The organism is Halopseudomonas sp. 4NH20-0008 (assembly GCF_057548395.1).
Genome location: NZ_BAAJMD010000014.1, coordinates 1 through 55,282, shown reverse-complemented (window position 1 = coordinate 55,282; position 55,282 = coordinate 1). Strand labels below are relative to the sequence as shown.

General features: G+C 56.4%; 57 protein-coding genes and 4 tRNA genes (1 of these 61 cut by a window edge). 25 read left to right on the top strand and 36 right to left on the bottom strand.

Annotated features, from left to right (window positions below):
• Nucleotides 1-735 carry the 3' portion of a CASTOR/POLLUX-related putative ion channel gene (locus tag AC27HQ_RS13985; protein ID WP_487156799.1) on the top strand. 1,215 nt of this gene lie to the left of the window's left edge, so the window shows 735 of its 1,950 coding nt (coding positions 1,216-1,950); its start codon lies off the left edge, out of view; its stop codon occupies nt 733-735.
• Between the two features lie 6 nt (nt 736-741).
• Here AC27HQ_RS13985 and AC27HQ_RS13980 read toward each other — a convergent pair whose 3' ends face one another.
• The 5 genes from AC27HQ_RS13980 to AC27HQ_RS13960 form a co-directional block, all read right to left on the bottom strand.
• Nucleotides 742-1,080 carry a TusE/DsrC/DsvC family sulfur relay protein gene (locus AC27HQ_RS13980; RefSeq protein WP_487156798.1) on the bottom strand — a complete coding sequence of 113 codons (339 nt, stop codon included), beginning with the start codon at nt 1,078-1,080 and terminating at the stop codon, nt 742-744.
• Entirely contained in the window at nt 1,077-1,376 is a 300-nt protein-coding gene (gene tusB, locus AC27HQ_RS13975) for a sulfurtransferase complex subunit TusB (RefSeq protein ID WP_487156796.1), read from the bottom strand. The genes AC27HQ_RS13980 and tusB overlap by 4 nt, the downstream gene beginning before the upstream one ends.
• Before the next feature lie 27 nt (nt 1,377-1,403).
• Nucleotides 1,404-1,757 (bottom strand): sulfurtransferase complex subunit TusC, encoded by a 354-nt coding sequence (tusC, locus tag AC27HQ_RS13970; protein ID WP_487156795.1) that lies wholly within the window; start codon nt 1,755-1,757, stop codon nt 1,404-1,406.
• Nucleotides 1,758-1,759: 2 nt separating this feature from the next.
• Nucleotides 1,760-2,149 carry a sulfurtransferase complex subunit TusD gene (gene tusD / locus AC27HQ_RS13965; RefSeq protein WP_487156794.1) on the bottom strand — a complete coding sequence of 130 codons (390 nt, stop codon included), beginning with the start codon at nt 2,147-2,149 and terminating at the stop codon, nt 1,760-1,762.
• Between the two features lie 65 nt (nt 2,150-2,214).
• Nucleotides 2,215-2,883, bottom strand: coding sequence for a Bax inhibitor-1/YccA family protein (locus tag AC27HQ_RS13960; protein WP_487156847.1), 669 nt, complete (start codon nt 2,881-2,883; stop codon nt 2,215-2,217).
• A 162-nt stretch (nt 2,884-3,045) separates the two neighbouring features.
• On the opposite strand from AC27HQ_RS13960, the gene AC27HQ_RS13955 reads away from it, so the two are divergent.
• Both AC27HQ_RS13955 and AC27HQ_RS13950 read left to right on the top strand, forming a co-directional pair.
• Nucleotides 3,046-3,136, top strand: a tRNA-Ser gene (locus AC27HQ_RS13955).
• 221 nt (nt 3,137-3,357) lie between these two features.
• Nucleotides 3,358-4,371, top strand: a complete 1,014-nt coding sequence (locus tag AC27HQ_RS13950; RefSeq protein ID WP_487156793.1) for a hypothetical protein — start codon at nt 3,358-3,360, stop codon at nt 4,369-4,371.
• 94 nt (nt 4,372-4,465) lie between these two features.
• Here AC27HQ_RS13950 and AC27HQ_RS13945 read toward each other — a convergent pair whose 3' ends face one another.
• The 12 genes from AC27HQ_RS13945 to AC27HQ_RS13890 form a co-directional block, all read right to left on the bottom strand.
• On the bottom strand, nt 4,466-4,909 hold the full coding sequence (locus AC27HQ_RS13945) for a hypothetical protein (RefSeq protein ID WP_487156792.1): 444 nt from the start codon (nt 4,907-4,909) through the stop codon (nt 4,466-4,468).
• A 393-nt stretch (nt 4,910-5,302) separates the two neighbouring features.
• Complete coding sequence (locus AC27HQ_RS13940; RefSeq protein WP_487156790.1) at nt 5,303-5,524, bottom strand: hypothetical protein; 222 nt, start codon at nt 5,522-5,524, stop codon at nt 5,303-5,305.
• A 255-nt stretch (nt 5,525-5,779) separates the two neighbouring features.
• On the bottom strand, nt 5,780-6,154 hold the full coding sequence (locus AC27HQ_RS13935) for a hypothetical protein (RefSeq protein WP_487156789.1): 375 nt from the start codon (nt 6,152-6,154) through the stop codon (nt 5,780-5,782).
• Nucleotides 6,155-6,157: 3 nt separating this feature from the next.
• Nucleotides 6,158-7,813 (bottom strand): DUF3987 domain-containing protein, encoded by a 1,656-nt coding sequence (locus AC27HQ_RS13930; protein WP_487156788.1) that lies wholly within the window; start codon nt 7,811-7,813, stop codon nt 6,158-6,160.
• The gene (locus AC27HQ_RS13925) at nt 7,810-8,685 is read right to left on the bottom strand and encodes a toprim domain-containing protein (protein WP_487156787.1); all 876 of its coding nucleotides are present in this window, start codon (nt 8,683-8,685) and stop codon (nt 7,810-7,812) included. Before AC27HQ_RS13925 ends, AC27HQ_RS13930 begins: the two co-directional genes overlap by 4 nt.
• A 135-nt stretch (nt 8,686-8,820) precedes the next feature.
• The gene (locus tag AC27HQ_RS13920) at nt 8,821-9,162 is read right to left on the bottom strand and encodes a helix-turn-helix domain-containing protein (RefSeq protein WP_487156786.1); all 342 of its coding nucleotides are present in this window, start codon (nt 9,160-9,162) and stop codon (nt 8,821-8,823) included.
• Between the two features lies 1 nt (nt 9,163).
• Nucleotides 9,164-9,358 carry a helix-turn-helix transcriptional regulator gene (locus AC27HQ_RS13915; protein WP_487156785.1) on the bottom strand — a complete coding sequence of 65 codons (195 nt, stop codon included), beginning with the start codon at nt 9,356-9,358 and terminating at the stop codon, nt 9,164-9,166.
• Between the two features lie 82 nt (nt 9,359-9,440).
• Nucleotides 9,441-10,166 (bottom strand): hypothetical protein, encoded by a 726-nt coding sequence (locus AC27HQ_RS13910; protein ID WP_487156784.1) that lies wholly within the window; start codon nt 10,164-10,166, stop codon nt 9,441-9,443.
• A gap of 97 nt (nt 10,167-10,263) precedes the next feature.
• Nucleotides 10,264-10,467, bottom strand: a complete 204-nt coding sequence (locus AC27HQ_RS13905) for a hypothetical protein (protein WP_487156783.1) — start codon at nt 10,465-10,467, stop codon at nt 10,264-10,266.
• The gene (locus AC27HQ_RS13900; protein WP_487156782.1) at nt 10,464-10,718 is read right to left on the bottom strand and encodes a hypothetical protein; all 255 of its coding nucleotides are present in this window, start codon (nt 10,716-10,718) and stop codon (nt 10,464-10,466) included. The genes AC27HQ_RS13905 and AC27HQ_RS13900 overlap by 4 nt, the downstream gene beginning before the upstream one ends.
• Nucleotides 10,719-10,804: 86 nt before the next feature.
• A complete protein-coding gene (locus tag AC27HQ_RS13895) occupies nt 10,805-12,073 on the bottom strand; it encodes a tyrosine-type recombinase/integrase (RefSeq protein WP_487156781.1) in 1,269 nt (422 codons plus the stop codon).
• Between the two features lie 631 nt (nt 12,074-12,704).
• Nucleotides 12,705-13,862 carry a GGDEF domain-containing protein gene (locus AC27HQ_RS13890; RefSeq protein WP_487156845.1) on the bottom strand — a complete coding sequence of 386 codons (1,158 nt, stop codon included), beginning with the start codon at nt 13,860-13,862 and terminating at the stop codon, nt 12,705-12,707.
• A 349-nt stretch (nt 13,863-14,211) separates the two neighbouring features.
• Here AC27HQ_RS13890 and AC27HQ_RS13885 point away from each other — a divergent pair, with 349 nt between their 5' ends.
• The 6 genes from AC27HQ_RS13885 to AC27HQ_RS13860 all read left to right on the top strand — a co-directional run bounded on the left by AC27HQ_RS13885 (nt 14,212) and on the right by AC27HQ_RS13860 (nt 18,495).
• The gene (locus AC27HQ_RS13885) at nt 14,212-14,445 is read left to right on the top strand and encodes a hypothetical protein (protein ID WP_487156780.1); all 234 of its coding nucleotides are present in this window, start codon (nt 14,212-14,214) and stop codon (nt 14,443-14,445) included.
• Nucleotides 14,446-14,739: 294 nt separating this feature from the next.
• Nucleotides 14,740-15,096: a hypothetical protein gene (locus tag AC27HQ_RS13880; protein WP_487156779.1), complete on the top strand. Its 357-nt coding sequence runs from the start codon at nt 14,740-14,742 to the stop codon at nt 15,094-15,096.
• Between the two features lie 376 nt (nt 15,097-15,472).
• Nucleotides 15,473-15,724 (top strand): YebG family protein, encoded by a 252-nt coding sequence (locus AC27HQ_RS13875; RefSeq protein ID WP_487156778.1) that lies wholly within the window; start codon nt 15,473-15,475, stop codon nt 15,722-15,724.
• A gap of 8 nt (nt 15,725-15,732) precedes the next feature.
• Nucleotides 15,733-15,990, top strand: a complete 258-nt coding sequence (locus AC27HQ_RS13870; protein WP_487156777.1) for a TIGR03643 family protein — start codon at nt 15,733-15,735, stop codon at nt 15,988-15,990.
• 452 nt (nt 15,991-16,442) lie between these two features.
• Nucleotides 16,443-16,709 (top strand): DUF4212 domain-containing protein, encoded by a 267-nt coding sequence (locus AC27HQ_RS13865; protein WP_487156776.1) that lies wholly within the window; start codon nt 16,443-16,445, stop codon nt 16,707-16,709.
• A gap of 16 nt (nt 16,710-16,725) precedes the next feature.
• Complete coding sequence (locus AC27HQ_RS13860) at nt 16,726-18,495, top strand: sodium:solute symporter family protein (RefSeq protein WP_487156775.1); 1,770 nt, start codon at nt 16,726-16,728, stop codon at nt 18,493-18,495.
• Nucleotides 18,496-18,626: 131 nt separating this feature from the next.
• On the opposite strand, the gene AC27HQ_RS13855 is transcribed toward AC27HQ_RS13860, so the two are convergent.
• Both AC27HQ_RS13855 and AC27HQ_RS13850 read right to left on the bottom strand, forming a co-directional pair.
• Nucleotides 18,627-19,343, bottom strand: coding sequence for a 3'-5' exonuclease (locus AC27HQ_RS13855; protein ID WP_487156774.1), 717 nt, complete (start codon nt 19,341-19,343; stop codon nt 18,627-18,629).
• The gene (locus AC27HQ_RS13850; protein ID WP_487156773.1) at nt 19,340-21,274 is read right to left on the bottom strand and encodes a putative nucleotidyltransferase substrate binding domain-containing protein; all 1,935 of its coding nucleotides are present in this window, start codon (nt 21,272-21,274) and stop codon (nt 19,340-19,342) included. The genes AC27HQ_RS13855 and AC27HQ_RS13850 overlap by 4 nt, the downstream gene beginning before the upstream one ends.
• A 117-nt stretch (nt 21,275-21,391) precedes the next feature.
• Here AC27HQ_RS13850 and AC27HQ_RS13845 point away from each other — a divergent pair, with 117 nt between their 5' ends.
• From AC27HQ_RS13845 to AC27HQ_RS13815, 7 genes are all read left to right on the top strand, one after another.
• Complete coding sequence (locus tag AC27HQ_RS13845) at nt 21,392-23,287, top strand: acetate--CoA ligase (RefSeq protein ID WP_487156772.1); 1,896 nt, start codon at nt 21,392-21,394, stop codon at nt 23,285-23,287.
• 155 nt (nt 23,288-23,442) lie between these two features.
• On the top strand, nt 23,443-24,087 hold the full coding sequence (gacA, locus tag AC27HQ_RS13840; RefSeq protein WP_487156771.1) for a response regulator transcription factor GacA: 645 nt from the start codon (nt 23,443-23,445) through the stop codon (nt 24,085-24,087).
• Nucleotides 24,088-24,089: 2 nt separating this feature from the next.
• Nucleotides 24,090-25,919, top strand: a complete 1,830-nt coding sequence (gene uvrC / locus AC27HQ_RS13835; protein WP_487156770.1) for an excinuclease ABC subunit UvrC — start codon at nt 24,090-24,092, stop codon at nt 25,917-25,919.
• A gap of 32 nt (nt 25,920-25,951) precedes the next feature.
• Nucleotides 25,952-26,509, top strand: a complete 558-nt coding sequence (gene pgsA, locus AC27HQ_RS13830; protein ID WP_487156769.1) for a CDP-diacylglycerol--glycerol-3-phosphate 3-phosphatidyltransferase — start codon at nt 25,952-25,954, stop codon at nt 26,507-26,509.
• Between the two features lie 121 nt (nt 26,510-26,630).
• Nucleotides 26,631-26,706 (top strand) — tRNA-Gly (locus AC27HQ_RS13825).
• A gap of 48 nt (nt 26,707-26,754) precedes the next feature.
• Nucleotides 26,755-26,828, top strand: a tRNA-Cys gene (locus AC27HQ_RS13820).
• A gap of 22 nt (nt 26,829-26,850) precedes the next feature.
• A tRNA-Leu gene (locus AC27HQ_RS13815) sits at nt 26,851-26,937 on the top strand.
• 152 nt (nt 26,938-27,089) lie between these two features.
• Here the strand turns inward: AC27HQ_RS13815 and AC27HQ_RS13810 are convergent.
• The 9 genes from AC27HQ_RS13810 to AC27HQ_RS13770 form a co-directional block, all read right to left on the bottom strand.
• Nucleotides 27,090-27,359: a hypothetical protein gene (locus AC27HQ_RS13810; RefSeq protein WP_487156768.1), complete on the bottom strand. Its 270-nt coding sequence runs from the start codon at nt 27,357-27,359 to the stop codon at nt 27,090-27,092.
• Nucleotides 27,343-27,528 carry a hypothetical protein gene (locus tag AC27HQ_RS13805; protein ID WP_487156767.1) on the bottom strand — a complete coding sequence of 62 codons (186 nt, stop codon included), beginning with the start codon at nt 27,526-27,528 and terminating at the stop codon, nt 27,343-27,345. Before AC27HQ_RS13805 ends, AC27HQ_RS13810 begins: the two co-directional genes overlap by 17 nt.
• Nucleotides 27,529-28,042: 514 nt before the next feature.
• Nucleotides 28,043-29,128 (bottom strand): phage major capsid protein, encoded by a 1,086-nt coding sequence (locus AC27HQ_RS13800; RefSeq protein WP_487156766.1) that lies wholly within the window; start codon nt 29,126-29,128, stop codon nt 28,043-28,045.
• Nucleotides 29,129-29,376: 248 nt separating this feature from the next.
• Nucleotides 29,377-29,613 (bottom strand): helix-turn-helix domain-containing protein, encoded by a 237-nt coding sequence (locus tag AC27HQ_RS13795; protein ID WP_487156765.1) that lies wholly within the window; start codon nt 29,611-29,613, stop codon nt 29,377-29,379.
• 146 nt (nt 29,614-29,759) lie between these two features.
• Nucleotides 29,760-32,438, bottom strand: coding sequence for a hypothetical protein (locus AC27HQ_RS13790; RefSeq protein ID WP_487156764.1), 2,679 nt, complete (start codon nt 32,436-32,438; stop codon nt 29,760-29,762).
• Entirely contained in the window at nt 32,435-32,719 is a 285-nt protein-coding gene (locus AC27HQ_RS13785; RefSeq protein WP_487156763.1) for a hypothetical protein, read from the bottom strand. The genes AC27HQ_RS13790 and AC27HQ_RS13785 overlap by 4 nt, the downstream gene beginning before the upstream one ends.
• A complete protein-coding gene (locus AC27HQ_RS13780; protein ID WP_487156762.1) occupies nt 32,720-32,908 on the bottom strand; it encodes a helix-turn-helix transcriptional regulator in 189 nt (62 codons plus the stop codon).
• Nucleotides 32,909-32,992: 84 nt separating this feature from the next.
• Nucleotides 32,993-33,679: a hypothetical protein gene (locus AC27HQ_RS13775; RefSeq protein ID WP_487156761.1), complete on the bottom strand. Its 687-nt coding sequence runs from the start codon at nt 33,677-33,679 to the stop codon at nt 32,993-32,995.
• Nucleotides 33,676-34,917, bottom strand: a complete 1,242-nt coding sequence (locus AC27HQ_RS13770; protein WP_487156760.1) for a tyrosine-type recombinase/integrase — start codon at nt 34,915-34,917, stop codon at nt 33,676-33,678. Before AC27HQ_RS13770 ends, AC27HQ_RS13775 begins: the two co-directional genes overlap by 4 nt.
• Nucleotides 34,918-35,304: 387 nt before the next feature.
• Here AC27HQ_RS13770 and AC27HQ_RS13765 point away from each other — a divergent pair, with 387 nt between their 5' ends.
• The 3 genes from AC27HQ_RS13765 (at nt 35,305) to AC27HQ_RS13755 (ending at nt 38,850) form a co-directional block, all read left to right on the top strand.
• Nucleotides 35,305-36,681 (top strand): UDP-glucose dehydrogenase family protein, encoded by a 1,377-nt coding sequence (locus tag AC27HQ_RS13765; RefSeq protein ID WP_487156758.1) that lies wholly within the window; start codon nt 35,305-35,307, stop codon nt 36,679-36,681.
• Between the two features lie 137 nt (nt 36,682-36,818).
• On the top strand, nt 36,819-38,183 hold the full coding sequence (gorA, locus tag AC27HQ_RS13760) for a glutathione-disulfide reductase (protein ID WP_487156757.1): 1,365 nt from the start codon (nt 36,819-36,821) through the stop codon (nt 38,181-38,183).
• 19 nt (nt 38,184-38,202) lie between these two features.
• The gene (locus AC27HQ_RS13755; RefSeq protein WP_487156756.1) at nt 38,203-38,850 is read left to right on the top strand and encodes a trimeric intracellular cation channel family protein; all 648 of its coding nucleotides are present in this window, start codon (nt 38,203-38,205) and stop codon (nt 38,848-38,850) included.
• On the opposite strand, the gene AC27HQ_RS13750 is transcribed toward AC27HQ_RS13755, so the two are convergent.
• Both AC27HQ_RS13750 and AC27HQ_RS13745 read right to left on the bottom strand, forming a co-directional pair.
• Nucleotides 38,844-39,344, bottom strand: a complete 501-nt coding sequence (locus AC27HQ_RS13750) for a copper chaperone PCu(A)C (RefSeq protein ID WP_487156755.1) — start codon at nt 39,342-39,344, stop codon at nt 38,844-38,846. The genes AC27HQ_RS13755 and AC27HQ_RS13750 overlap by 7 nt on opposite strands.
• Before the next feature lie 54 nt (nt 39,345-39,398).
• Entirely contained in the window at nt 39,399-41,114 is a 1,716-nt protein-coding gene (locus AC27HQ_RS13745) for a GspE/PulE family protein (RefSeq protein WP_487156754.1), read from the bottom strand.
• Between the two features lie 164 nt (nt 41,115-41,278).
• Here AC27HQ_RS13745 and AC27HQ_RS13740 point away from each other — a divergent pair, with 164 nt between their 5' ends.
• Nucleotides 41,279-41,704 (top strand): PilZ domain-containing protein, encoded by a 426-nt coding sequence (locus tag AC27HQ_RS13740; RefSeq protein ID WP_487156753.1) that lies wholly within the window; start codon nt 41,279-41,281, stop codon nt 41,702-41,704.
• Nucleotides 41,705-41,836: 132 nt separating this feature from the next.
• Complete coding sequence (locus tag AC27HQ_RS13735; RefSeq protein WP_487156752.1) at nt 41,837-42,052, top strand: dodecin; 216 nt, start codon at nt 41,837-41,839, stop codon at nt 42,050-42,052.
• Here the strand turns inward: AC27HQ_RS13735 and mltF are convergent, their stop codons facing one another.
• Entirely contained in the window at nt 42,053-43,396 is a 1,344-nt protein-coding gene (mltF, locus tag AC27HQ_RS13730) for a membrane-bound lytic murein transglycosylase MltF (RefSeq protein ID WP_487156751.1), read from the bottom strand.
• A 116-nt stretch (nt 43,397-43,512) separates the two neighbouring features.
• On the opposite strand from mltF, the gene AC27HQ_RS13725 reads away from it, so the two are divergent.
• Nucleotides 43,513-44,382, top strand: a complete 870-nt coding sequence (locus tag AC27HQ_RS13725) for a D-hexose-6-phosphate mutarotase (RefSeq protein ID WP_487156750.1) — start codon at nt 43,513-43,515, stop codon at nt 44,380-44,382.
• Between the two features lie 149 nt (nt 44,383-44,531).
• Nucleotides 44,532-46,229 (top strand): patatin-like phospholipase family protein, encoded by a 1,698-nt coding sequence (locus AC27HQ_RS13720; protein ID WP_487156749.1) that lies wholly within the window; start codon nt 44,532-44,534, stop codon nt 46,227-46,229.
• Nucleotides 46,230-46,300: 71 nt separating this feature from the next.
• On the opposite strand, the gene AC27HQ_RS13715 is transcribed toward AC27HQ_RS13720, so the two are convergent.
• From AC27HQ_RS13715 to AC27HQ_RS13700, 4 genes are all read right to left on the bottom strand, one after another.
• Nucleotides 46,301-47,791: a flavin-containing monooxygenase gene (locus tag AC27HQ_RS13715; RefSeq protein WP_487156748.1), complete on the bottom strand. Its 1,491-nt coding sequence runs from the start codon at nt 47,789-47,791 to the stop codon at nt 46,301-46,303.
• A gap of 166 nt (nt 47,792-47,957) precedes the next feature.
• On the bottom strand, nt 47,958-48,422 hold the full coding sequence (gene bfr / locus AC27HQ_RS13710; protein WP_487156746.1) for a bacterioferritin: 465 nt from the start codon (nt 48,420-48,422) through the stop codon (nt 47,958-47,960).
• Nucleotides 48,423-48,540: 118 nt separating this feature from the next.
• Nucleotides 48,541-48,747 carry a bacterioferritin-associated ferredoxin gene (locus AC27HQ_RS13705; protein ID WP_487156745.1) on the bottom strand — a complete coding sequence of 69 codons (207 nt, stop codon included), beginning with the start codon at nt 48,745-48,747 and terminating at the stop codon, nt 48,541-48,543.
• Nucleotides 48,748-48,863: 116 nt separating this feature from the next.
• Nucleotides 48,864-52,676: a molybdopterin-dependent oxidoreductase gene (locus AC27HQ_RS13700; RefSeq protein ID WP_487156744.1), complete on the bottom strand. Its 3,813-nt coding sequence runs from the start codon at nt 52,674-52,676 to the stop codon at nt 48,864-48,866.
• A gap of 113 nt (nt 52,677-52,789) precedes the next feature.
• Between AC27HQ_RS13700 and AC27HQ_RS13695 the strand changes: the two genes are divergently transcribed.
• Entirely contained in the window at nt 52,790-53,839 is a 1,050-nt protein-coding gene (locus AC27HQ_RS13695; protein WP_487156743.1) for an AraC family transcriptional regulator, read from the top strand.
• A gap of 313 nt (nt 53,840-54,152) precedes the next feature.
• Entirely contained in the window at nt 54,153-54,752 is a 600-nt protein-coding gene (gene wrbA / locus AC27HQ_RS13690) for an NAD(P)H:quinone oxidoreductase (RefSeq protein ID WP_487156741.1), read from the top strand.
• 68 nt (nt 54,753-54,820) lie between these two features.
• Here the strand turns inward: wrbA and AC27HQ_RS13685 are convergent, their stop codons facing one another.
• Nucleotides 54,821-55,075 carry an HP1242/YdcH family protein gene (locus AC27HQ_RS13685; RefSeq protein WP_487156740.1) on the bottom strand — a complete coding sequence of 85 codons (255 nt, stop codon included), beginning with the start codon at nt 55,073-55,075 and terminating at the stop codon, nt 54,821-54,823.
• Nucleotides 55,076-55,282 lie beyond the last annotated feature (207 nt).

Below are 55,282 nucleotides of genomic sequence, written 5' to 3'. Positions count from 1 at the left end.
GAACAGAACGTATTGATTCTGGGTTGGAACCGGCGCATTCCCGCTTTGATTGATGAGCTGGCCAGCTATGCCGACTACCATTTCAGGCTCAAGCTCTTGTCCACCCAGGACCAGTATGTCCAGGCCGAGGCGTTATCCGGGTATAGCGAGCGGACCCATGAGATGGTCTGCGAGCATGTTCAGGCGGACTTCATGCTCGACGGCGTGCTGCCCAGCGTGCTTCAGGAACGTCAGTGGGACAGTATTGTGCTGGTATCCAGCGACATGCTCGACAGTGGCGAGGAAGCTGATGCACGCGCCATGGTCGGCTATATGGTTATCGATGAAGCGCTCAAGGGTGCTGAGCGGCGTCCACAGTTACTGCTCGAGCTGAGTGACCCGGCCAACGCCGCACTGGTGGTACGTAATCGTGGCGAGAGCATTATCAGTCCGATGATTCTAAGCCACCTGATGGCCCAGATTGCCCAGCGTCGCGAACTGAGCCTGGTCTTCGAGGAGCTGTTTACCGTTGGCGGCGCAGAAATCATTTATCGCAGCCAGAACGATTACCCCATGCACAGCATTACGACCTTTGCCGATTTGCAGGAGGTCGCCGCACTCCATGGTGAGACGGCCCTGGGCGTTTACCGGCAGAGTGCGGACGACCGAGGGCATCGTCTGCAATTGAATCCCGAGCGCGCGCTTCCGCTGAAGTTGCTGGACGGTGACCGGCTGATTTTGATTACCAGCCTGTAAGCCTGGTTACAGGCAGTTATCCGGCTTGGGGAGTCCGGCGATCTTGCTCGCCAGCTTGGCCGGGCTGCCTGGAAACAGGCTAAGCAGGTATAGGCTGTTGCCTTTCTCCGACCCCAGTTCCTGAGCGATGAACTTGACCAGCGGGCGCATGGCCGGGGATAACTGATAGGTTTGATAAAACCGCCTGAGGGTCTCGATTACTTCGTGATGGGCGGCGGTGTAGGCCACGCCTTCACGCCGTGCCAGCGCCTCAGCCAAGGGTATGGACCAGTCCTGCAGCTCGACCAGAAAACCTTCCTTGTCCAGGGCGATCTGGCGACCATTGACTTCAATAAACTCACTCACCAGCTGATTACCTTTTGGCTGAGGCTGCAGAGCTCGACCATCTGCTCATAACCGATCGGCTGAATACCCCGTGGCAAGTCATCCAGTGCCATGCCACGTGCCAACAGGTCCGCTTGCAGAACGTAAAGACTGACACTGGAAGGCAGAATCTTCAGATTGTTCAGCGTCTGGGATCGGGGCAGCAGCGCGTATACCGCGTCTTCAATCAGCAGCAGGTTCTGATTGCCACTGAGCACCCGCAGACAACTGGCAAAGCGAGGGTCGGACGCGGGTGAATGCCGGAGAATATGCAGCATGGGGTTACCTGAACTGATAAGCGAACATCAAAGTGAGACCACCTGATCATAATGTTCCAGCAAAGTGGCAATGCCAGCACTGTCGATTGGCTGCACCGGCAATTGGCACTGGTTAGCCTGAATGCCACGGTCCGACAGTGAGTGCTGACAGACCAGCAGGTCTTCCACACCAAAGAGCGCCAGCGCCTGCAGGTTGGCCGACAGTGACTTCTGCTCGATCAAAGCCGCATCCTGACCTTTCAGCAGCTGCAACACACCATCACCCATAAACAGCATGCCGGTTGGCACGCCAAAGGCGGCGGCGGCCAGCACCAGATCCAGCGCTTCACGCGCGCCCAGGCGGGCAGGGGGTTGACGGCTTATGACCAACAGACTCTTCATGTTCAGGTCCCGAAGGTAACAGCGCGGTCAGCGCTTTGCAGACTGTCAACCCATTGGCCCAGGCCGGACAGATCCCAGGGTTCGCCGGTATTGGCTGCGGCTCTTTCCCAGCGCGCTGCCTCTGTCGGGTTGAGAACGCCGCGACGCAGGGCGGCGGCAATACAGACCACCGCATCCAGATTGTTGGCGCTGATAAATTCACGCCACTCACGATTGATATCCGCTTCATCCTGGGGTTGCACGCCAAGAGTGGAAGCGATGTGCACGGCATCACGGTAAAAGAACAGCCGGCTGATACTGTGTCCCGCAGCAATAACGGCGCGAGCGAAGTTCAACGCGCTTCGTGCTGCGGGGTCTTGCGGGCCGGCCAGCAGCGTAATGGCAAAATTCATCAGAGCAATCCCGGAAACAAAAAGGCCCGCAACAAGGCGGGCCCAGAGTATAACAAGCAGACCAATCAGTCGTCGCCACCAAAGGCGCCCAGCAGGTGCAGCAGGCTGAGGAACAGGTTGTAGATCGACACAAACAGCGTGATGGTCGCCATGATGTAGTTATCTTCACCACCATGGATGATCGAGCTGGTCTGATACAGGATTACTGCGGAAGAGAACAGCACGAAACCGGCAGAGATGGCCAGTGACAGACCGCTGATGTTCAGGAACAGGCTGGCAACAATGGCACACAGCAGGACCACGAAACCGGCCATTATGAAGCCGGACAGGAAGCTGAAGTCCTTGCGGGTGGTGATGGCATAGGCAGACAGACCGAAGAACACCATAGCCGTCATACCCAGCGCCATGGCAACCAGGGAGCCACCATTAGGCATGGACAGGTAGTAGGTCAAAATCGGGCCCGTGGTGTAGCCGAGGAAACCGGTGAACACAAAGGTGAGTACCAGACCCCAGACTGAATCACGGAACTTGGATGTGAGAAACAGCAGGCCATAGAAGCCGACCAGCATGACAATAAGGCCGGGGCGAGGAAGATTCATTGCCATGGAGACCATTGCAACGATGGAGCTAAACGCCAGGGTCATGGCCAGAAGCGCATAAGTATTGCGAAACAACTTGCTGACTTCGGCTTCACTGACGCCCGTTTGCTGCAGGGTTACGTCGCGATCTTGCATATTCATATGTACGACTCCAGTAGTGACAAGGTTTGATCCTTAAACTAAGCAGGATCATACCGCTTCGATAAGTCAAATCAAGGCTTTAGATAAAGATTTTAGTTTCAAAAGTCTACCTTTGGCATTGACTGCGTCACAGTTTCGGGTAGTATTGCCCGCCGTGGAGGGATGGCAGAGTGGTTGAATGCACCGGTCTTGAAAACCGGCGTAGGTTAATAGCCTACCCAGGGTTCGAATCCCTGTCCCTCCGCCACTAATTCCGCTAAGGCCCTGATTATTCAGGGCCTTTTTGTTTGTGCGGAGCAAGGTAGACACTTTGGTAGACACTTTGCTTGGTTGCTTGCCTTGATCCCGCTTTGGCACCCGGGCTGTCATTCGGACTATGCTCTTCTTACCGAAGCGGCCATCTCCCACCAGCCATCTAATCCAGCTTGAGCGTTCGGCGGCTTTCCCCATAACAAAGGTCTTTTCATCATGCCTGGCGAAACATGGACGTTGCGCGTCTCCGTAAAGCTACTTGAAGAAAACTCAATATCTGGCTTGGAGTCTGAACCCAGTTTTCAATTCGGCACAGTCGAGGTCAAAGCAAAGCTGAGCGCTGGTCATCTTGTCCTTGAAGCCCGCAACTTTGAATCTGAAGCGGCGGCCTTAGACTATGTTCCGCTCTTGAAAGGAGGCCTATGGAGCATCGCCATAGACAGACATATCTCCTTCGTCCCGTTCTTCGAGCAGCGCACTATCACTCGAAGTGACGATCCTGAAGATTTTGGAAGAAAACTGAGCAGGCAATGGGACTTCCCCCATACAGCGCCGGTACATGGTCTAACTGAAGAAGCCGGGGTCGCTGTATTCAGGACTAATGAGAATATTCGGTTTATTTCGATGAGCGCTTCCGGCTACTCCTTTACAAGATGGCCTATCGTGAAGGGTGCTCTTACCGAGGGTATGCAATGGGGCGGCGCATTTTCTGAGCCTACCTGCCCACGTCTTACCGTTGCGCTGGACCTATACCTCGCCCACTTATCCGAGGTCTCCATCAGAGCTCGTTTCTTGACGCTGATGATGGTGTTAGAGGTTCTGGCGCCAGTGACAGAAAAACATCCAGAGGCTGTCTCGCTGCTGCAGGGCTTTGCGGCAACAGTGCAAATTAAACTCGATGAAGCGGGTGATAGGGAGACTCATGATGCCATGCAAGCCCTGCTCAGGGAGATTGAGTTCCGCAAGGAAACGTCCATTCGGCGACGAGTGCGTCAGCTAATTTTAGACCAAGTGCCGCTTCCCGAGCCTGAACTCAGCGCGCTTGCACGCAAAGTGGTGGGTGCCTATGACCTTCGTGGCTCACTAGTCCATACGGGCGAAGTAAAGGACTTGGCATTGAGCGATGCGTATTTTGTAGCGCTCGAGGCGACTAAATTGGTTTTGAGAGAGCGCTTGCGACTTGATTCTCAAAAGAACGGTCGGAGTGGGCATGTCAAAGAAGAGGGTTAGGAATACAAACTTTCGTCTGGTTACTCCCGTTGCCCTTGAAAGGCTGCGATCATTGGATTGCACTCCGGCGTTAGAAATATCGCTGCCTCGCAAATTATTTATTTTCCGCACCAGCAATATCTCGAACAGCCTTGGGAGAGTCGATCGGTATTAGTTCCGCCGACCCGCACGCAGGACAGGCGCGGTACTTGTTGCTAAGGCGCCAGACACTGTAAATAAGCCCAGGCAGCAGAAAGGTAAGCCACAGCACCAGCTCCACAAGCGTCGAACCTTTGGCCTTTTGTTTGCCGTCGCTTCGGGTGCCACAGACTACACAATACAGTGAACCTTTGGCCCGCTCTGCCTTGCTGGCTTTTACTGCCTGACTGGCGTTGTGCAAGCGCGTGGCTATCTGGCTTTTCGCCTTGGGGGTAGGCGTTGCCGCTTGAGCATTGAGACGGGCAATTACCTTGTCATAGTAAGCGCCGCAGACGGGGCACTGCCGATCAGGGCCGAAAGCCTCGGCTGTGTCTTCATGATTGCATTTTGGGCATTCCATTGTGGCGCTCTCCTTTGTGGGTCCATTAAGAGACTAGACCATTTAGGCTTGAAGACGCCGCCTTGCTGTGTTGGCAAAACCTCTATTTTGTGGACTCAGAAAAGCGGCTCCCCCCGACGTTCGGGCTTCCAGTCCTTTGAAGTTTTGACCCACCCCTCCGGTCCCGAATGTCAAATCACTCGGATTCGAGGTATTCAGATTCATTTATAAGGTGCCGTGGCCATCTTCGGCTTTGTCACAGATTCATAACGACACAACAACCAGCTTCCGGCGCTTGCTGATATGTAGCGAAGCACCGGGCCGCGAATTACCCGCGATGGACCCACCCCTGGGAGGGACCCAAAGCCCACCCCGGCAGGCATATGCCGGTTAATGCTTATAGGCTTCAGATTGCTATGCAGGCTCGTACCGTTCCAGCACCTTGCCGATCTGCTTGGTGATGTTGTTGAGCGTGCTGGCTCGCTGCGGGTCTGCCTCCTGATCGCGATGCCGGCATAGGTCTGAGAATATCCCCAGCAGCAGGGCTTGCCCGTAAGCGTCTATCTGCCTGCCTTCATCGTCTCGAATGATGCCCGTGTCTGTGGTGCCGATGTTGATGTTGATAACTTCTCCCATGATGGACCCCTTGGGTAACGGTTAAGTAACGGTGATGTAACGCTGCAATCTGTCCTACTTTTGTCCGGATTGTGTCCGCATCAGATGCGGACATTTTGCAAGATTGAGTATCTTTCGTTGTTCCTTCACCCTCCACGTTAAGAAACGCAGGAAACGGCTACAAAGCCCGCCATGTATGGCTTTGCCGAATCGCGCAGAAATGCAGGAAGGGCTGCTTTTGCTCCGGTTTTCGCACGTCAGGGGCCGATTCAGCTTTCATGGTGTCAGATCCATTGGCGTGACAGTGTATTGCTGGCGCAAATCCGCACCAGTCACGCAGTAACGGCTTGTGGGTGCGTGACAGGTTCGGCAGCCCATCAGATGGTTGATGTATTGTTCTCGCGCCTTGCGCCATTCAGGCGAAGCGGTGGCGGCTGTCAGCGTGTGGCTGGCCGGCTCATGGCTCCGCGGTTGGTCCTCCGGTGCTGCGGCTTCATTGGCGGCGTCCAGCTCTGCCAACAGTTCGGCCTTGTGAATCATTATGTGCTGGCGTAGGTCCGGGGTGATCCGTTCCACCGGGGTGACACGCAGCTTGCCGGCTACGGTTACGACAGTCAGGCCGGCGCGGCGCAGGTACTCCAGGGCAGCCATGATTTAAAACTCCTCATAGTCAGGAATAGTCTCTGCGGACGCGGGGGCGTGCGGATTCTGCGGATTCTGCGGAAGCCCTTTATTTACGCGGGTTTCAGGTTGCGGAAGATTTGCGGAAGGTTGCGGATTTGCCGCGGAGTCTTGGTCCGTCAGCACCTTTTCCGCAGTTCTCCGCAGATCCTCCGCAAGTGCAAAGCCTTGTAATCCCTGGCTCTCCGCAGTTTCCGCAGTTTCCGCAAGCGGGTTAACCCTGAACTGCTCGCCGTTGGTGGTCAGCAGGTGCCTATGCTCCACCAGTACGGCCAATACAGCGTCCCGCTTCTTCGCGGATCTGATCGCGGGCGGCCATGACTTGCCGGCCTTGGCCTTGTCGAATATGCGCCAGCTCTCGGCACGCTTTGGGTCACGCATCCAGTCCATTGCATAGGCGGCATTTCTCAGCAGCGGGCTGGCGGTCCCGGCGTCGGTGTAACGGAGCCACTCCGATACTGAGTACCGCGCCAGCAGGCATGCGCGGTACATACAGTCGGCATTGATCCGCTCCAGTCCTTCGAAACAGCCCAGCACGGCAGCCAGGCGTAGTGCCTGCTGTGCTACCCGATTGGCGGAAGGCTTTATTGCTGCGTATTCTCCAAGCGGCCCTAGCTCAGCCTCTATGTCGTTTTTGAAGTCAGCCCATTGGCAGATTGCAGCATCATCCAGAGCTAAAAGCGGCGGGGTAACTTCGTTGGTGTCCGGGTCTATGTATTCGGGGCTGGCGGCTATTTCCTTGCAGCGTGCCCAGTAGCGTTGCAAGCGCGAATCGGCGTAAGCACTTCGGCTAAGTGATTCCACGGTGATGAATCGCGTACCCGCCAGGCTGTTCGGGGCGGAAAACAGGAAACGCGGTAGAAAGCCCTGACCAATGAACAACGGGTTGGTCAGCGCCTCCGCTACCGCTGCGGGTTGCGCCAACAAGTGAATGCTCAAGCGGCGGTTGTAAGCTACCCCAGAGCCCTCAGCATTCCCACGAGACCGGGTGCGCTCAAAGTACCCGTCATCGAATGCCTTGGTTAATCCTCCCAGCGTTGCCACCACGGTGTCAGCCTTGAGTGAAGATCCGCCCAGCATTTGCCCGCCTTCGTCAGTGTCCCAGCTTGCAGCGGCCTTGCCCCGGATGAAGTCACCAGCGAGCGGCTCGAATGTCGCGTCACTGTATTGTGTTCGCGGTTCGTCTGGCAGCGGGTTGGCTTCCATAAATTCCTCCCGCGCCTTGCCCTTGAGTTGCCGCGCCTGGGTCGTGATTTCATTGCATTTCTGGCGGTGCTGGTTGCGCAGTTCTCGTTCTGCCTCGTCAATCGTCTTGAATGCCAGGCGGCGCGCGCTGGATTTCCCCTCGCCAGATCCGAACAGTGACAGCATGAAAAGCGAACAGGGGGCGCCAGCCGGATTGCCTTTCGGATGCCATGCATTTGTGCGAGTTTGTGCCAGGTGGGCAGCAGCACCAATGGCGCATTGTCCTGCGATGGCGAACGGTACTTGCTCGAACTCGGCAATGGCCCGGACAGCTTCACGCATCAACGGCGGTAGAGCGTCCAGCGGGTAGGGTGTCGGCGGCGCAGTGTCAGGCAGCAGCGGCGCCGGGGCGGCGTATAGTGGTTGCGGTATCAGTTCGCTCATCTTTGACCCTCCCGCCATTGGTGCAAATCATTGAAGTCAGACAGGCTCAGGGGTTCGTCACCTTCCCATGGTGGCAGGATCAGACCGCAGCACAGGGCTTCAGCAGCTTTGATAGCCGTAGTCTTGCCGGGGTTGCCCTCGGTCTTTCGGTCATCATCTCCCGCAACAATCAGCAGGGCGTCGGGGTAGGTGCTGCGCAGGTACTGGCCGACCGACAGTAGGTTTCCAGCGTTCATCGCGCAGGCGACGGGGTGGCCGGTTGTCTCCTGAATGGTCGCGCCAGTTGCCCAGCCTTCGCATAGGTACAGTGGTTCGCCTGGCCGAATCATCCCAAGCGGGCTATAGCAGCCTTTCACCCGACCACCGGACAGAAATCGCTTGCTGCCGTCCGCCTGGATGCGCTGAACGTTCACCAGCTCGCCGTTATGGGTCAGGGGTATCAGCAGGGCGTCACCCTGTTGGCGCAGGGCGTGCGGTCGCACTGCTTTGGCTGTCAGGTAGGGGTGTTTGGGGTCAGCGCGGCGAGCGTCACGCCAGAGCCTGCGGGCGTACTCCGCAGCAGCTTGTTGGCGCTGGTGCAGATCCGCTTCCCGTTGGCGGCGGGCCTCTTCCATTTGCTGGCGCAGGTGCTCCGCTTCGCGGCGGTCAGTCGGGCTCCGACTGCTCCAGGTGTGATAGTCGCCAATTTTCCAGCTTCCAAAAGCACCAGACGGAATACCATCTGTATACACGACGTACCACAGATTGTTGCTGCCTGGCCGGTCGCCTGGTGCGGTGCCCCGATGTAACTGGCCGTCTAGTATCAGCGCCCAATCAAAGGCGCCATAGACGGATTGCATGGCTTCGCGGAGTTGGTTGTCATAGGCATTCATAGCAGGCGCCCTCCCAGTACCAAGCAGACCGCGGCAAACAATGCCACCGTTTCCGTTAATACGCCGCAGGCATGAAGCCAGGCGGCAGTGCTGATCAGCCAAACGGCGGGTAGGTTGTGGTTGATGGGCATAGCGCTATTCCTCTCTGGCGGGGCGGAGACGCATTAGGTAGCCCAGGACGCGGGCGCCGCGTTCATGCTGGCTGCAGGGCAAGCTGTAGCGGTTCACGTTGCAAGGTGTGCCCCAGTTGTTGGGTACGCGTTCTGGCTGGCGCTGAAAGTCCAGATCGTGACGGTTTGCCAATGTGGAAATAGTGGTGTTTAGGCAATGATCCCCCAGGCGCTCAGCTTCAAAGCGGTTGAGACTGCCACCGGCCAGCAGGTGTGCCAGGATGCGTGCAATCTTGCTCGGTGGTTTGGTGTTAGACTTGGCGCTGTGTGGGCGGCCTTGTTCTTCGGAATGGGTCGCTTTTTTCATTTCAGGAATCCCCGTTCAGCCAGGCTTTGATTGCGGGGCAGTTGTATAGAACAACCGCGCCGCGCTTGAGTGGCTGGGGAAAGCCTTTCTGCTTGCGCCAGCGGTGCAAGGTCATGATGCTGATTTGGAAATGTTCAGCGGTCTGCTTGGGGCGGGTTAGGGTTTGGTTTGTTACTGCTTCGGCGGTCATAGACATGCTGGGCGACTCCTAGGTGTCGGTTGTTAGCATGGCCAGATTGAAGGTGAGCAAGCAGCGGGTCAGGGGCAGATAATAATGGTTATATGTCCCGAGCCTTGCGGTAGGAAAGTTGGGAGTATTCTGATTTGTCCCAGTAGCGCGCAGCTTCTCTTTTGAGGTTGCCTTCTGGATCGGCAGCCCAGCCCGCGGGCACGAGACCGGGATTTTGCTCTATGGCATCACCGCAGGCGTCCTCCCAAGACTTACCTTGATTTTCCCGGTAAATGCGGCTGGCGAATGCGTATAGCTCCTCAACGTTTCTATTGAAGCTCCGGCGCTTGCCTTTTTTTCCCTTCGGCATATCACCGGCGAGCCAGCTTGCTTTGAAAAAATCAGCGAATGCCGGTATATCAAAAACCTCCTTCCGTAGCTCTCGAGCTTCCTCAAATGTCAGCTTGCCGACTTTAATGTCACGCTCAAACAGTTCCGCCAGCTTGTGATTCATCCATTCGTAGAATGTCTTGAATATGCTTGAGGCTCCGACCGTATCTAACGAGAGCAAAGCCGATCTGGATACGCCTGATTGACCGAGCTCCTTTAGAAATTCGGCAAAATCTTCTGGTTCGTATTTGAGCTCATAGAAAGGCGGGCCAGAATTGGGGTCTATGACAAACAGAAAGCCGTCGGGAATCACCCTCATTTCTTTTACGCTGATCGGCGAAGCCAGGCGGCTTTCATCATCGTCCACAAGCTGGCTCGCCAAGGCATTGGGCATTCCAATCGTATAAAGCCCAGCATCTAGCTTAAGTGTAAAACCTCTGGCCATCCTTGCGCCTCCTCAGGCGTCCTACATTAGATCGACCAGCCAGGCGGGGTAGGTGGCCCGCTTTTCGCCCCGTCGGGCTAGGCTGGTCAAACTCGGCTTAATCCAGGTAGATGATCGCTTTATTCGCTCCGTACTTGGCTCGCATCACTTTCAGGGCTCGCTGTGCGTGCTCTGGCTTAGAGAACCAGGCCGTTCGATGTTCTTTTCCGTCTTTCAAGTACAGCACACATTCAGGGCGACCAATCGGAGCCTGGCACGCGGTGCGGCTTCGGTCTTTGGCTCGACGTTCTTCAATGTTCATTTTGACACCTCCAGAGCGCCGGCCATCTCTCCAGCTTCATATAGTTTGTCCCCTGTCGCGCCGACGTAGGCCCCAATTGCGGCAACCGCATGTAGCAGCCCCGCCATATCCTTGTGATCGATATGGTGCTCGGATCCGTCCAGGCCCATCAGGCGCGCAATCGTCTCTAGGGCCTGGCCTGCGCTCGAAAGGTTGTCCCCTTGGTCTACTGCTGATTGCACTAGGTTCTTGATATGCTGTTGCTGTTGCATGGCGTCTACCTCGTTTGGTCGCCGTGTAATAGCCGGGTCACTGTTACAGCAGTGGCTCGGCACCTTTCAGGTGGTCCAAATCTGGATCACCGTGATTTCTGGAAATTCCCTTTTACTACATTGTCCGCAGGCTTGGTTGTGCAATAGGTAGCCCAGTCCGCCATCAAGGCGCGGCGCTTCTCGAATAGATCCCCGCGGCGGTAGGCTGCCTCTACCGCGTTGCCCAGGCTGTGCGCTAGTGCCTGCTCGCAAACGTCCCTTGGGTGCGGGGTACATTCGCCCGCCCAATCGCGGAAGGTGGAGCGGAAGCCGTGCATGGTCAGGTCGCCCCGCTCAAGACGGCGAAGGCCCATCAGCATGGCCATGTTGGATAGCGGTCTGCCTTGGCGCGCACCGGCAAAAATATAGGGGTTGCCCTCGATGCGGGGCAGTGACTCCAGCAGGGTGATGACTGGATCAGCAAGCGGTACGCGGTGTTCTTTGCGGGCCTTCATGCGTGCGGCAGGGATTGTCCACGTCTTCGCGCTCATGTTGATTTCATCCCAGGTTGCATTCAGCACCTCACTGGTACGGCAGGCTGTCAGGATGGTCATTTGCATGGCTTTGGCGGTGGTGTCTTCGGCATCTGCCAGCAGCGCCATGAACGCGGGTAACTCAGAATGGGGCAGGGCGGTATGGTGCTTGACCGCTTGAACCTTTTCTCGCCGCGGCAGCAGCTTGTCCAGGTGTCCGCGCCAGCGTGCGGGGTTCTCTCCCTCTCGCAGCCCTTTGGCTTTGGCGGCATCCAGCACCAGTTCAATGCGGTTGCGTACCCGGCTGGCGGTTTCGGGTTTGTTGGCCCAAAAGTCATCTTTGTTCAGGACTTCCAGAACGTGAGCCGTAGTGATGCTGCTGGGCGATAGCTTCCCGATCACCGGGCTGGCGTAAGTCTTGAGCGTGTTTTCCCATTGTTGGCCGTGCTTGGCATTTTTCCAGCCCACTCGATGCGCGGCGATATAGTCAGCGGCCAAGCTGTCGAACGTGGCGCTGGCAGTTTCCTTTTGGCGCTGTAGTTCGTTGCGATGCTCCAGGGGGTCTATTCCATTGCTTAGCTGTGTGCGTGGTTCCATCGCCGCCTTGCTGGCCTCCGCCAATGTCAGCGGGTCTTTGTTGGAAGCGTTGGCGGTGCCGGCTTTTCCCAGTCCCATGCGCCGGGTCTTGCCGCCGATCTTGTAGCGGAAAAACCACGAACCTATGCCGGGTGCAGATACCTTCAAGTACAAGCCATTGCCGACCGCGTGCTGGCCTGGCTTGCCCTCCTTCAAAAGGGCGGAGACACCTCGGGCGGTATCGGCTTTGATTCTCTTGGTAGACACTGGGTAGACACCTTGGTAGACACTAAGAGCCCTGATAATAGGTGTTAGTCAGTGATATATCAAGCAGGGCCAGACAGTATCAATGCCACGTATTTACTGGCTTATAGTCATGTTCAGATAGTTACGGCAGATCACTGTTGAGACTGGCTGTTAGCGGTGCTGGACGGACTGTCCCTCCGCCAAACAAATAAAAAGGCCCCAGCCAAAAGCTGGGGCCTTTTTATTTGTCCGGAGGGTACTCGGTGAGAACCCTCGTTCGACCGGAGCAAGCACAGTTTGCGCAGGAACGCAGGAGCAAAGCGACTGCGGCCCCCAAAGGGGTGAGGCGCGCAGCGCCGAATAATCCCTGTCCAGCCCCCCCCCAGCACCGCACGATCTGATGCCGAGCTGGGGCCTTTTTATTTGTCCGGAGGGTACTCGGTGAGAACCCTCGTTCGACCGAGCCAGCAACGCTGGCGAAGGAATGCAGGAGCGCAGCGACTGCAGTCGTATCGACGCACCGCCCGAAGGGGTGAGGCGCAAAGCGCCGAATAATCCCTGTTCCACTATCCCAGGCGACTCAGCGCTAGCGTCGAGCCGCTAAACCTTCTTTTGACCGCAACGTAGCCAGCATAACCTCCAGCCAAAGGGTTCAAACAACCCGCCGCTCTGCCACGCGCAATCCATTCCTGCCCGACGCTTTGGCTTCGTACAGCGCCGTATCAGCAGCGGCAATCAATGTGGTGCTGGTGTCATTCGGCCCCGGGATGCCGGACCAGATGCCCGCACTGAAACTATGAGGGATGCGCTCATTGTCTATATCGGTAGGGTTGTCGACGACTTGGGTGCGCAGGCCGTCAATACTCACCACAGCACCCTCAGCGTTGGTATTGGGCAGCAACAACAGAAATTCTTCACCACCCCAGCGCCCGAGATTGTCGTTGCGCCGCAAGCGCTGTTTCATGGTATCCACGCAATGACGCAACACGACATCGCCGACCAGGTGTCCATACTGGTCGTTTATGCTCTTGAAGTGGTCAATATCGATAATAGCTAGCGATAAAACGCCTTGCGTGCGTCTTGCGCGTTCTATTTCGTTCTCAAGGCATTCCAGAATGGCCCGACGGTTGGGGATGTCGGTTAACGCATCGCGCAAGGCCAGATGTCGCAGAGCTACTTCACTGCGTTCCTTGGACAGCAGGACCAGCCCAAGGGAAATCATCATCACCGTAACAGTACCAATGCTGATGGAGATGGATTGTCTGAGGTTGCTGACGTCATAACGCATTTCCGGAGCGCTGCCGCTGACAATCGACACCACTCTAATCAGGATGCCGATAAGGCTGATCACCGCGCCGATGATCAGCAGTATATGGGCGCGACCGCCGGGTTGGGCAAAGTGCGCAGCCCAGCGAATAATAAAGGCGCACTGGATCATCAAAATGGTGGAGGCCACCAGCGTTCGAGGCTCCAGGGTGTTGAGCAGCAGGCTGAGCAGAATGATTTGCGCCAGTGGCAGGCTGAACAACCAGGCCCAGGGCACGGGGTGTTCGGTGATGCGGAAGATACTTGCGGTATAAAATGTCATGGCCACGGCCAGCAGCGAGTTGGACAGGGCGTAGGTTATCCATAGATGGGCATGGCCAAACAGGGTAAAGCAAATGTAGGCCAGGGCATGCGCCAACAGGCCCGCTCCGACCGTCATCATGCCATCTCGATGGTTGAAACGACCCACCACCAGCAGACAGAAGGCCATGATCATTGCAACCCAGGCAACAGAGGCAAAGATGGTGGGAGTATGGGCGGTCACGGGGCAGCCTTGTTGTTGTTCGATGTGTTCAAGCAGGGTGTTCCCCTGCATTGATTGGCGCTTTTGAAGAGTTAAACGCTATGCACAAGTGCCGTCAAGAGGACATCAGAGCCTATGCTTGAATTTGCACCAAGAAGGCTTCAACAACGAACCGCATGTAACTGCTGGAAAGCGACCCTTTGACAGTGTCGGGCAGGATTATTGGCGTCAATATGTCATAGGGTTCACAGTTTCGACATTCAAGACTTGGCCGGGATAGGGAATCTGGTACTTTCGACTCAGATTCCATTGCGCGGACAGGACGCCCGCTCAGCACACTGGGACAAAGGATTGTTCTCGAGGGGGCATCATGCAACAACAAGCCGTAGCAAAAGTGAGCTCAGTACCCGCAGCAGCAGATGTGCAGGACGTCACGGTTGAGACCGACAAGAAAGGTCGCCACTGTCATGCGTTGCGTGAACACATCAATGAGTTGATTACCGACGGCTGGCTGATTGCAAGCCGCCATCCCTTTACCTTGCGACGTGGTCGCCAGGCCTGCTATGTGCTGCACGGCATGCTGATCAGTGACTCCATCATCTGAGGTTATTGCAACGCCTTCCTGGCGTTGCAACCTTGCTCTCCCGCCTTGCCATACTCGCTAGCGCGCTACCCTTTGAGCTGAACGATCACCCCTTTGCTCATTGCGCTGGCGCCTGTCTTGCTGTTGATTCTGTTGCTGGTTCTGAAAAGCGGCTACGCGCTCCCTGACCATGTTGCTGGGTGGACGAGATTGCCCATTCTGCTGTGCCCCCCACCTGTTATTGTTGCCGCCCTGTCTCGGTGACGCGTCGTGTTGGCGACCTGCACCGGGGTGCTGGTTGCGTCGGCCATCTTCATGGCGACGTGGTTGATCCGCATGGCGCTGGCGATTGTCATGCTCACGCTGGTGTCGCGGCGCTTCCGCCTGCTGTCTTGGTCGATGATGTTGCGTCGGGCGTTGCTGATTGTGTGGCCGATGCTGCTGATCATGCCTGGGTCGTTGATGTTGACTCTGGTGCGGGTGGGCAGGGCGGCGGTGTTGTTGCGCCGGAGCACGGTGGTGCCGATCAATGATCACTGGCCGGTTGTGTATCACCGTTCTGGGCTGCACATAGACCGTCTGATGACGATGGGATGGCGCCGGGTAATAGCGCACGCTGGGCGCATGGTGCACCACCGGAGGATCGTAGCGCTGGTAACGCGGTTCAGATGAATACACTTGATACGGGCCGCTGGCACAGGCTGTCAGTAGCGCCGTGGTCAGGCCAATTAGTGACAAACGAATTATGCTGTTCATGATCTTGCCTCGACAATGACGGGGTAGCTTCTCTGCGGGCGGCTTGAACACCATCCTGAAGAGTGCCATGTCACCATCAAACGCTTGTTTTCAGTAGCACGGAACTGGACTTACAGAGATTTACACAACCTTTGCATACCGGTGGCCCGCTTTTCGCGTTCTCAGAGCAAGGGCTTAGCGGACATTGAGTTGGTCTTGTCAAAAAAAAGAATGGATACTGTTTTTTTATACAGTACAATGCGCTGCCGGTTCAGCAAGGCCGGATTATGCTAATCACGCCTGAGGTAATCAGATGGCCGTTGAAGTTGTCTATCGCAGCAGTAGAGACCCGGAGCAGTTGTTCATGGATAAAGCCGAAGCCGATCGTCACGATAAAATGTTGGAGTTGGCAGAGCGGCTGGGTGACGTCATGATCAAGGCGGTGCCCACACTGGGTGAAAAACCGGTTGAGGAGCTAAGCTTGTTCATGGCTCAACACCGTGATGTATTCGCCAAGGCGTTCAAGAGTTCACCGGACGCGCTGGCGGAGCTGCTGGAGGACTAATTCAGATTATGGCGGATCTCACGCTGAACAAAGAAGACCTGTCACGCATCATTGAAATGGCCTGGGAGGATCGTACTCCCTTCGAGGCCATTGAGTCGCTTTATGGGTTAAGCGAAGCCGATGTTATCGCGCTGATGCGTCGAGAGCTTAAGGCCGGTTCCTACCGGCTATGGCGCAAGCGTGTGAACGGTCGTCAGACCAAGCACGCCGCACTGCGGGATCCCGGTGTTATCCGCGCCTATTGCCCGACCCAGTACAAACGCTGATCAGTCACAGGTCAGAGACTGCTCGGGTTAGTAACGTGCGAAAAAGGCCAGTTAGTGGCGCCGCGCCAGAGCAAACCTGCTGGATCAACTATTCTTAGCTGGCCGTCTGCACCTCATTGATGCCAGGTCGGTCTCGGCCTGTGCCGAAGGGCACAGTAGGCCTGCAAGCAATAAGCTGCTCAGGTAATCATTCTGGCTGCAGTGTCTGCCTCCCTCCTATTTGCTTGTGTGCGCTCGGCATGACGCTACGACATTAGTCGCAGACAGCATCAGACGAAACGCTACAGCGCTGAAAATAATTCGCTAATATATTTAAAAATCATTGACTTAGGATTTATTTCCATACTCGTTCGAGATGGGCCTCTGCCGGCCTGAGACCAAAGTCTTAGTCTCCCATTGTGGTTCGCGGTGCTAACGTGACTTTGCGATAAAAACAACAATTGGAGATGGTTATGTCCTTATCTAAAGAAGACGCGGCACGCGGCTACTGGAAGGAAAACCTGCGTTTCATGCTGATCTTGCTGGTCATCTGGTTCGCAGTGTCCTTTGGTGCCGGCATCCTGTTTGCCGACCTGCTGGATAACATCCGGTTCTTTGGCTTTCCCCTGGGTTTCTGGTTTGCCCAGCAGGGTTCCATTTATACCTTCGTGGTCCTGATCTTCGTGTACGTCTGGAAGATGAACAGGCTCGATCGTAAATACGACGTCCACGAAGAATAATTACAGGAGCCCTTAAATGGAAACCCAAACCCTGATTTACCTCTTTGTCGGTGCGACCTTCGCGCTATACATCGGGATTGCCATCTGGTCCCGAGCGGGCAGCACCAGTGAATACTATGTTGCCAGTAAAGGCGTGCACCCGATTGCCAACGGTATGGCGACCGGTGCTGACTGGATGTCTGCGGCGTCCTTCATCTCCATGGCCGGTATCATTTCCTTCATTGGACGCGATGGCGGGTACTACCTGATGGGCTGGACCGGTGGCTATGTATTGTTGGCCATGTGTCTGGCACCTTATCTGCGCAAGTTTGGCAAGTTCACGGTGCCGGAATTTGTGGGTGAGCGCTACTACTCGCAAACAGCCCGCGTGGTGGCCGTCATCTGTGTGATCTTCATTTCCTTTACCTACGTAGCGGGTCAGATGCGCGGCGTGGGTATCGTGTTCTCGCGCTACCTGGAAGTGGATATCAACCTTGGCGTGATCATCGGTATGGCCATCGTGTTCTTCTACGCTGTGCTTGGCGGCATGAAGGGCATCACCTATACCCAGGTGGCACAGTACTGTGTGATGATCTTTGCCTACATGGTTCCGGCTATTTATATATCACTGTTGATAACCGGCAACCCGATCCCGCAGCTGGGTTTCGGTACCACCGATGCGGCCACGGGGCTGTCAGTGCTGGACAAGCTGAATGGCCTGGGCACGGAGCTGGGGTTTGCCCAGTACACCGACGGTAGCAAATCAACCATCGATGTGTTCTTTATCACCATGGCGCTGATGGTCGGTACCGCCGGTCTGCCCCATGTGATTGTGCGCTTCTTCACTACGCCCACGGTACGTGATGCGCGTAAGTCTGCAGGTTATGCACTGCTGTTCATTGCCATTTTGTATACCACTGCACCGGCTGTTGCGGCTTTTGCCCGTACCAACCTGTTGACCAGCATCCCGAATGTCTCGTTCAGCGAAGTACCCGCCTGGTTCAAGACCTGGGAGAAAGCCGGTCTGGTTGCCTGGCAGGACAAGAACAACGACGGGGTTATTCAATATGCACCCGGAGCACCTTTTGCCGGGGCGCCACGCTTTGCTGAGGATGCAGGGGTACACGGTGAGCGGGTAGTGACCAACGCACCCACCGAGAATGCCAACGAGCTGTATGTGGACCGCGATATTATCGTGCTGGCCAACCCGGAAATCGCCAATCTGCCGGGCTGGGTAGTTGCACTGATTGCCGCGGGTGGTCTGGCGGCAGCGCTGTCTACGGCGGCTGGACTCTTGTTGGTGATTTCAACCTCGGTGTCCCATGACCTGCTCAAGAGCAACATGATGCCGAATATCAGTGAGAAGCACGAGCTGCTGGCAGCCCGAATGGCGGCGGGGGTGGCGATTGTCATTGCCGGTATATTCGGTATCTATCCACCGGCCTTTGTGGCGCAGGTGGTGGCCTTTGCCTTCGGCCTGGCGGCGGCCTCCTTCTTCCCGGTCATCGTCATGGGGATCTTCTCCAAGCGTATGAACAAAGAGGGTGCCATCGCCGGTATGATTGTGGGTCTGACCTTTACCTTCTGCTACATCGTGTTCTTCAAGTTCATCAGCCCTGAACTGGATAATGCGGCACATTGGTGGTTCGGTGTGTCACCTGAAGGCATTGGTACCCTGGGCATGGTGTTCAACTTTATCGCGGCGATTACCGTCTCGTCCGTGACCAAGGCACCGCCGGAGCATATCCAGCATTTGATCGAGGACATTCGCGTTCCCCGTGGTGCCGGTGCGGCAGTTGATCACTAAGCACTGAAAAGGTAGTGACAGAAAGCCCTCCACGAGAGGGCTTTCTGCATTCTGCAAGATCAGTTCGGGTTAAGCACAGGTGGGTAGGGTAGAACAGGGGTTTCGAGGGCGGAGCGGGTCAGTGCTTGGGCTCAGAGACTGCCAAGCCGGACCTGCTTGAGCTTGCGCCAGTGACCAAGCCGAGCATGCAGCTGAGCCAGGGTGTGAATGCCCTGTGTGCGGGCCTTGTGCAGCAGGATCAAGGTGATTTCCGCGGTGGCCAGGGCGTCGGCTGCAGCGTTATGGCGCTGGCTGTTGTTGAGGCCAAAATGCGCCTGCCAATCATCCAGCCCACCACGACCAACCTGAGCATCGGGGCAGAGCATCGGCGCCATGTCGGCCACATCGATAAAGCTGTGCTGCAGACGGTAGCCCAGATCCTGTTTCAGGCTACGACTCAGCATGCGCTGATCGAAAGCGGCATGGAATGCCAGGAAAATCGCCTGACTGCTGAATTCCATAAAGTCCAGCAGAGCATCTTCCGGGGCCGTGCCCTGGGCGATGGCGCTCGGCGCTATGCCATGAATCAGTACACTTTCGGTGACCCGGTGATCGACCCGATACAGAGTGCATTCGTACTGGCTGCCCATATCTACCGCGGCGTTTTCAATCACCACGGCGCCAATCGACAAGACCTTGTCGCGCTGGGTATTCAAGCCGCTGGTTTCCAGGTCAACCACCACCATGCGGGTTTGATCCAGCGGGGTGTCGTCCATGCTCTGTGCTGCTGGCAAGGCGTCACGACGCTGCAGCTGACGCGCATCAAGACCGCTGCGTTGACGCTTGCTTAACCACTGCAACGGGTTCATAGCTGGTATCTCAGGGCCAGGCTGGCCTGCAGGCGTTTGGCCTGGCGAAAGGACTCACGCAGGATGCGTCGATCCAGGTGATTCAGGCTATCAGGGTCGATGCGGTTGCTGAAAGGACGACCTTCGCGATCCTGCAGTTGATGCTGCTGCATACGTATCAACTGGATAAAGTGATAGGCCTCCTCATAGGCGGCGGCATCCTTGGCATCAATCACGCCTTGCGCGCTGAGTTGCCGGAAGCGCTCAAGGGTATTGCAGTCAGTGATGCCATTGGCCAGGGCCAGCAGGCGCGCGCCGTCGACAAAGGGCAGCAGACCCTGTTTCTTCAGGTCCAGGGTGCTTTTTTCGGCACCGCTGCGGGCGACAACAAAGTCCCGGAAGCGGCCAATGGGTGGCCGCTGCATCAAGGCATTCTGGGCCAGCATATGCTGAAACAGGGTATTGGACTTGAGGCCGACCAGTACCGTATCAAACAGGGCTTCGGCCTTGTTGTTGTCGCCCCAGACCGCACGGAAATCGAAATAGATGGATGAGGCCAGCAGGTTCTCCGGGGTCGCCGAACGGATCATCTGCTCGAACCGTTTGCGCCATTCCTCACGGGACAGGCACAGATCCGGGTTGCTCGCCATGATATTGCCCTGGCACAGGGTAAAGCCGCATTCGGCCAGTGCCAGATTGATCCTGCGCGCCAATGGCAGTAACTGCTGGCGGATAGCTTCGGCTTGTTCGGCATTCTCGGCCTCAAACAGGATGCCGTTGTCCTGATCGGTATGCAGCGTCTGTTCACGCCGCCCCTCACTGCCGAAACACAGCCAGGTAAAAGCAATGCCCGGATCGCCGTGATCAGCCATGCACAACTCAATCACGCGGCACACCGTATGATCGTTGAGCAGAGTAATGATATGGGTAATCTGGGTTGATGACGCGCCGTGTGCCAGCATGCTTTCAACCAGCTGGCGGATATCGCTGCGCAGTGCAGCCAGACTGCTGACCTTGGGTGCCTGACGAATGGTGCGGGCCAGATGCACCAGGTCAACCCGTTGCAGCGAGAATAGATCGCGCTCTGATACCACGCCAATCAGGCGTTCATGCTCGACCACGCAGATATGCGCGATATGCCGGCCGGTCATGGCGATGGCCGCATCAAAGGCGGAGGCGTTGGGCGGTAAATGGAAGGGGGCAGGGGTCATGACCTCGCCGATCGGCGTAGCCATGGGCAGATCACCGGCAGCCACGACGCGGCGCAGATCACGCAGGGTAAAGATGCCATCCGGGCGTTGCCGGTCATCCAGAATGATGATGCTGCCGACACTGGCTTCGTGCATCAGTTTGACGGCATCGTGAATCGGTAGCTCGGCCCGACAGCTGATCGGGTTGCGTACCGCCAGATCGGCCAACCGGGTTTCCAGCGAGTACTGCGCCCCGAGATTCTCAGCTGCCTTGGATTGGGCTTGCTGGTTCACCTGATCCAGCAGGCTGCTGACGCCACGCAGGGCGAAGTCCCTAAAGGGTGACGACAGAGAAAAGAGCCGAACAAAATCCGCCCGCGGCAGCTGTAGACAGAAGCAGTCTTCACCGGCCAGATGCTCGGTGCGGGTCGCCCGCTCGCCAATCAATGCGGCCAAGGGGAAGCATTCGCCGACACTGATCTCGAAAGTGGTTTCAGGATGGTCCTGTCCGGCCAGCAGCCGTTCTCCTCGGATCAGCCCCTGTTTGACTATGTGGAAATGTTGAACCGGTCCTTGCTGGGGTCTAATGATACTGTCGCCCTTGGCGTAAAAACGCAGCTGGCAATGCTCGACCAGGAAGGCCAGATGGTTGCTTTCCATCTGATTGAAGGGCGGGTAATTGAGCAGGAAGGTCATGGTGCCGAATACGTTCTGCATCACGGCGGTCTTGCCGGCCTCGGCCATTGCGTCTTCTTTGCTCATGGTTATACCCCAGTTTATGTCAGTGGAGTATGCCGCCACCGTTGGGCATGCCCCATCCGACCTAAGTCTAGTTCCTTTCGTACCCGACAGAGCGCACCTTTACCGGATAACAAGGAGATGCCGGACATGAGTGCAAAAGACTTTCAACAAGCCAGTGCCCTGGCACGTCACCATCCTGATCAATTCTGGGCTGAGCAGGCCGCCGTGCTTGACTGGCATACAGCGCCCAGCCAGACGCTTGCTCAAGACACTGAAGGTGATTACCACTGGTTTGCCGATGGTCGGCTGAATACCGCCTGGTTGGCTCTGGATGCCCATGTTCTGGCCGGTAACGGCGAACGCACGGCCCTGATCTATGATTCGCCGGTAACGGACAGCAAGGCGCACATCAGTTATGCCGAACTGACCCGACGGGTTGCCCAGTGTGCCGGCATGCTGCGCAGTCTGGGGGTAGGCAAGGGCGATCGAGTGATTATCTACATGCCGATGATTCCCGAGGCGGTGGTGTCAATGCTCGCCTGTGCGCGTATTGGTGCTGTGCATTGCGTGGTGTTTGGTGGCTTTGCCGCCCATGAACTGGCTATGCGTATTGATGATGCTCAGGCCGATGTGCTGTTGACCGCCTCCTGTGGCATTGAAGTGGATCGCGTGCTGGCCTACAAGCCCCTGGTCGATGCGGCCATCAGCGAAGCCCGCCATCGCGTGCGCCATTGTGTGGTGGTGCAGCGGCCGCAGTGTCAGGCTGAACTCTTTGCGGATCGGGATCTGGACTGGCAGCACGCGCTGGCCAATGCCGATCCGGCAGATGCGCTGCCAGTCGAGGCCACACACCCGCTTTACATCCTCTACACCTCGGGCACGACGGGTAAACCCAAGGGCGTGGTTCGTGATCATGGCGGGCATGCTGTGGCCATGCGTTACAGCATGCGGGCGGTCTACGACATGCAGCCCGGTGAGGTGTTCTGGGCGGCATCCGATGTCGGCTGGGTAGTCGGACACTCCTATATTGTTTACGGACCCTTGCTCAGTGGCTGCACCAGCGTGCTGTATGAAGGCAAACCCGTTCGCACCCCGGATGCCAGTGCGTTCTGGCGAGTCTGTGCCGAGCACGGCGTCAAGGCCCTGTTTGCAGCACCGACAGCCTTTCGTGCGATTCGCAAGGAAGATCCCGAAGCGCGAATGGCGGCTGAATATGATTTATCCACCTTGAAGCGTCTGTATCTGGCCGGTGAACGTCTTGATCCGCCGACCTGGTCCTGGCTGGAAAATCACTTCCAGCGGCCGATCATTGACCATTGGTGGCAGACCGAGACCGGCTGGGCAATCGCTGCCAATCCGGCGGGCTATGACCTTCAACCGGCCAAACCGGGTTCGGCCACGTGGGCCATGCCGGGGTTTCAGTTGGAGGTGCTGGATGATCAGGGGCAGCCGGTTGCAGCCGGTGAGCAGGGCAGTATTGTATTGCGTATGCCCCTACCGCCAGGTTGCCTGACCGGGATCTGGGGCAACCCGGCACGCTTCAGAGAGGGCTACCTGAACAGCTTCCCCGGTTACTATCAGTCCGGTGACGCCGGTTATGTGGACCAGGATGGGTATGTGTTCGTCATGGGCCGTACCGACGATATCATCAACGTGGCAGGCCATCGGCTGTCTACCGGCGAAATGGAGGGCATTATCGGCGCCCATCCTGCTGTGGCGGAATGTGCGGTAATTGGTATACCCGATGCGCTAAAGGGTGAACTGCCACTTGGGCTGATAGTGCTGAAAAATGACCAGACCATCGATCAGGCTCGCCTGACAAGCGAACTGGTCAGCCTGGTGCGTCGGGATATCGGTGCACTGGCTTGCTTCCAGCGCGCCCTGATCGTCAAGCGCCTGCCAAAGACCCGCTCGGGCAAGATTCTACGGCGCATCATGCGGCAGATGGCGGCGGGCGAAGTCTTTGTGGCACCCTCGACCATTGACGATCCTGCCTGTCTGGATGAATTAGCGGTACAACTGAGCATTTCCTGACTTACCTGTATTCGGCAACGTTCCACAACCCCGCGCTATTTGCTATGGTTGCGCATGGACAATCGGCGTCGCCAAGCGAAGCCGATTTCGGGCTAGATAATCGCCCGGCGTGGTACGGAGTTGCGTTGCCGTCTTTCTATGCAAGGGGTTCGGATTTGATCAAGGTATTGGTGGTCGATGACCATGATCTGGTGCGCATGGGCATTACACGCATGCTCAGCGATGTCCCCGGTCTCAGTGTGGTTGGCGAAGCCGACTCTGGCGAAAGTGCCGTAATCCAGGTACGTGCCCTGAAACCCGATGTGGTGCTGATGGATGTGCGTATGCCGGGTATTGGCGGCCTTGAAGCCACCCGTAAACTGCTGCTGCACGACAAGAACCTGCGTGTTATTGCTGTCACAGCCTGCGATGAAGAACCCTTTCCCACGCGGCTGATGCAAGCCGGTGCTGCCGGTTATGTAACCAAGGGTGCCGCATTGGAAGAAATGGTTACGGCCATTCGCCAGGTGGCCGCCGGCAGCCGCTATATCAGCCCGGAAATTGCCCAGCAGTTGGCCCTCAAGTCCTTTGCCCCGGCCAACGATTCACCCTTTGATAATCTCTCAGAGCGGGAAATGCAGATTGCCTACATGATCGTCAGCTGCGAGAAGGTCCAGGCTATTGCCGACAAGCTCTGTCTGAGCCCGAAAACGGTCAATACCTACCGCTATCGTCTGTTTGAAAAGCTCGGCATAACCAGTGATGTGGAGTTGACTCTGCTGGCCGTGCGCCATGGCATGGTCGACGCACTGCAACACTGAGTATGTCTGCCAGCCCCTTTGATGCCAGTGCCTTTCTGGCGGCTGCCAGCAGCAAGCCGGGCGTATACCGCATGCTCGACGAGCAGGGCACCTTGCTCTATGTGGGCAAGGCCAAAAACCTCAAGAAACGTCTTTCCAGCTATTTCCGCAAGTCGGGTTTAAGCCCGAAGACTGCGGCGCTGGTGACGCGCATACAGCAGATAGACACCACGATCACGGCCAACGAGACCGAAGCGTTATTGCTTGAACAAAGCCTGATCAAGGCATCTCGGCCGCCTTACAACATCCTGCTGCGCGACGACAAGTCCTATCCCTATGTGTTCCTCTCCAGCGAAGATGCCTTCCCCCGACTGGGGCTGCACCGTGGCCCGAAAAAGATCAAGGGCCGCTACTTTGGTCCCTATCCGAGTGCCGGCGCCATTCGAGAAAGCCTGGGCTTGTTGCAGAAGGCTTTCAAGGTGCGCCAATGCGAGGACAGTTACTATCGCAATCGCACAAGGCCCTGCCTGCAACACCAGATAAACCGTTGCAAGGCGCCCTGCGTCGGCCTGGTCAGCGACGCAGAGTATGCCGAAGACGTGCGCCACTCTGTGATGTTCCTGGAGGGGCGCAGCAACGCTCTGGCACAGGAACTGGCCAGTAGCATGGAGCAGGCCGCCGAACAGCTGGAGTTTGAACGGGCGGCCGAGCTGCGTGATCAGATGGCGTTGGTGCGCCGTGTCCAGGATCAGCAGAGCATGGATACCGAGCAGGGCAACGTGGATGTGATTGCCGCTGCCGTGAGCCCCGGCGGCGCCTGTGTGCATGTGCTGATGGTCAGACAGGGCAGGGTGCTAGGTAGCCGCAATCATTTCCCCAAGGTGCCGATTGAGCAAAGCTGTGGCGACGTCCTGTCCGCCTTTCTGCCGCAATATTACCTGGGTGGTGGGGAGCGCGAACTGCCCGCCGAGATCATCGTCAATGCTGATCACGAAGACCTGGCTGTTATTGCTTCTGCCCTGAGTCAGGCCCGCGGTCACAATCTGGTTATTACGCATCGTGTCAGGGGCACACGTAGCCGCTGGCAAAGCATGGCTGTGACCAATGCGGATCTGGCTCTGGCCGGTATGCTGGCGAACAGACAAAACGTACAGGCACGCTTCGAGGCCCTGCAGGAAGCCCTTAAGCTTGATGAGATGCCAACACGTTTGGAGTGTTACGACATCAGCCACTCGCATGGTGAGGCCACGGTAGCCTCCTGCGTGGTATTTGGACCGGAGGGGCCGCTGAAGAGTGACTATCGCCGGTTCAATATTGAAGGGGTGACCGCCGGGGATGACTATGCCGCCATGCGCCAGGCGCTGACCCGACGTTTCAGCCGGATTCAGGAGGGCGAAGGCAAGCTGCCGGACATTTTATTGATTGATGGCGGCAAGGGGCAGATGTCCATGGCGCTGGAGGTACTGCAGGAGCTGGCCATCCATGATCTGACGGTACTCGGGGTAGCCAAGGGCGTAACTCGCAAGGCCGGCATGGAAACCCTGTATCTGAACGGCACCCAGAATGAGCTGGTGCTGCCCGGCCATTCGCCGGCATTACACCTGATCCAGCATATCCGCGATGAGGCACACCGATTCGCTATCACCGGACACCGCGCGCGACGCGGCAAAACCCGTAACACCTCACCCCTTGAAGGTATTGCCGGTGTCGGCCCCAAGCGTCGGCGCGAGCTGCTCAAGCACTTTGGCGGCTTGCAGGAACTGCAGCGTGCCAGTGTGCTGGAAATCGGCAAGGCACCGGGTATTAGCAAAAAGTTGGCGGAACTCATTTATGCCGCCCTGCATAGCGACTAGAATGCAGTCTTGACAGAGGTCGCCTAGAATCCATGAACATTCCGAATATCCTGACCATGATGCGGGTCGTACTGATCCCCATCTTTCTTCTGTTTTACTATCTGCCTTACCACTGGAGCTATCTGGCTGCCGCAATTGTCTTCACCCTCGCCAGTGTGACTGACTGGTTGGACGGCTACCTGGCACGCAAGTGGGAGCAAAGCACACCCTTCGGTGCCTTCCTTGATCCGGTGGCAGATAAATTGATGGTCGCCGTCGCCCTGATCCTGCTGGTGCAGAGCCACGCCAATTTCTGGGTGACGGCGCCGGCCATGGTGATTATTGGTCGGGAGATTGTTATCTCGGCGCTGCGTGAGTGGATGGCCGAGCTAGGCAAGCGTGCTCAGGTTGCCGTGTCGCAACTGGGTAAGTACAAGACGGCGGCCCAGATGGTCGCGCTGGTGGTATTGCTGGCCAATCCCCCATTGATCGACATCTGGGTAATTATCGGATACGTACTGTTGATGGTCTCAGCGGCATTGACCCTGTGGTCAATGTATGTGTATCTGAAAGCTGCCTGGCCGCATATGAGCATGGATGCAAAGAAGTGATTTGATGGCTGTCGGGCCGGCTTTGCTGGTCTCTGTCAGTTAAAAAGTGCGGCAAATAACTATTTCTGAATCAATGACTTGACAGGCCCGTTTGGCAGGATAGAATGGGCGCCGTTCCAAAGCGGGAATAGCTCAGTTGGTAGAGCACGACCTTGCCAAGGTCGGGGTCGCGAGTTCGAGTCTCGTTTCCCGCTCCAGTTTCATGTTGTGCAATGCCTGTTTCATTGCGCATCAACACCCTTAGAGGCCGGGTGGCAGAGTGGTTATGCAGCGGATTGCAAATCCGTGAACGCCGGTTCGATTCCGACCTCGGCCTCCATTATTCAGTTGTATCCTACCCAGCCCGGATGGCGAAACTGGTAGACGCAAGGGACTTAAAATCCCTCGGGGGAAACCCCGTGCCGGTTCGATTCCGGCTCCGGGCACCATCTCCCCATATAAATCAATAACTTAGCTTACACTTCTACTCATACCCAACATTCAAGCCAACAACGTCAAAACGCTGGTTTTTTCATTATTGGGATTGGCTTAGCGTAGCAGGGGGCGGGAAATTCCTTCGTGCGCGTAGGGTAGAATTAGCCTATCTGACACCCACAGACCGCTTGAACACCTGACTGATCCATTGCGGATCATAGCCAGCCCGCTCGGCTAAATGCCTGAGCATCGGGCCACAGCGCATAAGATCATCAAAAGCCTGTTCGCCCTCGTAGTCTCTTGCGTCACGCAGTCTAAGCTGCTCGGCATGGCGTCTGGCATCCTCGACTAGCAGCGCCAGTGCTCCGAGCCAGAGCCGTTGCTCTGGGGTCGCTGGGGCGGCTTCCTGCGGTTCCATCTCATAGACTGGCATCATGCGAGCGGCTCCAGGCTGATTCACGATAGCGTGCGGCCTCGATCTCGGCACGGGCTGCAAACTGGCCTAGGGTTTCATTGTTGCGGCGGTGGACGTGCCGACCATGCACCACGGCCAGATAAGGCTCTGCGGCAGGGTGACGGCTGATCATGCGAACGTCATCAGGCATGGTTGATACTCCGAAAGGGTGGCCGTCCACTGACTGCCTCAGCGCCGAGGCTAGACAGCTTCAGACCGTGAAACGAACAACAGACCGGCCTGCCATTGGGCGGTAAGTGCTTGGCGGCGTTCTGACTCAAACTGTGCGGCCTCGGCGTGCGCCTGCCGGTTGATCCACTGCCGGACGTGCTTCGGCGGCTTGCCCTCGCGCGAGCGGGCGGGTGTACGCGCGTACAACGGTTGCTCGGTCATGGGTTGGGCCTCGTGGTTTTCAGGAAAGTAGTGAGTTACCAGTGAACAAAGATTTCGGATGCGGTACGGAAAAGCTCAATGCTAGAGTTTCAATTGGCCCCCTCCCGGTATCAGCCCCGGCATTCAGCAGTCCGGCCTTGCAATGCCGCCGGGGAACATTGCAGGGTGATTGCCCGGACTGCTCGCACCTTGTGAGTGCTACCCCGTTTCACTCTTCGTGGGGTCACCGAATCCGAGTTTTGCCCCGCTCGGCTCGGGGTGGAGCGAACTACTTAAACACTGACACTCAGCACAGCGGACGGGCTGAACACAGCCAGACCGAGGCGAAGCTCAGCGCGGCAGGTCATCACGTTCTCTGCAAAGCCTGCATCGACATAGCCCAGTTCAAAGCGCGGCTGTTGACGATCAAGCACAAGCATCTGTTGCGGGTCGAGCACCAGCGCGGTGCCTTGGGTCAGTGCGGCATTGGTGATGACAGGCGTGCCCCAGATATTCGGGCCAGCAGGCTGATCCCATCCGGAAGCAACGTATTTGCCTTCAGTGTTGCGTTCAGACCGGATAGCCTGCCAATCACGCGGGTGCATGATGATCAAGCCAGCATTCCAGCCTGCCACGTCCAGCTCTGCGGCAGCTTCACCGATTGCATCAGCGCCGGTTGCGCTGGATGAACCGATAAACACAGTCGCCTGATTGACCAGACCGTCAATCTGACCAGTGCCACCAGTGCCCACAATCAGGTCACGTTCTGCTTTTTCCAGCACGTTGAACAACATGCGGGATTGCAGGAACTGAGCCAGCGCCGGACTGTCAGCCATAACCTGCTCTGACACAGCCTCAAGCACGGCCACGGTTGCGATATTGGCGGTCTTAAGTTCCATATCGGTGAACTGGCGGGCCTTCTCGTCGCCTTGCTTTGCCTGAACGGCAGCGGCGTTTGCGTAGCCGTTAAGCTGCACAAACTCAAAACCGCCACTGGTGACAGCAATACGCGGTGCCAGATCCAGCAGACTCAGGCGGCGGCGGGCATCTTCACCAAAACGGTTATCACGCTGCGGCTGCACAGGGTAAAGGCTGTCACTACTGCCAGCAGCATCACCGACAATAGCTTTCAGACATACGCCATCCAGCGGGATGCTGGCGGTCTTGGCAGAACGGTTACGCAGTGCAGCCAGAGCCGGACTGTTATTAACCTGTTCGGTAATGGTTTTTCGTGCGCTTACGCCATAACCGGCGGGGATGCCTTGGGCTTGGGCCAGATCCAGAAACTTAGAATCAAGCTGGGCGTGCTTAGCGCGGATTTTTTCCTGAATATCGGCAAGGCCAGTTTTCAGGGTGTCCATCATAATTTGGTCAGACATTTGCGATTCCTCAACATTGCGCCTCACGGCGGGAGTTGCTCGCTTGTCCCTTGGCAGAATCGCTCAGCCTTATGTCGGGTAACACCGACCAGTTGAGCTAACCGGCCAGCGTTCCGAGGCATGGCCCAGCATCGCGCTGGTGATTCCAAGCCCCGGAATATCAAGGGCTGATCGGCCCTCGAATCTGGCTTAATTATCGCCCGCGCTCGCCTATGCCCACAGAACACAGGGGGACGGTTCGGGACGGCTTAGGGCGCTGGTGTGATGCGGAATTGCTCCAGGTACTCGGCAAGGTCGCTGATCCGATAGGTAACGCGACTACCGGAAAAATAAGCAGGCCCAGTGCCTGCCGTGCGCCAGTTCCTCAGAGTGCAGACTGATCGCCCCAGAATGGCCGCTGCGGTTTCGGCGGTGACGCGATTGTCTGCGCTGATCCAGTGCCCGTGATGCTGGCACCAATCGGTGATGGTTTGCTCGGTGTTCATAATTTGCGCCTCCCGGCGGTGTGTGTTGGGGCGGATTAACCGGATAAAGCGGATTAATTCCAGCTCCTATATGAAATATGTCACTGACAGTTTTCCCCTTGGGGTTGGAAAAAATCCGGATAATCCGGTTAATCCGTTTTGCTCTGTCAGAAACGCTTCGTTACGCGCCATCCCGGTTCATTGTGCGAAGGGTCGCCAACGTCCAGACGCATACCGGCAACCACGCGCCCTTTGTGACGGCGCAACCATCCGCCAAAGTAGCGACCATTGAACCCACCACGCGGCGGCGCAATCTCGCACACGGCTTCAATGAATGACGCCTCGGCCTTTGTGGTGTTGAACTCTCCAGCGGCCACCAGCTTGGCAATATCTCGAACCCTTACCACGGCATCCCCGAACAGATCCCACCACGCTTGCATGACTTCAATGTGCTGCTGGTGGTAGGGATCTTCTGCCTTGCTCAGTTGCAGCACCTCAACGGGGTCAGCCATAGGGGCAGGGGTCACGCCTTCACGGATCAGCCAGCAGACGCACTGCCTTACAACGCGCTCCCATTCGTCAAAACTCCCAAGGCCACCAGAACCGACCACGGGCGCACCTTCCCACTGATAGGTCAGCAACACAGACAGCAAGTCGGCGCGGTAGGCGTCAAGACGGTCACGGATAAGGTCGCGGGGGTTGAATGAAAACTTGCGGGTTTCGGGTGACTCGCAATCGGCGTCCAGTCCAATTGGCAGAATGCGCCGGAAGGTGTCGCCCCCTGCGGTTACGTTGTTGCCATTCAGCACCCACAGCACGCGGTTGATTGCGCTACGGGTCTCAGACTGGCCCAAAATACGCCCCTCGGGTTCGGCACTGGTCAGAAATACGCATAGGTCGGCGCTGTCGATAACGCCGGTTAGGTTATCCAGCACAGCACCGGCCCGGCCTGTTAGCAGCACCGAAAACAGCCGTTTGCCTATTTCCTCGGGGTTGCCTTCGGGCAGCGGCATTGCCTTAACGGGCGCACCCACCAGCAGCATCAAACATTCAGACAAAAGTGTTTTGCCCGTGCCTGCTGTATAGGCTCGCACCAGATAGCCCGGCGCGGTTGGCAGTGCAGGGCGGCAAACGGTGGTCAGCAGGGCAGCCAGAAACACGCCCCGGCTTGTATCGCTGTCGAAGGGGAATAGCTCGAAAGGCTCCCAGATCCGGCGCATCACTTCAACCAGTCCGGCCCGGTCGAGCGGGTGCGGAGTTGGGCGGCTGTTGCTGTCGCTCAGGTACAAAAGGCCGGTTGACTCATCAAAGCCGGGTTGAGTGATAACGCTACCATCCGAGCGCATGACCGGGAACGATACTAGGCCGGTCACTTTCGGCAGATCCCATGCGCCACGGGCGGCCATAATGCGGGCGGCTACTTTGTCGGGACAGTCACGCACAGCCCATTCATTGTTCCGGCCATCAAACACCAGAAACCGAAACGCACTTTCAAGGTATGTTTGCAGCCACGGCTTTTCAACGGTCAGCAGCTCGCCATCACCCAGACGCACCAGCAGACCGGCCCGCTCGAATATCTCACCATCCAGTGCCAGACGCTGCATGATCTTCGGCAGTACCTGGGGCAGTTCGCCCTGTTGCAGCTTCAACTGCTGAACCGGACGCAGCAGCCGGTAACGGGTGCCGCCATGCGCGTGACTGAAAATGTAAGGGGTGCCACCACTTTTCAGGTTGGCCCATGCAATGCGCCGGTCACTGTTGGAGTAGTCCGGTTCCAGCGGGTCATGGAATCGCTCGCCATGCCACTGGTCTGGGTTGTCCAGCAGATCCCCGACTGTCATTCGGCGGCCACTTGAATGCATAAGCTCGAAGTCACCAAACAGGCGGCCACGCTCTACAGCTTCACGCAGCCGGTCGCGTGCCTCGGCCTGCTCAGCTTCGGGCATATCACCCAAGGCGGTCAGACGCTCATCAATCCACGCTTCACGGGTTAGGTGGATCTCGGCCAGCAGGTCATCACAGCCACGTTCGGCGGCCTGAATGTCGGCCAGTTGCTGGCGTTCAGCCTCGGTCAGATCCGGCAGGGCTTGCGCTGTCACCAGCGGGGCGGCTTCATTGTTCAATGCCTCTGGCTCAGGTCTGCGGGCTTCAAGCGGTGCCACACAAACAGGGGGCGCGGCAAAGTCCAGCCGGTTAGTCTGCCAGACGCTGGCATCAATCGGGGCACGGGTCAGAGTCTGGCCTGATTTACTCACAACATAGCGACCATGTCCGGCCAGCCATAAGCGTTCAAACAGGGCTTTGCCTGCTCGTGGTATGTCGCGTGCATCAGCAACCAGAACATACAACCGCTGGCCGCGAACGCCCGTTACCTGCTCGCCGGTTTCGTTGTTATGGATCATGCTTGAGCCTGAAACACCCCAGACCATAGGCGCATCACGCAAGGCGGGGGCGGCCTTGTACAGCAGCCCCAGCCATTCATCACGGGTTAGCGGCTCATCACCGGGCAAAGGGTCGCCATCCAGCAGCAGCCAGCCCGGCCCGGCGTTCCAGTTGAATGCCTCCTTAGTTCTGGCAATTGCACCTGGCGCGGCTTTGGGCAGTTTTTCACGGGTCACAATAGGGCTTTGCTGTGCTTGCGGCAGGCCAAAAATTAGCGCCTGATTCTGCTCAAGCTGGCCCAATACTGCGGCCAGATCTTGGGGTAAAAGCAGATCCACGCGGGTGGCTGTGCCTTCTACCATTTCCCCAGCATGTACTTTGGTTGGCTTGCCATCAGCCAAGTGCCACAGCTTGGTCAGGCGCTGGGGGTTTGTGCTTGTTGCAACGGTCAGGGGTGCGTTCATAGTGCGGCCCCTTCAATGGCAATCCGGCCTTCGTGCAATGCCTTGCCAATATAAATGCCGAGCAAACGGCATTCATCCAGCAACGGCCAGCCGTTCAAGTCGTCATAAGCGGCAACGGCGGCGCGGAATGCTAGCCGTTTTGCTTGGAATTGATCGAGTAATTCACGCTCGGTCTGACTTGCCGGTTTAATGCTGCGGGCGGTTGCTAGGTGGTAGTTGATCTGCTCAACCAGTCTAATGGCCTGCTGTCGGGCGCTGCTGCTCGCGGTGTTGTTTTTCATTTACGCGGCCCCCTGCAATTGCTTGATCTGATCCAAGCGCCAGCGGGTGCAGCCGGGTGAAAGTTTTACTGGTTGGGGCAGAATGCCGGAAGAGGCCCAGCGCCAGATTGTGGCGCGTGATACGTTGAAAAGCTCGGCTAGTTGAACATCTGAGCCATAACGCGGCAGGGCTTGCGGTGAATTGTTCATGGTGGAACCGTCCTTTAGTGAATTGCGACGGTTCTAGATTGATGGGTTGGCCGTTTTTCTCTGCGGGACGTTAAAGCGAAGTTTTTAGCCTACAAACTCGTTCAGTGCGTTCCTTATATGGCGCTCGGGGTTCTCGATCTGAGCCAGCATATAAAGTTCAAGCCAGCAGCACGCGTAGCGGTAGAAAACGGCATTAGGATCACTGCTTAATGCGTGGCCCGGCATTGCTGATTTGAATTGCCGCATAAGCTCATGCAGCCCATCGATATAGCGCCTTGCTTCACGTCTAGCGCCACCAGCACCGGGGTCTTTTAATCCTTGCAGATAATCGCCCGTAATTACGGCCAGATCAGCCGCCAGACTAGGGCGCTGGTCAGGGTCTGCCTGCACTATTCGTATAACCTGTCGTTCAAACACGCTGGCCTGAAAATCCACCGGCATAGACAATTGCAGGTCGCGTATTGCGTCCAGTTCACAGAACACGCCTGGGCAATATCGGCGTGCAGATTCTAGTCCTGCCGATAGGCTTTTGACTGCGGCGGCTTGAGTGCCGCGCTTGTCTGCGAGTTTTCGTAGCGCATTATCGATACGCTGCACTTCTTCGCGTACCGCTTTGAACGTGCCTTGAGCGCGAAACCCCGACAATGCGTAGTGATATGCATGCGCTTGATCTAATCCTTCCAGCAGGCGGGTTAGAGTTTCAGGGGCAATGGAAAAGCCTTGTGCCATTGGCGGCATCAGATACAGCTTGAGTTTTTCACTCGGAGTCATGCGCTGGCACCCCCGATATTGACCACATTGTCACCAGCGGCCTTTGCACCTTTTCCGTTGCAGTAGTCGGCCCAGTCATTCATCAGCAGTCGGCGCTTATTCAGCAGCCCGTCACGCGCATAGGCGGCGCGGGTCTTATCGTCGTTGACGTGTGCCAAGGCAAGCTCTGAAACCTCATCAGGGTAGGCGGTGTGCAGTCTGGCCCAGTCCTTGAACGTGGATCTGAAACCGTGCGCCGTGACGTTATGCCCCAGTGCTTTGGGCACCTTAGAAACCATAACGTCTGATATTTGCCCGCCACGGCCACCAGTGAACAGGTAATTGCTCAAACGCGGGGTTTCTTCAAGCACCTTGATAGCCTCGGGCGGGAGCGGTACAACGTGATCCTTTGCCGCCTTCATGCGCTCGGCGGGAATAGTCCATGTCTTTTTCTTTAGGTCAATTTCATCCCACGTTGCGCCCCTTGCTTCACCAGAACGGCAGGCGGTCAGGATGATGAATTGCAGCGTTCTGGCACCGATGCCCTTGGCCTGTTCCAGCTTGGCCCAAAAGGCTGGCATATCGTCCACAGGCAAGGCTGCATGGTGCGTGACTTTGGACACTTTGCCCGGCGCTGGCAGGCTGCTATGTTCGAGCATCCCTTTCCACTTGGCTGGGTTGATGCCGCTGCGCTTTTTATCGGCAATGGCAATATCCAAGATCTTTTCAACATGCAGTCGGACGCGGGTTGCTGTCTCGGTCTTGGTTTCCCAGATAGGCTCAAGCATGGCGACAACGTGCGCCATCTCAACGTCAGAAACCAACATTTTGCCAAGGTAGGGCAGGGCGTAGCGTTCAAGGTGGCCGGTTAGCTTGTGCAATTGCTTGGCCCCTTTGTACTCCTTGCCTTTACGGATCATGTAGACGCGGGCCAGATCCTCGAACGTGACAGCCTTGGATTGTTCGCTGATCAATGCCGAGCGGTTAGCCTTGCGCTGCAATACTGGATCAATGCCCTGTCTGATCTGCTCTTTGGTTTCTCTTGCCTGATCCCTTGCAGCCTTTAGGGGCACGTCAGGGAAGCCACCTAAACCAATATCCCGGCGCTTGGTGCCTACCATCGTTCGCAATATCCAAGACCGTGCCCCAGTCGTTGAGACTTGCAGCAGTAAACCCGATACGCCACCAACAGCGTGCAAGCCGGGATGGGTTAGGTTGCGAATCTCGACGGCTGATAACTCTTTGGCTTTCTTCGGCATAGCATTCTCCGGTTCGGTTCCCACTGCGGGCACCAACTAGCTGGATTTCATACCCAACTAAAAACCCAACATAAAATATACGAATGAATGCTAAAGCATGATACTTGTTGAGACAACAGTTTTCTTTGCAGGCCAGTAAATACGGGGGTTTTGCTCAGTGTTGCGACAGGCTGAAACGGGAATATGGGTTAGGCTCCGGGCACCACTTCCAGCTCAAATATCTGCCATCCATGCTCTGCTGTTTTGCCATGCAAATGGCCCAGACAATGGTTCTACAGCGATTCTCTCTCTTTTGACCCTTCCGGCTTCATCGACTGTTCACTTCAGCGTCACTTATGCGTCATCCTAGGCTGTTGCAATCAGCCAAACGACCGAGGGGGATGCATCATGCGAATTACGGTAATAGGTTGTGGCTATGTAGGACTTGTGACGGCGGCCTGTTTTTCTGAAATGGGCAATCAGGTGGTCTGTTTCGATCTTGATGGCAGCCGGATCGAGGGTTTGCAGAAGGGCATTTGCCCGCTGCATGAACCTGGCATGGACGCCTTGTTGGCCACCAATCTAGCCGCACGCCGATTACATTTCACCAGCCGTTTGCAAGAAGCATTGCAGGGTGCTGAGATCGTTTTCATTGCCGTAGGCACGCCCAGTAATGAAGACGGTTCAGCAGATATTTCGCAGGTCCTGGATGTCGCGTCCGATCTTGGACAGCATCTGCTTGCTCCGACTTTGGTGGTCTGCAAATCGACCTCACCGGTGGGTACAGCCTGTCGCGTCGAGTCCATTCTTGATCAGCACTGCAAACGTCGCCAGCTTAGCTGGCGTTCGACGGTCATCAGCAATCCGGAGTTCCTCAAGGAAGGGGCGGCAATCGCTGACTTCATGCGTCCTGATCGGGTAATTATCGGCACTTCCGACGAGCATGCCCGAGCAGTGATGCGGGAGTTGTACGCACCCTTTGTGCGTAATCATGAGCGCATTTTGTTTATGGAGCGGCGCGCTGCAGAGTTGACCAAATATGTTGCCAACGCTTTCCTTGCCAGCCGCATTTCCTTCATGAACGAAATGGCCATTTTGAGTAACAAGCTGGGCGTTGATATAGAGCAGGTGCGCCAGGGTATTGGTTCGGACAAGCGCATTGGACGCCACTTTATTTATCCTGGATGTGGTTACGGGGGATCATGCTTCCCGAAGGATATCAAGGCGTTGCTGCATATGGCCAAGGAACAGGGTGAGGAGCTTGATATTCTTAGAGCGGTTGAATCGCGTAATCAGGCGCAAAAGCAGTGGCTTCTGATGCAATTGCTGGAGCGCTTCGGTCCGGATCTGCATAACAAGGTCATTACTTTGTGGGGCTTGGCCTTCAAACCGGGGACAGACGACATTCGTGAAGCCCCCAGCCTGGTTTTGATCGACGGACTGTTGCGGGCTGGCGCTTTGATTCAGGCCTATGATCCGGTGGCCATGGCCAGTGTTGTCGAAAGCTATCCCCAGGCTGTTGCCAGTGGCCAGTTGAAACTCGGTGCCGATGCTTATGAAGCACTGCAAGGCTCTGATGCGCTGGTGCTGGTGACCGAGTGGAAAGAGTTTCGTCAGCCTGACTTCCTGAGTATCAGGAAGCTCATGCGTCGACGCTTGATAATTGATGGGCGAAACCAATACGACCCGGTGCACGTCAAGGAATACGGCTTTGAATACATTGGCGTGGGCCGGTCAGTTCGCGAACAGAAGATACGCCCATTGCTGCGCCAGGTCGTCGCTTGACCGGGCTGATTTCACAGGCCGGTCTGTAGTATCTACAGGCTGGCATGTGCCCAGCTCAAGAAAAGACACCAACAAGTCAACAAGCCCGCATGCTCAATAGGTTAAGCTAGCGCTTTGATTCCTGTGGGGCATTGCACATGAGCCAGTATGACTTTGATTTATTCGTGATTGGCGCCGGTTCCGGCGGCGTCAGAGCCAGCCGAATGGCAGCGGGTTTTGGCGCACGCGTTGCCGTAGCCGAGGACCTGTACCTGGGTGGCACCTGCGTCAACGTTGGCTGTGTTCCAAAAAAACTTTTTGCCTATGCGGCCCATGTCTCCGAGGACATTGAAGATGCCAAGGGCTATGGCTGGGACATTGCTGAATCACACTTCACCTGGCCACGTCTGCTGGCCAACAAGAACACCGAAATAAGCCGCCTGAACGGCATCTACCGCAACATGCTGACCGGTGCTGGCGTCAGCTTGATCGATGGCCGTGCGCGTTTGTTGGACTCTCACCGGGTGGCTGTGGGTGATCAGGTGTTCAGTGCCGAGCGCATTCTGGTTGCCACCGGCGGCTGGCCGCATATACCGGATTTTCCAGGTAATGAGCATGTGATCAGCTCAAACGAGGTGTTCCACCTCGAGCAGCTGCCGAAAAGAACCCTGGTTGTCGGCGGCGGCTATATCGCCATTGAGTTTGCCAGTATTTTCCACGGCATGCGCTGCGATGTCAGTCTTCTCTATCGGGGTGATCTGTTCCTGCGTGGCTTTGATCAGGGGCTGCGCGAGCACATGGCCAGTCTGATAAAAAACAAAGGGATAGATCTGCAGTTTAATGCTGATGTTGAGCGTATTGAGCGCGCCGCTGATGGCACTTTGCAGGTCTTTCTCAAGGATGGGCGTCAGCTTGAAACCGATCTGGTGCTCTATGCCACCGGACGCAAGCCCAATCTGCGAGACCTTGGGCTGGAAAACACCCATGTCAAGCTGGATGCCAAGGGCTTTATTGCCGTTGATAGCGACTACCAGACCAGTGACCCAGCAATTTATGCCATTGGCGACGTCACCGACACCGTGCAACTGACACCGGTGGCGCTGGCCGAGGGCATGGCGTTGGCCAGGCGCCTGTTCAAGCCTGATGAATATAAGCCTGTGGATTACAACGACATTGCCACAGCCGTGTTCTGCATCCCCAACATGGCTACTCTGGGACTGACCGAAGAGCAAGCCCGGGCCAAAGGCTTCAAACTGGCGATTTTCGAGAGTCGTTTTCGGCCTATGCGCAATACTCTGGCCGGGCGCGATGAGCAAAGCATGATGAAGATGATTGTCGATCAGGCCACTGACCGTGTGTTGGGCGTGCACATGATCGGGCCGGATGCTGGTGAGATCATTCAGGGTCTGGCTGTGGCGGTCAAAGCCGGCGCAACCAAGGCGGTGTTTGACGCCACACTGGGCATCCATCCCACGGCGGCCGAGGAGTTCGTCACCATGCGTACTCCAACACGCATGGACTGACAGTCATAGTCGGCGGAGCATGACCCAGATGAGTTGGTTCTACGCATTCGATCTGTTTGGCGTCGCGGTGTTTGCCATTTCCGGCGCCCTGGTGGCCGGTCGCAAGTCCATGGACCTGTTTGGCGTTATGGTGATAGCCATTGTCACAGCGCTGGGTGGCGGGACCCTGCGCGATGCCATACTGGATAACCACCCGGTACCCTGGATCGCCAATGAACTCTATATTCTGGTCGCCGTTCTGGCCGCACTGGGTACCGTGCTCTGGGTGCGTCTGACGCGTCCCATACACGAAATCGGGCTGCTGATTGCGGATGCTTTCGGTTTGGCGATTTTTACCGTGATAGGCACCCAGGTGGCGCTTGATCAGCAGGTGCCCATCAGTGCGGCGGTGATCATGGGCGTCATGACCGGGGTAGCAGGCGGGGTGATGCGCGATATTATCTGCAATGAAATCCCGCTGATCTTTCAGCGGGAAATCTATGCAACGGCCAGTATTGCTGGCTCACTGGTGTATATCCTGCTGCACCAGTTGAACACCGCGTCGAACCTGGATATTACGCTGGCCGTTCTGACAGTGCTGGGTATTCGCCTTGCAGCGATCCGCTGGCACCTGGCCCTGCCGCGTTTCCATCTGCTTGATTCTGACCGGAACGGTGATGATCAGTGATGCTTGTGCTCATTCATGTCCATTGCGCCAGACTCATGGACCTGTGACGGTTGCGCGCCATCGTCAATGTTGACAATGACGTCAACCTTGCCAGCCTGCTCAAACTCCAGCGTTAGAGGAAACTGCTCTCCGGCAACCAGGGGCTGTTGCAAGTTGAACAGCATGACGTGGTAACCACCCGGCTGAAACGTCAGTGTCTGCGCGGGCTCGATACGCAGTTGCTGAACCTGCTGCATTTTCATCAAGCCGTCCTGATGAACATGTTCGTGCAATTCGGTATAGGCGGCCACCGGCGTCTCTGCGCCCAGCAAGGTGTCAGCACTGTCGCCGCGGTTTTCAATACGCAGATAAGCTGCGCCGGTTTGCGCTGAAGGCGGCATGGCGCGCGACCAGGGGTGATCGATAAACAGCGCTCCAGCGCTGAACTCATGGGCCAGCGCGGGCAGGACGAGAAGGCTGGCAAGCAGGGCGAGTGCGGTTTTCTTCAAGAACATGCAGTTGACTCCTTCATTGTTTGCAACAGCTTAACCTGAGGACCCTGTGGCGCACTACTCCAGTCTGACCCGATACACCTCTGCAACGGAAATGATGCCCTTACGAGCCAGATCCAGCGCACCCTGGGTCAAGCTGCGCATGCCATCCTGTTGCGCCTGCAGGTCAATATCCTGCGCCGCCACCGATGGCTGGATCAGACGCCGCAGGGCAGGGGTGACTTCCAGCAGCTCGTAGACGGCAATACGGCCTGCAAAACCACGGCCGTGGCATTTATCACAGCCGGTTCCTACCTTGAACGTATCATGACCGTTCAGGCCCAATGAGTGTTTGACATGCTCCGGCACCTCTTCGTCGGTCAAGCAGTGCGGACAATTTCGCCGTGCCAGTCGTTGAGCCAGCACCCCAATAAGACTGGCATTGACCAGGTAGGGTGCGATGCCGATTTCAAGCAGACGGGTGACGGTCGCTGCGGCACTGTTGGTATGCAGGGTACTCATCACCAGGTGGCCGGTTAGCGCGCTTTCGGTGGCCATCATGGCGGTTTCCTGGTCACGGATCTCACCGACCATGATGACATCCGGGTCATGTCGCAGGATATGGCGCAGGGCCCGGGCAAAGGTGTAACCAATGGCAGGGCGCACCTGAATCTGACGAATGCCGGCAATCTGGTATTCCACCGGGTCCTCAACGGTGATGATATTCACGCCGGTGCCGCGGATATCATTGATTGCAGCATAGAGTGTGGTGCTTTTACCCGAGCCTGTCGGGCCTGTGACCAGCACAATACCCTGATTCAGGCTGATCAGGTTGCGAAAGCGCGCCGCATCGGTTTCGCTGAAACCCAGATCCTCAAGGGTTTTCATGCTCTGGCTGGTATCCAGAATGCGCATGACCACACTTTCGCCATGGACGGTGGGCATGATCGACAGGCGCAGGTCAATAGTGCGGTCCTTGAGTCTGACCATATAGCGGCCATCCTGGGGTAGGCGGCGCTCGGCTATGTTCATGCCACCGATGATCTTGATCCGGCTGACAATCGCGGGGAGAACGCTACGCTTGATCTTGCGGATATCCATCAACAGACCGTCAATCCGAAACTGAATGGTCGCTTCCTTTTCGTCAGGCCGGATATGGATATCCGAGGCTCGGCGGCTGATGGCATCCTCAAGCAGGTTGTCAACAAAGCGCACCGTCGGCTTGTCTTCGGCCAGCTGCTTCATCTGCTGCAGTGACAATACGGGTTCTACGTTATCGTTTTCCGGCAACACTTCGGCTGTTGCCGCACCGTAATGCATGTTGATGGCTTGTTCGATGGCAGCTGGTTCGGCAATAACGGCTTCAACCGGTTTGCCGGTGATAAAACTGAGCAGGTGCAGGAGCTCATGCTGGGTCGGATCCGGGCAAGCGACTATCATGCGCTCGGCATGCGTCATCAGTGGCATGACCTGATACTGCCGGGCCAGTTCTTCAGGCAGCAGGCCCAGAAGGCTTTCGTCAATATCAAAGGTCTCAAGCTCGACCTGGGGAATAGTCAGCTGTTCGGCAATGACCTGTTTCAACTGATCCGGTTTGATCGCGTCAATGCCCAGCAAAATCTGGCCTAGCCGGCCGCGATGTGGCTGATTGTGTTGCAGTTTCAAGGCGGCGTTGAGTTGCTCGTTGTTTATCAATTTACGCTTGAGCAGAATCTGTCCCAGCTGTTTTTCCGGGACACCGGCAACATGCTTGTCAAATACTTCATTGAGGGCTAACTGACTGTTTACCTTCATAAAATGATATCTCTGTGGCCGATGTTCTTTATTATTTTAGAATACTGGCACTATGCAATTAATGACCCGTATCAATGTCAGGCTCATAGTGCAGGAGTAAATGCGGTTGATTGTGCAAGCTATTGTGCAAAACTGTGTTCCAGTTAACTAAAATTTGTTGCGCTATGGCTGTTAGCCAGCATGTATTTCAAGCAGACTATTTCCAAGACATATCTTGTGGGGCAGTCGAGATGGTCAACTCATCACATGAGTCAATTATGTACGAACAACGCAAATTGGAACGCCATCACATGAGCACAAGTCTTGAAGTCTATGATCTTGATACCGGGCACCACCTTGGCCGCGTGGTTGATCTGCATGCTGAAGGCTTGATGCTCCTCAGCGATCAGCCCATTAGTCTGTTCAAGCGTTTTGCCTTGCAGGTCAATCTGCCGATGACCCTCAACGGCCTGTCTGAATTCTTCCTTGACGCCGAAAGCCTGTGGAACCGCGAGAGCATCGCAGGCGGTCAATACTGGACCGGTCTGCACTTTACCAATCTGCCTGAGCCCTCACGGCAGTGCATTGAAAGAATGGTGGCCAGCCGCTGAGCAGAAGGTCTCGATCAAGAGGCCTTTTTTATTTGATGCTGCTGTAGCCATTTCACGCGTTGTCCCAGCACACCAGGCGCGCTCTGCAGCCTGTGCCATACTCAAGGCACAACCCTGCAAGAGGAACTCAGCATGTCCGATCATCATGTCTACAAAAAAGTCGAAATAGTCGGCTCATCAAGCACCAGTATCGAAGACGCCATTCAGAACGCCATTGCCGAGTGCAGCAAAAGCATAAGCCATGTGGAATGGTTTGAGGTGGTGGAAACCCGTGGTCACGTGGTCGACGGCAAGGTAGGTCACTTCCAGGTGGTATTGAAAGTGGGCTTTCGTATCCTCGGTAGTTGACTATTCAAAGGCCTGGGAGATGACATCCCGATAGTTGCGAATCTGTCTGACGTAATGCACTGGCTCGTAGCCTCTGGCGTAACCATGGCGCAATGAGGGGTAGTAACGTTCATCCGCCAGTAACGGCAGTACCTCGCGCAACTCAACCCAGGAATCCGGATTCTTGCCCAATTCGCGCGCCAGTCTACGCGCGTCCAGCAGATGTCCACGGCCAATGTTGTAGCTGGCCAATGCCATAAAGGTTCGATCTGGCTCTGGAACGCTGTCTGGAAGGCGTTGATGGCGATCGGCAAGATAACGCGCTCCGCCCTGAATACTCTGCACAGGGTCCAGGCGGTTAGCCACACCCAGCTCACGAGCCGTGCGCTGGGTCAGCATCATGAGACCCCGCACACCCGTGGGGCTGCGTGCATGTGGATTCCAGTGTGATTCCTGATAGGCCACGGCCGCCAACAGGTCGGCTGGCATACGGGTTTCCTGCTCAGCACGTAGAAACTGCTCTTTGAACTGTGGCAAACGCTCGTTGATTCGCCGGTTCAATGCTCGCAAATCAACAAAATCGAATTCACCGATATAGGCATAATAGCTCGACTCAACCCGGTGTATCGCTTCCTGGCCTGCTGCTGAGGCCATCCAGTCCCGTGCCTGGCGGGCCAGTTTGCGACTGCCTGGAGGCAAGTACCAGCCAATCTGTTGGGTGTCTGTCAGGTCCATGGCCACCTCCAGTTCAGGCATGAAGCGACGGTTGACCTGTACGATATTGGAGTCAGCTACAACGCAATCAATCTCGCCTTCCAGCGCCTTGAGTAGCAGTTGTTCGGTACCCAGATCAGCGTGTTCGGTGAAGGCCAGTTGCGGATAGGCAATCTCGAATTGCCGCAGGGACTCTGCATAGCTGCTCTGGGCCGCCACATGCAGGGCAATATCCTGGAGCTGCTCTGCATGGCGCGGCAGAGCAGGGTGATCGCGATGGCAGACCACCTGTTGTGTGATTTCCTTGTGTGCAGGCCCTGCCAGGAGACTGCTGCTGCGTGACTCAAGCAGTGTCAATCCGGCTGCGCCCAGATGTGCATTCCCCTGCTCAAGCTGGGCCAATACGTTGGCGGTTGAGTGTTGCACGTCCCATTCCACGCGCCAGCCATGGGCTCTGGCGAAACGGTTGACCAGATCATACTCTGGACCGGTAGGTCGGTTGTCGCGGTTATTGTAATAGGTCGTGGAGCCACTGCGGGTAACCACCTTGAGCACACCGGTCTGATCGGGATGACCTAGACGATTCGAGTCAGAGCAAGCCGTTAGCGTGCACGCCACAATCAAGACTATTCCGTTTAGCACCTTTACCATGCAGGCCCCTTTATAGTTGTTGTCAGATGTCAGTCATGGCTCCAACATAACCTGAACAGATTGCTGCCGCAATTTTGGCTGGCAGCGCGGCTACACCGACACACAGGAGCTTTAAAGTGACCCTATGTTCACTTCCGCAGGGTGTCAAACGTCAGACAAACAGTCACGGCCGTGAGTTTATTCTTATCGATCGGCCAGGGCTTCGCTCAAAGCTGTCTCTCGAGGGTGCGCACCTGCTGAGTCATAGTGCGGACGGTAAAGCACTGTTATGGCATAGCGAGATTGAGCCCTGTAAACCCGGCATTCCACTGCGTGGGGGCATCCCCATTTGCTGGCCGTGGTTCGGTGCTGACAGGCCCGGTCCGGCGCATGGAATTGCCAGAACCAGCCTGTGGGCATTGGAGGCTATTGAGGACATTGATCAGGCGCTGTTTGTGCGCCTGAGTCTGCCCCACCTCGAACAGGCGAAGCACTTACCCCCTGGCGAACAGTGGCAGTTGGTTGTCGAGTTCAGCCTTGGCCTGAGCCTGCAGGTCAGCCTGATCAGCCGAAATGTGGGTGATCGGCCGCAACCCTTGACCCAGGCCCTGCACAGTTACTTGCCGGTTTCCGATATTCAGCGAATCAGCCTGACGGGGCTCGAAGACGGCCTATACCTTGACCAGTTGACCGGTTTGCAAGCCCGCCAGCAGGGTGATTTACAGGTCACGGATGAACTCGACCGGATCTACTCGGGTACAGCTGAGGATATTCAGGTGAGGGACCCGAGTGGACCTGGTTTGCTGATTCAGCGCAGCGGCAGCAACTCGGTGGTGGTATGGAATCCCTGGCGGGCCAAGGCCAAGCGCCTGAGTCATTTTCCCGAACAGGCCTACCAGCAGATGCTCTGTGTTGAGGCGGCTAACACCCTAAGCGACGCACGCATGCTCGAACCTGGCGAGAGCCACATCCTGACTACCCGTATCAGTCATCTGGTTGCAAAATGATCAACCAGTGATATAAATGATGTGGATTTACCCCGCCATGATTGCTCTCAGCAGCAACCCGCCGTTGGCGCAGACCTTTAATCAATGCTGTATTCCAGGCTATTGAGTGACCGGTTGGACGCAGCACAACGGCAGATCATGGAGGATATATGAGCAATCAATGCTTTGAGCTTGGGCTGGTGGGCGCGGGGGCCGTATCCGCTGGTGCTTATACCGGCGGTGTCATCGATTTCATGGTTTTCGCCTTGGACCAGTGGTACGAAGCCAAGGCTTTGGGCTCAGACAAAGCGCCAGCGCATGATGTCAGGATTTCTGCCTTTGCCGGGTCGTCCGCCGGCGGTATTACAGCCGCCTTGGCAACCGGCTACCTGGCATCAGATCAGCCTTCCATCGCGAATCCGGATGAAGCTGCGGTATTCCGTGGACAAAACAAGCTGTTTGATTCCTGGGTTGATCGCATTGATATCAGCTATATGCTGGAAACCCGTGATCTGCCCGACAACAAGGCGCCCGTCATATCTATCCTTGACTCAACGGTGTTGTCCGAAATCGCTGCCAGTGGTCTGGACGTAACCCCCCGAAGTCAACCCAGAGATTTTGTCGCAGAGTCGTTTCACCTGCTTTTCACGGTCACCAATCTGCGTGGCGTACCCTATGAAATCAAACTGGCTGGCCAGCATGCCCATGGCCACAGTATGTCGTTGCACGCTGATTATGTGCACTTTCGCTTCAGTAATACCTTGTATGATTGTCCGGCGGATTGCTATCCCATGACTTGGGCAGACCTTGGCGAGGCACATCCGTACAAGGCGCGTATTGCCAATACGGCTTTGGCGTCTGGCGCCTTTCCCGTAGGGCTGGCACCGCGCACTCTGCAGCATGTTATACCCGAGGGTGGAGCCCATGATTGCTACAGCACGCGCCTGTGGCCCGTTCCAACACCCGAGTCGACAGAGCCGCATCAATGCGTGAGTTTACGCCCGATTCCTGCCAACTGGGGCAAGCTAACGGGTGATTATGACTATCGATACCAATGTGTTGATGGTGGGGTCATGGATAACGAACCGCTGGAACTGGCCAGGCGCATTCTGGCAGGGCCGCGAGGCTGTAACCCCAGGGAGGGCGAAAAAGCTGACAAAGCCATGATTCTTATCGACCCGTTTCCAGGTGAATCACACTTCAACCCTGAGTATAGTGAGGCCCCCGACGTGCTCAAGAGTGCGGTAATGGTCTTTACCGCCTTGAAGAATCAGGCCCGCTTCAAACCCGATGAGTTGATGTTGGCAGCCCATGATGAGGTCTATTCGCGCTTCATGATCGCCCCTAGCCGCAGTGGTTCAGCGCACCCCATCGCCTGTGGCGCCCTGGGTGGATTCGGCGGCTTTTTGAAACGCGACTTTCGCGCCCATGATTACTTTCTCGGCCGGCGTAACGCGCAGAAATTTTTGCGCGACCACCTGGTCCTGCCTGAGCGCAATCCACTGTTCAATGCGTGGCCGGAGACACAGCGCCAGAATTACTGCGTGAAAAACAAGCATGGCGCGCCTGTGCTGGAAAAGGGCTTCAGATTGCTGCCCATCATCCCGTTACTGGACGAGGCGGCCAAGCCGTGTTTTTCACCCAACTGGCCAAGTTACAGCAAGGCTGATCTGACCGCCCTGAGCAACAGCATGGATGTGCGCTTTGACGCGCTGCTAGACAACCTGGTGACGGCTTATTTCAGCAAGAACAACAGACTATTCCGGGTGGCTACCAAGTGGATGCTCAGCCGCAAGAAAAAGGATGTACTCGACTGGGTGGAGAAGACCGTCAGTAAGGACTTGAAGAACTTGGAGCTGATGGAATAACTACACAGTAAAGACAGGCGTTTTCACAACGGCTTATCCCGGCGAGTGTAGCAGCCGGGATAAACCATGATTCAGGCGGCCTGGTCTTCTGACTGAGGCGATAGTTGCGGTGGATCAAAACGCAGGATGCCATCATCCAGCGACTCCTCCAGTAGCATTCTGGAGTCAGCCAGATAATCATTGAGCACACGCCAGGGCAGACGCCGCCCCTGGCGCGGCAAAGTCGCATCGGCGCGCTTGACGTAGCCCGACTGCAGCGAGGCCATAATGGATGCCGCTTCCAGGTTGTCTCCAGCATCGACCGGCATGGCCACCGTTTTCTGCTCCTTGTCCATAAACTTGAGCAGGCGACACAGGTAACTGGCAGCAATATCGGCCTTGAGCGTCCAGGAGGCATTGGTGTAGCCCAGGATCCAACCCATATTGGGCACGTTCTGCATCATCAACGCCTTGTAGGTCATCTGTGCGCTGGTATCGATCAGCTGATCATCAATACGCAGTTGCATACCCCCAAGCATTTCCACCCGCAGTCCGGTAGCGGTAATGATGATGTCGGCCTGGAGTTCCTGCCCGGATTTCAGGCGAATGCCGTTTTCGGTAAAGGTCTCAATTTCGTCAGTGACAACCGAGGCCTTGCCCGAGTTGATGGCATGGAACAGATCGGCATTGGGTACGGCACAGAGGCGTTCATCCCAAGGCATGTAGCTCGGGGTGAAATGCCGCATGTCTTCCGGGTTGTTCAGCTGTTTGCGGACGTTCTTCAACAGGAAATTGCGCGTCCCGACCGGCCAACGCTTGGCGGCCTTGTACATCCAGCGTTGCACCCGGATATTGCGGCGGCGGGCCAGATTGTAGACCCAGGTATCAGGTAGAAAGCGTTTCAGAAAGGCGGAAATCCTGTCCTGGGCGGGCACCGAGAAAATATAGGACGGTGAGCGCTGGAGCATCGTAATGTGCTCGACCTGTTCAGCCATGGCGGGTACCAGGGTAACCGCGGTAGCACCACTGCCAATCACCACAACGCGCTTGCCCCGGTAGTCGAGATCTTGTGGCCATTGCTGTGGATGGATGCACTGGCCCTGGAAGCGCTCAATGCCATTGAACCCAGGCAAATAGCCTTGCTGGTAGCTGTAGTAGCCGGAACAGCTGATAAGAAAAGCGCAGCTGAATTCGATCTTCTCGCCTGTGTGCTGATGAATGGCGCTGATCGCCCACTGGGCTCGCTCGCTTGACCAGTTAGCATCGGTGATATCCATGCCAAAACGAATCTTCTCGGTCACAGCGTATTCGTTGGCGGTGTCCTGGATGTACTGCCGAATGGACGGGCCGTCTGCCAACACCTGCAGATCATTCCATGGCCGAAAGGCATACCCGAAGCTGAACATGTCAGAGTCTGAACGAATACCGGGATAGCGAAACAGATCCCAGGTGCCGCCGATGGCATCACGGCGTTCGAGGATCGCGACTTTCTTGTCCGGGCATTCCTTGGCCAGATGACAGGCCATGCCGATACCGGACAAGCCTGCGCCGATAATGATGACGTCAAAATGCTCTGCAGCCATGCTGAAGCTCTCTATTGTTATTGTCGTGGGAGTCACACGGGGTTGTGCATAGAGTGCACGTCTATCCAGGGGAAAGAACTGCCATATCACGCCAATTAACCATCAAAAAATGCCAAGGGACGTGCAACAGAGGTTGCCCGCCCATCTGGAGGGCGGGCAGAGGGGATTACATCTGTGACTGCAAAAAGTTTTCCATGCCCAGCTTCTCGATCAACCCCAGCTGGGTTTCCAGCCAGTCAACGTGCTCTTCCTCGGATTCCAGAATACGCTCGCACAGCTCGCGGCTGCCGTAGTCTGCGACGCTTTCGCAATAGGCGATGGCGGCACGCAAATCAGGAATGGCCTTCATTTCCAGTTTGAGATCGCACTTGATTATTTCACGTACATCTTCGCCAATCATCAGCTTGCCCAGATCCTGCAGGTTGGGAAGACCTTCAAGAAACAGTATGCGCTTGATCAGCATGTCGGCATGCTTCATCTCATCAATGGATTCGTGATACTCATGATCGCCCATTTTGTTGAGACCCCAATCCTGCAGCATGCGCGCATGCAGAAAGTACTGGTTGATGGCAACCAGCTCATTCGCCAGGATGGTGTTGAGATGTTGTATGACCTTTTTATCGCCTTTCATGACCCTGCCCTCGGTGTATTCATCCTGAGAGTCTGGTCAGCGCGTCGGCTGCTGTCAAATGCAGTTGTTGGGGATCCAGGGAGGAGGGTATTTACGTGGGCAACCAGCGATTCAAGACTCAGGCCGCGACGAACTGAACACCCTGACTGGCATGGGGTTGCGAGCAGAGCATGTCGGCCAGATGGGCACGGCAGTCACTGGCACACTTGCCACACTGGGTGGCCACATCCAGGGCTTGGCGAAGATCGCGCAGACTGCTTGCGCCTTCGGCAACGGCGTTACGAATTTGCTTGTCGGTGACACCCTTGCAAAGACAGACGTACATGCGATTTATCTCCAGCAGTCAATGGCTGGATACTAGTGCGAATGATAACGATTGTCAACACGGTAAATCTTTTCCCGGCACTGAATCTTGCCTGTGCCGGGAAAAGCCCAGAGACGTCAGATTCGGGCGACCTGAACCGGAATACCATTCAGCACGGCATTGCCTGACAGCTCATCAACTAACTGGTCATCGGTAATATCGTTACAGCTGATACCGGGATTACTCTGTGCCACACGCAAACCCAGACCCTCGCGGTCATGTCCCCAGCCGTGGGGCAGGCTGACCACCCCGGGCATGATGTCATCGGTCAGTTGCACATCCACCAGCAACTCGCCGGTACGCGAAAGGATGCGTGCCTGCTTGCCGCTTTCCAGACCCAGACGTTGAGCATCTTCAGGGTGAATCATCATGGCACAGCGGCCAGAGCCTTTTACCAGACGCTGACTGTTATGCATCCATGAGTTGTTGGTACGCAGATCGCGGCGACCTATCAGCAACAGGCTGCCAGCGTCATCGGCCTCAAGCTCAGCCTTGGCTCTTTGCAGATCAGCCACCAGCTCTGGAGGCGTCAGGTGCATGCGCTGGTTATCGGTGAACAGATAACCAGGGAAGCTCGGCTGCAGTGGGCCCAGATCGAGACCATGCGGGTAACGCTTGAGCAACTCGACACTCAAGCCTTCTTCATGTTGGACTGGCTCGGCCTGGTTGTATTCGGTGAAGCCCTGACCATAGGGGCCGGTGCGCAAGCCGTGATCAAGAATCTGCTCGGGGGTCGGTGACTGACGGGCAGGTGGCTGATCGGGGTTCTTCAGCGCCAGGATGCGTCCTGCGATCCCCTGGACAATATCCCAGTCGCAGCGGGCATTATCCGGCGCCTCAAACAGCGGCTCAGAGTAACGTGCCAGGTTGCGCACAGCCAGCAGATTGAAGACCAGATCATACTGTTCGTGCTCAAGTGGACCGGTTGGCGGCAAAATGATGTCCGCGTGACGCGAGGTTTCATTCAGATAGAAGTCGATGGAGACCATGAAATCCAACTGCTCGAGTGCCTGATCCATTTGCCGACCGTTTGGCGTGGACAGCACAGGATTGCCTGCAAGGCAGACAAAAGCACGCACCTGGCCTTCACCGGGGGTCAGCATTTCTTCCGCCATGGCGACCGCCGGGAAAGAGTGATCAAACTCCGGCAACCCCCTTACTCGGCTGAAGTAACTGGCGAAGCTGCCAGAGGCACGGGTCATGACCTTGTTAAAGGCCGGTGTGGTGAACATCATGCCACCGGGGCTATCAAGGTTACCGGTGAGGATATTCAATACCACCATCAGCCAGTGATTCAGTGCACCGTAGGACTGTGTGGCAACGCCCATGCGGCCATAACAGATCGCGCACTCGGCCTTGGCGAAGTCTTCGGCAATGCGTTGGATATCCGCCACGGCGATGCCGCAGCGCGCACTTAACTGGTCCAGCGAGAAGGATTCAAAGAGTGGCGGCAGGGCGTCCCAGTTATCCGCCATATCGCGCAGTCGACCAGGCTTGCACAAGCCCTGATCGATAACGTGCTTGATCAGACCAATCAGGAAAAACGCATCCGTTCCAGGCTTGATGAACAGATGCTCGGAGACATAACGCGCCGACTCGGTGCGGCGCGGATCGATCAGCACCACCTTGCCGCCCCGTTCCTGAATGGCTTCCAGGCGCTTGAGAATATCGCCGGCGGTCATCAGGCTGCCATTCGAAGCGGCCGGATTGGCGCCCAGCATCAGCATGTAACCAGTACGATCAACATCCGGAATGGTGAACATTTGCGCATGGCCAAACATCAGATAGGACACCAGCTGGTGAGGCATCTGATCCAGCGAAGCTGCAGTGAAGACGTTGCGTGAGCCCAGCGACTTGCGCAGGGTGCCGGCACTCATCATCAAGCCCAGGTTATGCGAGGAAGGGTTGCCCCAGTAGCCAGCCACCGCGTCGTTACCGTAGCGCTGCTGAATATCGACCAGACGGGCAGCGACCTTGTCCAGCGCGGTGTCCCAGTCAATCGGCAGCCATTCGCCGTTGACCTTTTCCATCGGCGTGCGCAGGCGATCAGGATCGGTATGCAGATCCTGCAGGGCATAACCCTTGGGACAGATATGGCCTTCACTGTGCGGATCATCCGGGTCACCGCTGATCGACAGAATACGATCACCTTGCGTTTCAATCTGCACACCACACATGGCTTCGCACAGGGTGCAACTACGGAAGCTGGTTTTCACCGGCAGGCTGGCCTGGGCAATCTCCTTCTCCCGGCCGGCACGAATTACCGCGAGCATCTCGCTGACATCAACCAGCTTGCGGCGGGTACGTCCTTCAGCCAGTCCCAGCGCCTGCTCGTGCTGGTCAAGCAAGCGCCAATCGGCAAAGCTGACCACTTCGACACCGCGCTCCTTGAGCAGCGCGTCAATATCACCTTCGGCAATGACCGGCAGCATAGGCCCCAACTCATCCAGCAGGTGCTGGACGGTTTCTGTGGCGCATTGACGGTTACTGCCAATGACACCACTGGCGCCGCGTTTGATCCAGCCTGCGACATAGTCGCGACCTGCGTCACCACTGACCTTGCCGCGGCTGTTTTCGATGGTGCCGCGCCGGCTGTCAAAGGGCAGATCATCAATACTGGAGCCCTGATAACCGGTGGCGTGGACCACCAGACCGGCCTCGAGGCTGATGCTGTCTTCACTGCCAACCGCCGACAGTGCGCCACTGGCATCACGAACCAACTGATTGCGCTGCGCCTGAACGGATGTGACGCGGCCATCAGCCGCGGTGTTGAACCCGGTGGGACTGGTACAGAACATGAAGCGAATACGCTTGCCTGCTCCGGCCGGACGAGCAGCAATCTCACGCAACAACTGTATGTTCTGGCGCGCCTCAGCCATCTCCGGTGCTTGCAGGGCTTCCAGGCTGATCGAGTCCAGTTCCAGATCGGCCGGATCAACCCGCAGTTGCAGCTCGGGAATAGCCATCAACTGTTCGAGTTCTTTTGGCGTGAAAGCCGCCTGTATTGGACCCCGACGAGCCAGCAGGCAGACCTCATCTATGTTGCTGTCACGCAGTGCCGCCAGCGCTGCATCGGCAATGTCGGTTTTTGCCAACTGTGGCATGGGTAACACCAGCAGACGGGCAATATCCAGGGCCACGTTACCAATACCGATGATGACCGCGCGGTTTACACCCAAATCGGGGTTGAGCTCGGCCTGATCAGGATGGCCGTTGTACCAACCGACAAAGTTGGACGAGCCAAAGACATTGCGCGCATCGTCACCAGGCAGCGACAGGGCACGGCTTTGCGAGCCACCGGTGGCATAGATCACGCCGTGGTAATGTTGACGAAGTTCGGCGGCACTCAGATCCCGACCGATTTCAACGTTACCGAGGAAACGTAGTTGGGGCGACTCGGCCAAGCGTTCAAAGCCGGCGGTAACCGATTTGATCCGCGGATGATCAGGCGCCACGCCATAGCGCACCAGACCAAAGGGTGTCGGCAGGCGTTCGTAGAGATCGATCTGTGCCGCCGGCATTTTCTTCATCAAGGCTTCAGCGGCGTAAAAGCCGCTTGGGCCTGAGCCGATAACCGCAAAACGGGCGGGCAGGCGGGCGAGGGCGCTGTTCTCTTCACCAGCATTGGCCTTGATGCTTTCGCGGATCGGTGGATGGACCAATGCCCCTTCGGCATTCAAGGCAATAAACTGCTGCTGGTCTGCAGGCACCATGCTCTTGGGGAAAATTGCCCCCTCAGGGCAGGCCGATACACAGGCGTTACAGTCGATGCACACCTGGGGATCGATAAACAGCATTTCCGGCGCTTCACGGAAGGCCTCTACAGGACAGACATCGACGCAGCTGGTGTGCTTATTGCCAATACAGGACTGGGTAACGACGTATGCCATGGACTGCTCCACCTATTTATTGTCAAAACACAGATCATAAGTGACATGCAAGGTGCCGTATTGGCAGATAGTGCTCGGTTGACATTTTGTGCCACCCTGTAGATAGTTTGCCCATGAACAGACCGGACTTCTTGCCCTCGGCTTTTATTGAAACCATGCTCAACTATGTGGAAGCGCGGCAGTTGCCTGCAGCCGAGCTAAGCAACAACATGCGCGGTCTGCTGGATTCCCCAACGGTTTGCGCCATGACATTTTGTGCCTTGCTGGATGATATCTACCGCCTGGATCCGGTGAGTGCCCTGGGTGTGCGTCTGGGGCGCGTGGTGCAACCAAGGCATTTCGGCGTGGTGGGCTACCTGGTTTCATCCTGCGGCACGCTGGGACAAGCCCTTGCGCGCTATCACCGCTATCAGGAGTTGCTGCAAGCCGGTCTGACATCACGCGCCTGGCTGGAGGAGGGTGCATTACACATTCGCTGGGCCCAGGCCGTGGCCAACACACCGATTGCCAGTGAATTCAGTCTGGCTGTTTTCGTCAGTCTGTATCAGGCACTGATCGGTCGACCCATCTCGCCGATTCGTGCCGGATTGCCCTTTGCCAAGCCTAATGATGTCGGTGTCTATCAAGCCTTGCTTGGCTGCCCGGTGGATTTCGACTGTGACACTATTGAACTGGTAATTCCTGCGCATTTACTGGCCATGCCGATTTCCAGCAAGGACCCGTATCTGTTGAAACTGCTTGAGCAGCAGGCAGACGCCTTGCTTAGCGAACGTCCAGAGGGCGGTGATCAGCAGACACGAGACTTTTTCAGTCTGGTACAGGAACAGATTGTTGAATCGATCAAGAACGGTGACGCCAGCGCCGAGTCGGTGGTCGCTGCGCTGGGTTGTTCGCTGCGCAGCTTTTACCGTCAATTGCACAAGGCTGGGCTGAGTTACCGAGGCATGTTAGCCCACACGCGCCAGACGTTGGCCAGGCAGTATCTTGCTGATCCAGCTTTGTCGCAGGCCGATGTCGCCTTGTTGCTCGGCTATTCCGAGCAGAGTTCGTTTATTCGTGCTTTTCGCGGCTGGACAGGTATGACCCCCGGTGAGTATCGCAACCATCGGATGGCCAGTGTGCCAAACCTTTCAATGTCGCTGGCTAACCGTGCAGTGGGATAGGCCAAGTGACCAGTGAGAGCGTGTTCATGCTTTGTGCGGAATCACCGCTCGCATTGCGCAAGACAGTCTAAGGTAAATACGCTATTTAACATAATATACATTATACGAACTTAATGAGAGTTATCCCTGAGCACTCTGCAGCCAGTGAATCAACGTTAAATGTCATCCAACGCCTCGACCAATCAAATAAGCAGATAATTATGGTCATGTATTTGATTTTTTCAGCAGATAAATTTGATGCATTATCAAATCTGATTCTGCAGCTGCAACTATCAGCAGCACAGAGCCTTCACTCAACAGCGAGGATCGCAAAATGGTTAAATTACTGGTGCTCTATCATTCAATGTATGGCCATATCGAAACACTGGCGCAGTCCGTGGCCGAAGGCGCTGCCAGCGTCAGCGGCGTTGACGTGACAATCAAACGGGTTCCCGAAACCATGCCAGAGGCGGCGTTCAAGAATGCCGGCGGCAAGACTGATCAGGCAGCCGAAATTGCTACACCCGCCGAGCTGGCCGATTACGATGCGATCGTCTTTGGCGTACCAACGCGCTTCGGCAACATGTCTGCACAGATGCGCAATTTCCTTGATCAAACCGGCGGTCTGTGGGCCAAGGGCGCATTGCATGGCAAGCTGGGCAGCGTATTTGCCTCAACCGGTACCGGCGGTGGCCAGGAAATGACCATTACCTCGACCTGGACCACCCTGGCTCACCACGGCATGGTCATAGTGCCCATCGGCTATGGCGCATCAGAGATGTTCGATATTTCCACCGTCAGCGGCGGCACGCCCTATGGCGCAACCACACTGGCCGGCGGTGACGGCTCGCGTCAGCCTGATAACCGTGAAAAAGCCATTGCCCGCTTCCAGGGCGAGCATGTGGCCAAGCTGGCGAGCAAGCTGAAGGGCTGAACTGTCCAGAACACATTCGGCGTGAACCTTTGCACGCCGAATGTCGATTTTTTAATCGACCGTTCAGATCAATCAACCTTCTCCAGATCACAGTCCTTGAGCATCGCAAACAATTGATCCTTGAGGCTCAGGCGCTCTTTCTTGAGTTCTTCAAGATGCTCATCACTGGTGTTGATTGATCCACTTTCGTGGTTATAAATACGGTGATCGAGCTCATGGTAGGCCTCAAACAAACGAGCAAAGTGCGCGTCGTTCATTTTCAAATGATGAATCTGATCACGAAACTCCGGCAGTTCATGCACTAAATCGTGTTTCTCCAGCATGGTGAATCCTCGCAGTGGGTTTGATATGAGCTTGGCCTCAGCATGCAGTCTTTACATGGATGGCCTATTGATTCATATCAAATCAAGAGCGGGAAGTTGATTGAATACCTTGAATTTCAGCATGCGGTTTACGGACTACAACATCAGATCTTGCACCACCCTGCCCGCTTATCGCTCAACTTCACCAACAGCACATGAGTCTTTGGA

Excerpts from the sequence above, each read along its gene's own strand:
- AC27HQ_RS13930 (WP_487156788.1), bottom strand. The coding sequence starts at position 7,813 with ATGAGCGAACTGATACCGCAACCACTATACGCCGCCCCGGCGCCGCTG.
- AC27HQ_RS13700 (WP_487156744.1), bottom strand. The coding sequence starts at position 52,676 with ATGGCATACGTCGTTACCCAGTCCTGTATTGGCAATAAGCACACCAGC.
- AC27HQ_RS13935 (WP_487156789.1), bottom strand. The coding sequence starts at position 6,154 with ATGGCTGCCCTGGAGTACCTGCGCCGCGCCGGCCTGACTGTCGTAACC.
- AC27HQ_RS13845 (WP_487156772.1), top strand. The coding sequence starts at position 21,392 with ATGCCGGACATGAGTGCAAAAGACTTTCAACAAGCCAGTGCCCTGGCA.
- AC27HQ_RS13745 (WP_487156754.1), bottom strand. The coding sequence starts at position 41,114 with ATGAAGGTAAACAGTCAGTTAGCCCTCAATGAAGTATTTGACAAGCAT.
- AC27HQ_RS13850 (WP_487156773.1), bottom strand. The coding sequence starts at position 21,274 with ATGAGCAAAGAAGACGCAATGGCCGAGGCCGGCAAGACCGCCGTGATG.
- AC27HQ_RS13885 (WP_487156780.1), top strand. The coding sequence starts at position 14,212 with ATGCAACAACAAGCCGTAGCAAAAGTGAGCTCAGTACCCGCAGCAGCA.
- AC27HQ_RS13920 (WP_487156786.1), bottom strand. The coding sequence starts at position 9,162 with ATGAAAAAAGCGACCCATTCCGAAGAACAAGGCCGCCCACACAGCGCC.
- AC27HQ_RS13735 (WP_487156752.1), top strand. The coding sequence starts at position 41,837 with ATGTCCGATCATCATGTCTACAAAAAAGTCGAAATAGTCGGCTCATCA.
- AC27HQ_RS13770 (WP_487156760.1), bottom strand. The coding sequence starts at position 34,917 with ATGCCGAAGAAAGCCAAAGAGTTATCAGCCGTCGAGATTCGCAACCTA.
- pgsA (WP_487156769.1), top strand. The coding sequence starts at position 25,952 with ATGAACATTCCGAATATCCTGACCATGATGCGGGTCGTACTGATCCCC.
- wrbA (WP_487156741.1), top strand. The coding sequence starts at position 54,153 with ATGGTTAAATTACTGGTGCTCTATCATTCAATGTATGGCCATATCGAA.
- AC27HQ_RS13880 (WP_487156779.1), top strand. The coding sequence starts at position 14,740 with ATGGCGACGTGGTTGATCCGCATGGCGCTGGCGATTGTCATGCTCACG.
- AC27HQ_RS13900 (WP_487156782.1), bottom strand. The coding sequence starts at position 10,718 with ATGCAACAGCAACAGCATATCAAGAACCTAGTGCAATCAGCAGTAGAC.
- AC27HQ_RS13775 (WP_487156761.1), bottom strand. The coding sequence starts at position 33,679 with ATGACTCCGAGTGAAAAACTCAAGCTGTATCTGATGCCGCCAATGGCA.
- AC27HQ_RS13800 (WP_487156766.1), bottom strand. The coding sequence starts at position 29,128 with ATGTCTGACCAAATTATGATGGACACCCTGAAAACTGGCCTTGCCGAT.
- AC27HQ_RS13765 (WP_487156758.1), top strand. The coding sequence starts at position 35,305 with ATGCGAATTACGGTAATAGGTTGTGGCTATGTAGGACTTGTGACGGCG.
- tusC (WP_487156795.1), bottom strand. The coding sequence starts at position 1,757 with ATGAAGAGTCTGTTGGTCATAAGCCGTCAACCCCCTGCCCGCCTGGGC.
- AC27HQ_RS13960 (WP_487156847.1), bottom strand. The coding sequence starts at position 2,883 with ATGCAAGATCGCGACGTAACCCTGCAGCAAACGGGCGTCAGTGAAGCC.
- AC27HQ_RS13905 (WP_487156783.1), bottom strand. The coding sequence starts at position 10,467 with ATGAACATTGAAGAACGTCGAGCCAAAGACCGAAGCCGCACCGCGTGC.
- AC27HQ_RS13915 (WP_487156785.1), bottom strand. The coding sequence starts at position 9,358 with ATGTCTATGACCGCCGAAGCAGTAACAAACCAAACCCTAACCCGCCCC.
- AC27HQ_RS13750 (WP_487156755.1), bottom strand. The coding sequence starts at position 39,344 with ATGTTCTTGAAGAAAACCGCACTCGCCCTGCTTGCCAGCCTTCTCGTC.
- bfr (WP_487156746.1), bottom strand. The coding sequence starts at position 48,422 with ATGAAAGGCGATAAAAAGGTCATACAACATCTCAACACCATCCTGGCG.
- AC27HQ_RS13940 (WP_487156790.1), bottom strand. The coding sequence starts at position 5,524 with ATGGGAGAAGTTATCAACATCAACATCGGCACCACAGACACGGGCATC.
- AC27HQ_RS13805 (WP_487156767.1), bottom strand. The coding sequence starts at position 27,528 with ATGCCTGATGACGTTCGCATGATCAGCCGTCACCCTGCCGCAGAGCCT.
- AC27HQ_RS13910 (WP_487156784.1), bottom strand. The coding sequence starts at position 10,166 with ATGGCCAGAGGTTTTACACTTAAGCTAGATGCTGGGCTTTATACGATT.
- AC27HQ_RS13720 (WP_487156749.1), top strand. The coding sequence starts at position 44,532 with ATGAGCAATCAATGCTTTGAGCTTGGGCTGGTGGGCGCGGGGGCCGTA.
- AC27HQ_RS13705 (WP_487156745.1), bottom strand. The coding sequence starts at position 48,747 with ATGTACGTCTGTCTTTGCAAGGGTGTCACCGACAAGCAAATTCGTAAC.
- AC27HQ_RS13860 (WP_487156775.1), top strand. The coding sequence starts at position 16,726 with ATGGAAACCCAAACCCTGATTTACCTCTTTGTCGGTGCGACCTTCGCG.
- uvrC (WP_487156770.1), top strand. The coding sequence starts at position 24,090 with ATGTCTGCCAGCCCCTTTGATGCCAGTGCCTTTCTGGCGGCTGCCAGC.
- tusB (WP_487156796.1), bottom strand. The coding sequence starts at position 1,376 with ATGCTGCATATTCTCCGGCATTCACCCGCGTCCGACCCTCGCTTTGCC.
- mltF (WP_487156751.1), bottom strand. The coding sequence starts at position 43,396 with ATGGTAAAGGTGCTAAACGGAATAGTCTTGATTGTGGCGTGCACGCTA.
- AC27HQ_RS13755 (WP_487156756.1), top strand. The coding sequence starts at position 38,203 with ATGACCCAGATGAGTTGGTTCTACGCATTCGATCTGTTTGGCGTCGCG.
- gorA (WP_487156757.1), top strand. The coding sequence starts at position 36,819 with ATGAGCCAGTATGACTTTGATTTATTCGTGATTGGCGCCGGTTCCGGC.
- AC27HQ_RS13790 (WP_487156764.1), bottom strand. The coding sequence starts at position 32,438 with ATGAACGCACCCCTGACCGTTGCAACAAGCACAAACCCCCAGCGCCTG.
- AC27HQ_RS13870 (WP_487156777.1), top strand. The coding sequence starts at position 15,733 with ATGGCGGATCTCACGCTGAACAAAGAAGACCTGTCACGCATCATTGAA.
- AC27HQ_RS13785 (WP_487156763.1), bottom strand. The coding sequence starts at position 32,719 with ATGAAAAACAACACCGCGAGCAGCAGCGCCCGACAGCAGGCCATTAGA.
- AC27HQ_RS13925 (WP_487156787.1), bottom strand. The coding sequence starts at position 8,685 with ATGAATGCCTATGACAACCAACTCCGCGAAGCCATGCAATCCGTCTAT.
- AC27HQ_RS13945 (WP_487156792.1), bottom strand. The coding sequence starts at position 4,909 with ATGGAATGCCCAAAATGCAATCATGAAGACACAGCCGAGGCTTTCGGC.
- AC27HQ_RS13685 (WP_487156740.1), bottom strand. The coding sequence starts at position 55,075 with ATGCTGGAGAAACACGATTTAGTGCATGAACTGCCGGAGTTTCGTGAT.
- AC27HQ_RS13855 (WP_487156774.1), bottom strand. The coding sequence starts at position 19,343 with ATGAACCCGTTGCAGTGGTTAAGCAAGCGTCAACGCAGCGGTCTTGAT.
- AC27HQ_RS13865 (WP_487156776.1), top strand. The coding sequence starts at position 16,443 with ATGTCCTTATCTAAAGAAGACGCGGCACGCGGCTACTGGAAGGAAAAC.
- AC27HQ_RS13950 (WP_487156793.1), top strand. The coding sequence starts at position 3,358 with ATGCCTGGCGAAACATGGACGTTGCGCGTCTCCGTAAAGCTACTTGAA.
- AC27HQ_RS13810 (WP_487156768.1), bottom strand. The coding sequence starts at position 27,359 with ATGATGCCAGTCTATGAGATGGAACCGCAGGAAGCCGCCCCAGCGACC.
- AC27HQ_RS13795 (WP_487156765.1), bottom strand. The coding sequence starts at position 29,613 with ATGAACACCGAGCAAACCATCACCGATTGGTGCCAGCATCACGGGCAC.
- AC27HQ_RS13780 (WP_487156762.1), bottom strand. The coding sequence starts at position 32,908 with ATGAACAATTCACCGCAAGCCCTGCCGCGTTATGGCTCAGATGTTCAA.
- AC27HQ_RS13715 (WP_487156748.1), bottom strand. The coding sequence starts at position 47,791 with ATGGCTGCAGAGCATTTTGACGTCATCATTATCGGCGCAGGCTTGTCC.
- tusD (WP_487156794.1), bottom strand. The coding sequence starts at position 2,149 with ATGAATTTTGCCATTACGCTGCTGGCCGGCCCGCAAGACCCCGCAGCA.
- AC27HQ_RS13875 (WP_487156778.1), top strand. The coding sequence starts at position 15,473 with ATGGCCGTTGAAGTTGTCTATCGCAGCAGTAGAGACCCGGAGCAGTTG.
- AC27HQ_RS13740 (WP_487156753.1), top strand. The coding sequence starts at position 41,279 with ATGGCTGTTAGCCAGCATGTATTTCAAGCAGACTATTTCCAAGACATA.
- AC27HQ_RS13695 (WP_487156743.1), top strand. The coding sequence starts at position 52,790 with ATGAACAGACCGGACTTCTTGCCCTCGGCTTTTATTGAAACCATGCTC.